This window comes from Paraglaciecola sp., assembly GCF_039942875.1.
Classification (GTDB): domain Bacteria; phylum Pseudomonadota; class Gammaproteobacteria; order Enterobacterales; family Alteromonadaceae; genus Paraglaciecola.
Window position 1 is genome coordinate 1 of sequence record NZ_JBDVBQ010000032.1, and the last position, 57,671, is coordinate 57,671.

Annotated in this window: 47 protein-coding genes (1 of these 47 running past the window's edge); 22 read left to right on the top strand and 25 right to left on the bottom strand. The window is 39.9% G+C overall.

The window, feature by feature from the left end; translation table 11 throughout:
* Both ABJE44_RS11130 and ABJE44_RS11135 read left to right on the top strand, forming a co-directional pair.
* Positions 1–422, top strand: a 422-nt coding sequence (locus ABJE44_RS11130) for a methylenetetrahydrofolate reductase (RefSeq protein ID WP_348120768.1), incomplete at its 5' end; no start/stop codon positions are given.
* Positions 423–452: 30 nt separating this feature from the next.
* Positions 453–1,355, top strand: a complete 903-nt coding sequence (locus ABJE44_RS11135; protein WP_348110527.1) for a virulence factor BrkB family protein — start codon at positions 453–455, stop codon at positions 1,353–1,355.
* A gap of 7 nt (positions 1,356–1,362) precedes the next feature.
* On the opposite strand, the gene ABJE44_RS11140 is transcribed toward ABJE44_RS11135, so the two are convergent.
* Positions 1,363–2,010: a DUF2959 domain-containing protein gene (locus tag ABJE44_RS11140; protein ID WP_348110528.1), complete on the bottom strand. Its 648-nt coding sequence runs from the start codon at positions 2,008–2,010 to the stop codon at positions 1,363–1,365.
* A gap of 2 nt (positions 2,011–2,012) precedes the next feature.
* Entirely contained in the window at positions 2,013–2,240 is a 228-nt protein-coding gene (locus ABJE44_RS11145; protein ID WP_348110529.1) for a hypothetical protein, read from the bottom strand.
* Between the two features lie 92 nt (positions 2,241–2,332).
* On the opposite strand from ABJE44_RS11145, the gene pip reads away from it, so the two are divergent.
* From pip to ABJE44_RS11160, 3 genes are all read left to right on the top strand, one after another.
* Positions 2,333–3,298, top strand: coding sequence for a prolyl aminopeptidase (gene pip, locus ABJE44_RS11150; protein WP_348110530.1), 966 nt, complete (start codon positions 2,333–2,335; stop codon positions 3,296–3,298).
* The gene (gene dtd / locus ABJE44_RS11155) at positions 3,295–3,732 is read left to right on the top strand and encodes a D-aminoacyl-tRNA deacylase (RefSeq protein ID WP_348110531.1); all 438 of its coding nucleotides are present in this window, start codon (positions 3,295–3,297) and stop codon (positions 3,730–3,732) included. The genes pip and dtd overlap by 4 nt, the downstream gene beginning before the upstream one ends.
* Before the next feature lie 113 nt (positions 3,733–3,845).
* Complete coding sequence (locus tag ABJE44_RS11160) at positions 3,846–4,766, top strand: bifunctional GNAT family N-acetyltransferase/hotdog fold thioesterase (protein WP_348110532.1); 921 nt, start codon at positions 3,846–3,848, stop codon at positions 4,764–4,766.
* Between the two features lie 71 nt (positions 4,767–4,837).
* On the opposite strand, the gene rpoH is transcribed toward ABJE44_RS11160, so the two are convergent.
* A complete protein-coding gene (rpoH, locus tag ABJE44_RS11165; RefSeq protein ID WP_348110533.1) occupies positions 4,838–5,692 on the bottom strand; it encodes an RNA polymerase sigma factor RpoH in 855 nt (284 codons plus the stop codon).
* A 395-nt stretch (positions 5,693–6,087) separates the two neighbouring features.
* Between rpoH and ABJE44_RS11170 the strand changes: the two genes are divergently transcribed.
* Positions 6,088–7,329, top strand: a complete 1,242-nt coding sequence (locus ABJE44_RS11170; protein ID WP_348110534.1) for an EAL domain-containing protein — start codon at positions 6,088–6,090, stop codon at positions 7,327–7,329.
* Positions 7,330–7,378: 49 nt separating this feature from the next.
* The gene (locus tag ABJE44_RS11175; RefSeq protein WP_348110535.1) at positions 7,379–8,494 is read left to right on the top strand and encodes a succinylglutamate desuccinylase/aspartoacylase family protein; all 1,116 of its coding nucleotides are present in this window, start codon (positions 7,379–7,381) and stop codon (positions 8,492–8,494) included.
* A 66-nt stretch (positions 8,495–8,560) separates the two neighbouring features.
* On the opposite strand, the gene ABJE44_RS11180 is transcribed toward ABJE44_RS11175, so the two are convergent.
* Positions 8,561–9,859 carry a peptidoglycan DD-metalloendopeptidase family protein gene (locus ABJE44_RS11180; RefSeq protein ID WP_348110536.1) on the bottom strand — a complete coding sequence of 433 codons (1,299 nt, stop codon included), beginning with the start codon at positions 9,857–9,859 and terminating at the stop codon, positions 8,561–8,563.
* Between the two features lie 209 nt (positions 9,860–10,068).
* Here ABJE44_RS11180 and tyrS point away from each other — a divergent pair, with 209 nt between their 5' ends.
* Both tyrS and ABJE44_RS11190 read left to right on the top strand, forming a co-directional pair.
* Entirely contained in the window at positions 10,069–11,268 is a 1,200-nt protein-coding gene (gene tyrS, locus ABJE44_RS11185) for a tyrosine--tRNA ligase (protein ID WP_348110537.1), read from the top strand.
* Between the two features lie 141 nt (positions 11,269–11,409).
* Entirely contained in the window at positions 11,410–12,231 is an 822-nt protein-coding gene (locus ABJE44_RS11190) for a hypothetical protein (RefSeq protein ID WP_348110538.1), read from the top strand.
* A gap of 83 nt (positions 12,232–12,314) precedes the next feature.
* On the opposite strand, the gene mrcB is transcribed toward ABJE44_RS11190, so the two are convergent.
* The 3 genes from mrcB to hrpB all read right to left on the bottom strand — a co-directional run bounded on the left by mrcB (position 12,315) and on the right by hrpB (position 20,007).
* Complete coding sequence (mrcB, locus tag ABJE44_RS11195; protein WP_348110539.1) at positions 12,315–14,672, bottom strand: penicillin-binding protein 1B; 2,358 nt, start codon at positions 14,670–14,672, stop codon at positions 12,315–12,317.
* A 160-nt stretch (positions 14,673–14,832) separates the two neighbouring features.
* Positions 14,833–17,454: a M12 family metallo-peptidase gene (locus ABJE44_RS11200; protein WP_348110540.1), complete on the bottom strand. Its 2,622-nt coding sequence runs from the start codon at positions 17,452–17,454 to the stop codon at positions 14,833–14,835.
* 87 nt (positions 17,455–17,541) lie between these two features.
* Positions 17,542–20,007: an ATP-dependent helicase HrpB gene (gene hrpB, locus ABJE44_RS11205; RefSeq protein ID WP_348110541.1), complete on the bottom strand. Its 2,466-nt coding sequence runs from the start codon at positions 20,005–20,007 to the stop codon at positions 17,542–17,544.
* Between the two features lie 176 nt (positions 20,008–20,183).
* Between hrpB and purU the strand changes: the two genes are divergently transcribed.
* A complete protein-coding gene (gene purU, locus ABJE44_RS11210; RefSeq protein ID WP_348110542.1) occupies positions 20,184–21,038 on the top strand; it encodes a formyltetrahydrofolate deformylase in 855 nt (284 codons plus the stop codon).
* A gap of 3 nt (positions 21,039–21,041) precedes the next feature.
* Entirely contained in the window at positions 21,042–21,644 is a 603-nt protein-coding gene (locus ABJE44_RS11215; protein ID WP_348110543.1) for a histidine phosphatase family protein, read from the top strand.
* 16 nt (positions 21,645–21,660) lie between these two features.
* On the opposite strand, the gene ABJE44_RS11220 is transcribed toward ABJE44_RS11215, so the two are convergent.
* Complete coding sequence (locus ABJE44_RS11220) at positions 21,661–22,230, bottom strand: hypothetical protein (protein ID WP_348110544.1); 570 nt, start codon at positions 22,228–22,230, stop codon at positions 21,661–21,663.
* Positions 22,231–22,476: 246 nt separating this feature from the next.
* Between ABJE44_RS11220 and ABJE44_RS11225 the strand changes: the two genes are divergently transcribed.
* The 5 genes from ABJE44_RS11225 to ABJE44_RS11245 all read left to right on the top strand — a co-directional run bounded on the left by ABJE44_RS11225 (position 22,477) and on the right by ABJE44_RS11245 (position 28,607).
* A complete protein-coding gene (locus ABJE44_RS11225; protein WP_348110545.1) occupies positions 22,477–24,621 on the top strand; it encodes a M3 family metallopeptidase in 2,145 nt (714 codons plus the stop codon).
* Between the two features lie 209 nt (positions 24,622–24,830).
* Positions 24,831–25,436, top strand: coding sequence for a paraquat-inducible protein A (locus ABJE44_RS11230; protein WP_348110546.1), 606 nt, complete (start codon positions 24,831–24,833; stop codon positions 25,434–25,436).
* Positions 25,437–25,465: 29 nt separating this feature from the next.
* A complete protein-coding gene (locus tag ABJE44_RS11235; RefSeq protein WP_348110547.1) occupies positions 25,466–27,079 on the top strand; it encodes a S41 family peptidase in 1,614 nt (537 codons plus the stop codon).
* Between the two features lie 4 nt (positions 27,080–27,083).
* On the top strand, positions 27,084–27,467 hold the full coding sequence (locus tag ABJE44_RS11240) for a hypothetical protein (protein WP_348110548.1): 384 nt from the start codon (positions 27,084–27,086) through the stop codon (positions 27,465–27,467).
* 117 nt (positions 27,468–27,584) lie between these two features.
* Positions 27,585–28,607 (top strand): LacI family DNA-binding transcriptional regulator, encoded by a 1,023-nt coding sequence (locus tag ABJE44_RS11245; protein WP_348110549.1) that lies wholly within the window; start codon positions 27,585–27,587, stop codon positions 28,605–28,607.
* 11 nt (positions 28,608–28,618) lie between these two features.
* Here ABJE44_RS11245 and ABJE44_RS11250 read toward each other — a convergent pair whose 3' ends face one another.
* The 4 genes from ABJE44_RS11250 to pulA all read right to left on the bottom strand — a co-directional run bounded on the left by ABJE44_RS11250 (position 28,619) and on the right by pulA (position 36,973).
* Positions 28,619–30,145: an MFS transporter gene (locus ABJE44_RS11250; RefSeq protein ID WP_348110550.1), complete on the bottom strand. Its 1,527-nt coding sequence runs from the start codon at positions 30,143–30,145 to the stop codon at positions 28,619–28,621.
* 45 nt (positions 30,146–30,190) lie between these two features.
* Positions 30,191–32,206: a glycoside hydrolase family 97 protein gene (locus ABJE44_RS11255; protein WP_348110576.1), complete on the bottom strand. Its 2,016-nt coding sequence runs from the start codon at positions 32,204–32,206 to the stop codon at positions 30,191–30,193.
* 127 nt (positions 32,207–32,333) lie between these two features.
* Entirely contained in the window at positions 32,334–34,214 is a 1,881-nt protein-coding gene (locus tag ABJE44_RS11260) for a glycoside hydrolase family 13 protein (protein ID WP_348110551.1), read from the bottom strand.
* Entirely contained in the window at positions 34,211–36,973 is a 2,763-nt protein-coding gene (gene pulA / locus ABJE44_RS11265; RefSeq protein ID WP_348110552.1) for a pullulanase-type alpha-1,6-glucosidase, read from the bottom strand. Before pulA ends, ABJE44_RS11260 begins: the two co-directional genes overlap by 4 nt.
* 430 nt (positions 36,974–37,403) lie before the next feature.
* Here pulA and ABJE44_RS11270 point away from each other — a divergent pair, with 430 nt between their 5' ends.
* The 3 genes from ABJE44_RS11270 to ABJE44_RS11280 all read left to right on the top strand — a co-directional run bounded on the left by ABJE44_RS11270 (position 37,404) and on the right by ABJE44_RS11280 (position 43,525).
* On the top strand, positions 37,404–40,205 hold the full coding sequence (locus ABJE44_RS11270; protein ID WP_348110553.1) for a TonB-dependent receptor: 2,802 nt from the start codon (positions 37,404–37,406) through the stop codon (positions 40,203–40,205).
* Between the two features lie 98 nt (positions 40,206–40,303).
* Complete coding sequence (locus ABJE44_RS11275; protein ID WP_348110554.1) at positions 40,304–41,806, top strand: tryptophan halogenase family protein; 1,503 nt, start codon at positions 40,304–40,306, stop codon at positions 41,804–41,806.
* 87 nt (positions 41,807–41,893) lie between these two features.
* Entirely contained in the window at positions 41,894–43,525 is a 1,632-nt protein-coding gene (locus ABJE44_RS11280) for an alpha-glucosidase (protein ID WP_348110555.1), read from the top strand.
* 94 nt (positions 43,526–43,619) lie between these two features.
* Here ABJE44_RS11280 and ABJE44_RS11285 read toward each other — a convergent pair whose 3' ends face one another.
* The 12 genes from ABJE44_RS11285 to rpsJ all read right to left on the bottom strand — a co-directional run bounded on the left by ABJE44_RS11285 (position 43,620) and on the right by rpsJ (position 50,142).
* On the bottom strand, positions 43,620–44,993 hold the full coding sequence (locus ABJE44_RS11285) for a DUF4397 domain-containing protein (RefSeq protein ID WP_348110556.1): 1,374 nt from the start codon (positions 44,991–44,993) through the stop codon (positions 43,620–43,622).
* A gap of 219 nt (positions 44,994–45,212) precedes the next feature.
* Positions 45,213–45,464 (bottom strand): 30S ribosomal protein S17, encoded by a 252-nt coding sequence (gene rpsQ / locus ABJE44_RS11290; RefSeq protein WP_348110557.1) that lies wholly within the window; start codon positions 45,462–45,464, stop codon positions 45,213–45,215.
* A complete protein-coding gene (rpmC, locus tag ABJE44_RS11295; protein ID WP_133471896.1) occupies positions 45,464–45,655 on the bottom strand; it encodes a 50S ribosomal protein L29 in 192 nt (63 codons plus the stop codon). The genes rpsQ and rpmC overlap by 1 nt, the downstream gene beginning before the upstream one ends.
* The gene (rplP, locus tag ABJE44_RS11300) at positions 45,655–46,065 is read right to left on the bottom strand and encodes a 50S ribosomal protein L16 (RefSeq protein ID WP_133471897.1); all 411 of its coding nucleotides are present in this window, start codon (positions 46,063–46,065) and stop codon (positions 45,655–45,657) included. Before rplP ends, rpmC begins: the two co-directional genes overlap by 1 nt.
* 2 nt (positions 46,066–46,067) lie before the next feature.
* Positions 46,068–46,769 (bottom strand): 30S ribosomal protein S3, encoded by a 702-nt coding sequence (gene rpsC / locus ABJE44_RS11305; protein ID WP_133471898.1) that lies wholly within the window; start codon positions 46,767–46,769, stop codon positions 46,068–46,070.
* Between the two features lie 9 nt (positions 46,770–46,778).
* Positions 46,779–47,111 carry a 50S ribosomal protein L22 gene (gene rplV, locus ABJE44_RS11310; RefSeq protein ID WP_133471899.1) on the bottom strand — a complete coding sequence of 111 codons (333 nt, stop codon included), beginning with the start codon at positions 47,109–47,111 and terminating at the stop codon, positions 46,779–46,781.
* Positions 47,112–47,121: 10 nt separating this feature from the next.
* Entirely contained in the window at positions 47,122–47,397 is a 276-nt protein-coding gene (rpsS, locus tag ABJE44_RS11315; protein ID WP_014107406.1) for a 30S ribosomal protein S19, read from the bottom strand.
* 15 nt (positions 47,398–47,412) lie between these two features.
* Entirely contained in the window at positions 47,413–48,237 is an 825-nt protein-coding gene (gene rplB / locus ABJE44_RS11320; RefSeq protein WP_133471900.1) for a 50S ribosomal protein L2, read from the bottom strand.
* Between the two features lie 14 nt (positions 48,238–48,251).
* Complete coding sequence (gene rplW, locus ABJE44_RS11325; protein ID WP_133471901.1) at positions 48,252–48,554, bottom strand: 50S ribosomal protein L23; 303 nt, start codon at positions 48,552–48,554, stop codon at positions 48,252–48,254.
* A complete protein-coding gene (gene rplD / locus ABJE44_RS11330) occupies positions 48,551–49,156 on the bottom strand; it encodes a 50S ribosomal protein L4 (RefSeq protein ID WP_133471902.1) in 606 nt (201 codons plus the stop codon). The genes rplW and rplD overlap by 4 nt, the downstream gene beginning before the upstream one ends.
* 18 nt (positions 49,157–49,174) lie before the next feature.
* Positions 49,175–49,813 (bottom strand): 50S ribosomal protein L3, encoded by a 639-nt coding sequence (gene rplC / locus ABJE44_RS11335; RefSeq protein ID WP_348110558.1) that lies wholly within the window; start codon positions 49,811–49,813, stop codon positions 49,175–49,177.
* 17 nt (positions 49,814–49,830) lie between these two features.
* Positions 49,831–50,142 (bottom strand): 30S ribosomal protein S10, encoded by a 312-nt coding sequence (gene rpsJ / locus ABJE44_RS11340; RefSeq protein WP_006012796.1) that lies wholly within the window; start codon positions 50,140–50,142, stop codon positions 49,831–49,833.
* A gap of 582 nt (positions 50,143–50,724) precedes the next feature.
* Between rpsJ and ABJE44_RS11345 the strand changes: the two genes are divergently transcribed.
* The 3 genes from ABJE44_RS11345 to ABJE44_RS11355 all read left to right on the top strand — a co-directional run bounded on the left by ABJE44_RS11345 (position 50,725) and on the right by ABJE44_RS11355 (position 57,245).
* Positions 50,725–52,950: an ATPase, T2SS/T4P/T4SS family gene (locus tag ABJE44_RS11345; RefSeq protein WP_348110559.1), complete on the top strand. Its 2,226-nt coding sequence runs from the start codon at positions 50,725–50,727 to the stop codon at positions 52,948–52,950.
* A gap of 164 nt (positions 52,951–53,114) precedes the next feature.
* Positions 53,115–56,435 carry an amidohydrolase family protein gene (locus ABJE44_RS11350; protein WP_348110560.1) on the top strand — a complete coding sequence of 1,107 codons (3,321 nt, stop codon included), beginning with the start codon at positions 53,115–53,117 and terminating at the stop codon, positions 56,433–56,435.
* Positions 56,436–56,561: 126 nt separating this feature from the next.
* Positions 56,562–57,245 carry a cytochrome b/b6 domain-containing protein gene (locus ABJE44_RS11355; RefSeq protein ID WP_348110561.1) on the top strand — a complete coding sequence of 228 codons (684 nt, stop codon included), beginning with the start codon at positions 56,562–56,564 and terminating at the stop codon, positions 57,243–57,245.
* 64 nt (positions 57,246–57,309) lie between these two features.
* Here ABJE44_RS11355 and ABJE44_RS11360 read toward each other — a convergent pair whose 3' ends face one another.
* On the bottom strand, positions 57,310–57,671 hold the 3' portion of the coding sequence (locus ABJE44_RS11360; protein ID WP_348110562.1) for a cytochrome c. Its footprint extends 106 nt past the window's final position; 362 of the gene's 468 nt are visible here — the last part of the coding sequence; the start codon falls outside the window, past its right edge; the stop codon is at positions 57,310–57,312.

Here is a 57,671-nt window from a genome sequence, read left to right on the forward strand (position 1 = left end):
CAGAAGCCCCTAATGCGCAATTCGACTTACTAAATTTAAAACGTAAAGCTGATGCCGGAGCCACCGAGGCTATCAGCCAGTTCTTTTTTGACGCAGAAGTATTTTTACGTTTTCGTGACCGAGCCGCAGCAGCAGGCATTGATTTAGATATAGTGCCAGGCATTTTGCCCGTCACTAACTATCAAACCTTACAACGTTTTGCTGGTTTTACGAATGTCCATGTTCCCCAGTGGTTACACAAAATGTATGGTGGCTTAGATAAAGATGATCAAACTACTCGTAACCTAATGGGCGCAAGTATAGCCATGGATATGGTGAAGGTATTAGCTAAAGAAGGTATTCGAAATTTCCATTTCTATACCTTAAATCGTAGTGAACTGAGTTATGCCATTTGCCATATGTTGGGCGTTAGAGCAGACTAACAGTTAATTCATGTAACGATTAGCCTAATCATGCCTAGTACTTTTATTTCAAATACAAATATTATTGCCTTATTCAATCAGTGTAAGGCATTTTTATCTCTATTTATTAACCATGTTAAACAAGACAATATTACCGTGTCAGCGGGGCACTTGGCTTATGTGTCTTTATTGTCTTTGGTGCCCTTTATTATGGTGTTTTTTACTATTTTATCTGCTTTCCCAGCTTTTGCAGAAACAAGAGGCGAGATAGAAGAACTGATTTTCGAAAGCTTTATTCCCTCAGCTGGAAGCCAAGTTAGCACTTACATGACAGAATTCATCAATAATGCTTCTGGTATGGGTGCCATCGGGATTTTATCTTTAATGGTAGTAGCTTTAATGTTGATCTCTAATATAGATAAAACCCTAAATCGCATCTGGCAGTCAAAAAGTGAGAGACCTATAGTATTCACACTAGCCATATACTGGATGGTACTTACCCTAGGTCCACTGCTGATGGGAGCGAGTGTTGCCGTGAGCTCGTATTTAGTGGGTTTAGCTAATTATGCAGAAGAATATACCTTTGGGTTCACAACCTTCTTATTAAAATTTGTACCGTTTTTGATGTCTATTAGTGCTTTTTTTATTTTGTATATGTTGGTACCAAACAAAAAAATTGAAGCTAAACACGCTTTAGCCGGAGCGTTTGTGGCAGCTAGTTTATTTGAACTAAGTAAAAAGGGCTTTGCGTTCTATATCACGAGTTTTCCGTCATATCAGGTGATTTATGGCGCATTAGCTGTGATCCCAATTCTATTTTTATGGGTGTATCTATCTTGGATAGTAATTTTAGTCGGGGCTGAATTTACAAGGGTATTAGAATTATTTTTAGGAGAAGAGTCTGAGGATAAATTCTCTGAAGATGTTGAGGAAACTTCTGTTTCCCCAACATAGAATAACGCTACTCTCCCTGAATACTTGAGATAAATTTATTAGACTCAGAAATGGCAGTGTTCATTTCTGATACTAATTGATTAATCTCTTTTTTTATCCCACTAAACTCACCTTGCAAAGCACCTATCGCGCTGGCGTTTAAGTTATGTTTTAGATACAAAACATTGTCTTTCAATGCAGACAAAACAGGAGCCATTTTGCTTTCAGCTTTACGCATTGCACTCACTAAAGACTTATAGTTACGCTGAGTTTCTTTAAGCTTCATTTGGCTGTCACGCTTAAGCGTAGTATTAGTATATGCCTCTAGCTCTTCCTGCCACTCATCGAATAATGCTTCTGCAACACTTTCAACTTTATCTATACGGCTAGTAACCGCTTCTGCAGAGTCTTCACTGGCTTCATATTGATCTTTTAACTGTTCATAAACACTCTGAAATTCACCACCGTCGAAGTTAATTAACTGGCTAAATTCATCTAATGCAGAGCTAAACTGTTGCTGAGCGTCTTCTTGAGACTCTTTAGCATCTTCAACACGATCAACAAGAATATCTCGCTTCTCTACCCCCACAGTTTCCCAAGCCGAATAATAAGCTTTTTGCGCAGTTTGACATGCAGCCAAGGTCAATATTATTGGAACTATAAGTAACTTTTTCATAATCACCCTTTATATTTCGCAGCGTCTATAATTGCCCAAACATGGAAGATAAACCCAAACACTGCCATAAAAAACAAAATACCGGTTGCTGCTAGCGCATAATTAACCGATACCAATAAGAAAAAAACGATGGCTGCTAATATTCTACCTTGCACCAATTGCCCTAAGCCTGCGATAAACACATTGCAAATTGCTGCGATAACATTACCACCCGAACCTTGTCCCGCCATTTTAAAACTCCTATAAAAATAATAACGATCTTATCAATTAAGTAGTAAATTAAAGCAAAGCTAGGCAATTAACAAATGAGATATGTAAGACAATGCAACTTTTTCCAGCAATTTCCCCCTACAAAACTGAAATGTTTGACGTATCTGATGGACACCAGCTATACCTAGAACAAACAGGAAATCCCGATGGCATCCCTATTTTGTATCTACACGGTGGCCCAGGTGCCGGTATATCTGCGGGTTATCGGCAGTTTTTTGATCCTGATCATTACAGAATCATAGGGTTTGACCAAAGAGGGTGCGGTAAATCTCTGCCATTTGGCAGTTTAGAGCACAATACAAGTCAACGATTAGTACAGGATGTTCTAGCAATTCAGAGCCACTTAAAGATAGGTAAGTGGGTGCTATTTGGCGGTTCTTGGGGGTCAACATTAGCTTTACTAGTGGCGATAGAGCGACCTGAAAGTATTATTGGTTTGATATTAAGAGGGATTTTTCTAGCGCGAGAAGAAGACTACAGCTGGTACTTAGATCAAAAAGGCGGAGCAGCACAATTATTCCCAGAATATTACGACGAATTTTTAAAGCCTGTTAAATCACAGCTAACCAGCCAATCTATTGCTGATGCTTATTATGATATTTTCACCAACGAAAACGAAGTACGAAAGATGGCTGCTATCAAAGCTTGGTTTTTGTGGGAAGCTCGCATAAGCAGATTACATATCCAAATTAACGAAGAGCAGTTAATACCCGACGTTCATAGGGCAATTAGCTTAGCCTTGTTAGAGTGCCATTACATAAAACATCAATGCTTCATTCCTGAAAATCACATATTAAATAATACAGCTAAAATTAAAGACCTACCTATAAACATCATACATGGTCGCTACGATACAGTGTGCAAAGTAGAGTCCGCTTACTCACTACATCAGACATTAGATAACAGTAAACTTTCAATTATTCCTGAAGCAGGTCATAGCGCAAGCGAGAAAAACACCACAAAAGCGTTATGTCGAGCAACCAGAGATATGCTCAAGTTTTATAAGGAGCAATCATGATTGCTTTAATTCAAAGAGTTAAACATGCCAAAGTTGAAGTAGATAGCAACGTTGTAGGAGAAATAGGTACTGGTAGCTTAGTGTTACTAGGCGTTGAAAAAGACGATGACCAAAATAAAGCAGACAAACTTCTTAATAAAGTTATGAATTATCGAATGTTTTCAGATGAAAACGGAAAAATGAACCTAAATATTCAACAAGTAAAAGGCGAGTTACTAGTTGTCTCTCAATTTACCTTAGTCGCAGACACCAAAAACGGCAATCGGCCCAGCTTTTCAAAGGGTGCAACGCCAGAAAGAGGCCTAGAGCTTTACAATTATTTTGTAAATAAATGCAAACAAAGTGATATCAAATGTGAAACCGGTAAGTTTGGAGCGGATATGCAGGTTTCGCTAGTAAACGATGGCCCTGTAACATTTCAGTTACAAGTATAGTTTGCCGCCTGCTAGCTTTTGCGCTTTAATGGTCTACTGGTTTAGAGAATGCATCTTGACTGGCATTTAGTATCAGGTACCTAAATTTAGGTATTCAAACCCGGAAACCTTAAATGTATAAAATTGAAGACCCCACAAGCGAACAGGACTACCAAGAGTACTTTGCTTTCCGTTGGAAAATGTTACGTGCCCCTTGGAATTTCCCAAAAGGCTCAGAAAAAGACGAATACGAGCAAGTTAGTGAGCACAGACTCATTCGCAATAGTCAGGGAGAGGTTATTGCTATTGGCCGTATGCATATGAATACGGCAGAAGAGGCTCAAGTAAGACATGTGGCAGTTGACAAAGCCTATCAAGGTAAAGGCTTAGCAACTATGTTGGTATCTGCTTTAGAGTCCGTAGCTAGGGCCGAAGGCGCGGTTAGAATAGTCACAAATAGCACTGAGCTATCTATTCCTTTTTTTCAAAGCGTTGGCTTTGAGATAGAAAGCGAAACCCCAAAAGAATTAGGAGAGCAGCAGCGGCAACAGATGGTCAAGCGCCTGATTGATCCAAATATACTCACCTTACACCCTAAGTGGTGTAAATTACTTCAAGAGACTTGGCACGACACTATTCCTATTAGTGAACAGATGGGGATTAAGTTACACCAATACACGGGCCGTACTTTAGAAAGCCGAGCATCGCTAAATAAAAATATCAATCTACACGGTACTATGTTCGCTGGCAGCATTTTTTCTTTAGCCACCCTAACAGGCTGGGGTATGATTTTTTTACAACTAAAAGAAAAAGCTTTAGAAGGTGAAATCGTATTAGGTGATGGCAATATTCATTATCATAAACCCATCACTATGCAGCCTAGAGCCATATGCAATATTGAATCTTTGTCTGGAAGGTTTGAAACCTTACTTAAAAACAAGAAATGCCATATACAATTAAGTGTAGCAATATTAGACGGAGACAATGCGGTGGCAGAATTTACCGGTGACTTTTGGGTCTTACCTGTAGCGACTAAACCTGTTACTTCTGAATAAGCAATATTAAAAAAAACGTAAAAAAAAAGCCCTAATCAATTAGAGCTTTTTTCTATGTTTGAATACTTGGCTTAGGCTGCCATAGCATTTTGTAACTTTTTCATTGCGTTCTTTTCTATTTGACGAACACGTTCCGCAGATACTTGGTATTTATCAGCTAAATCTTGCAAGGTGGTTTTGTCATCAGATAACCAGCGAGTTTGAATGATATGCTGACTACGCCCATCCAAGGTTTTAATCGCTGCATATAATCTACCAGAAGCATTAGAATCCCAATCCGCATTAATAACGTCGGTTTCTACATCGGCAGACTTATCTTCTAAAAACTGAACCGGAGCAAAACTTCCGCTTTCGTCATCATCAGCTGACAAGTCAAATGCTTGGTCTTGGCTGCTCATGCGCGCTTCCATTTGGAGTACTTCTTTAGTACTCACACCTAACTCTTCAGCTACCTTTTGTACTTCAGCATGAGTAAACCAACCTAAACGTTTTTTGTTCTTACGTAGATTGAAGAAAAGTTTACGCTGTGCTTTTGTAGTGGCAACTTTAACGATACGCCAGTTACGTAACACAAATTCGTGTATTTCAGCTTTAATCCAATGCACAGCAAAAGATACCAACCTAACACCTACAGTAGGATCAAAACGTTTTACCGCTTTCATTAAGCCGATGTTACCTTCTTGAATCAAATCTGCCTGTGGCAACCCATATCCGGAATAAGATTTAGCTATGTGCACCACAAATCGTAGATGAGACATAATAAGCTTTCTAGCAGCTTGCAAGTCGCCATCCTCTTGTAAACGCTCAGCAAGACTACGTTCATCCTCGGCCGATAGCATATTAATACCACTTACCGCTTGAACGTAAGTTTCAATACTACCTGTTTGAGGGACAGTTAATGTCAATGCCCGTAAATCTGTACTCATAGTGACCTCCAATTGCACAATAGCTCGCGATTTTATCAAAAAAAAAAGCCCCCTGCGACTGAAATCATAGTCAATTACATCATTAACTTCAGGGCTCGCGTAAATAGACCGTTAAATTCGTAAAAAATTCCAATGACAGAGAAATTCTAAAGTAACTTCCCAGTCGACAAAACACTATATCGACCCACTAAAAACTAAAATTAGCTAAACTTAACCCAGTTAGACTAACAATTTAACTTACGTAACACAGAATAATTGAGATCAAATATACTCTCGATAAGACCAATGGCTACTGTATTAATTAATTTTTTACTTGTAAAATGATTGCGATCAATCTTTTACTAAAGAAGCATCGAATATGCTTCATATAGAAAATAAAAACAAATAGGAACGACATGTTTGCCTTTGTAGCTCGACAACCAATACTTGATAAAGAAAAAAGTGTTTTCGCCTATGAGCTTTTATTCAGGGATGGTAAGAATAATTACTACCCCCATTTAGAAAGAGATGAATCAACCAACAAGCTTATAGCCAAAAGATACCAAACCCTTGATTTAGATGACATTTCTTGTAATAAAAAATCCTTTATCAATTTCCAATCCGAAACCCTATTAAATGGTCTACCCAAATCGCTAGATCCCGAAAATGTCGTGGTAGAACTCGCAGCCAATAGCCATAAACCTGATAGTTTGATAGAGCTATGCAAGCACGTTAAAAATTTAGGCTATAAGATCGCTTTAGATGGTTATCAGTTGGACAGTAAGTCCCAGGATCATCTAAAGTTTGTTGATATGGTCAAGATAAATACCCATCAAGGTGATTACGATAAATTAGCTAACAATGTGCATCAACTCATAGACAAGAATGTACAACTCATTGCTGACAAAGTAGAAACCCAAGAAAGCTTCAATATTTATAAAGATATCGGATTTGACTATTTTCAAGGCTACTTTTTTTCCCGTCCAGAATCCGTATCTCAAGGACACCTTCCAACTTCAAAACTTACCTTAGTAGAGTTAATGGGGGCAAGTTCTAGCGAGTCATTCGACATAGAAAGTATTAATAGCGTAGTAGAGCACGATGTAGGTCTGTCTTATATGCTACTCAGATTTATCAATAACCCAATGATAAATAAGCGTTATAAAATCACTTCGTTACGCCACGCCTTAAATTATATGGGCGAAGTAGAGATCAAGAAATTCATCGCGTTATTGGCCTTAACCAACCTATCTGACGACAAACCTATTGAGCTTATCCACTTATCTTTAGTTCGCGCTAAATTTTGTGATTTAGTGGGAATTGAAAAAAATATTGGTAACAACCCGCCTACTGCTTTTTTAGTAGGCTTATTTTCACTTATAGATGCACTGCTAGATCAAGATATGAAGTCATTGCTCGACAAGTTACCTCTAATAGATGAAGTCAAAGATGCTCTATGTGGCAGTCAAAATGATCTATCGCTTTATTTATTGTTAGTGAAAGCATTCGAAAGTGGAAACTGGTTAAAAGTCATTCGTATTTCAAAAATTCTCGAAATTGATCAAAAGTTATTACACAGTCTATTTAACGAAGCTATTTTGTGGGGCAATGGTGTGCGCAACTCAATTTCACCTCACTTCCCTGAGTCAAAACCTTAACTTTTACTTATCAGCTATTGGTTTAAGTACTACAAAGCAGTAATCGCCCATGAATAAAATGATTAAAGAACATATTGTTGTGGCTCAAAATGCTTCCGGCCGCAATATGAACGTCCCTTTATATCGTTTTATTGGCGAACAGCCCGGCCCCAAGGTTTATATTCAAAGTTCAATACATGGCGCTGAAGTTCAGGGCAATGTGGTTATTTATCAACTGATTCAATTCCTCAAACACATACCGTTAAATGGTGAAATAGTATTGGTCCCAAATTGTAATCCAGTGGGTACCAATATTAAGGCTGGGGAGTATACCTTAGGCCGCTTTGATCCCGTAAATGGCACTAACTGGAACCGAGGATACTTCTACGACCAAGCGTTAATACAGGAGTTTGCAGCGAGTATTGATGACAAGGAATCAGTCCAATCTATTAAAGAACGGTTTCGCTCCCAAATAAAGCAACAATTACAAAATAAACTCAATGAAACATGGGGAATTGGTTTAGCGCAGCGACTTAACCTGAAGCTACAGCAACTCGCCTTTGACGCCGACTACGTATTAGATTTACATAATGGGCCTGTGGCCACTCGCCATATTTATGTGCCTGAATATGCCAAAGAGTCTGCAAAACTATTTAATATCCCACACGTCATTTTAATCCCTCAGGTCTTTTCTGGAGCATTAGACGAAGCTACATTTTGTCCCTGGTGGTTATTATCCGATTTAGTCAGTGCTAAACGGCAACAAGCAATTTACTTTGAAGTCGAAGCGTTTACCTTAGAAATGGGGAGCCAAGAGGTGGTTAATTTTACTGAAGGGAAATACGACGCCAAAAGTATTCTGGCTTTCTTAACCGCTAAAAATTGCTTACCTGCTAATACCAGCAACCCTGAAACTATTGTTCGCAAAGCCGTATATTTAAAAGACTATAAAATACTCTATACGCAGGCTGGGGGAATAGTAGAGTATATGGCACAACCAGGAGAAGTGATAACAAAAGGCCAAGTGTTGGCTAAGGTTTTAAACGTTGATAATTTAGACAACGACCAAGCAACACATGATATTTTGGCCCCTTGCGATTTAATTCCTATTTTACACTTTCCTTCGGCTTCAGTATTGAGCGGAACACAACTTTATAAATGCTTTACTGAATACTTTGAATTATAACCGTCAGTTTTAATATCAAAACCCCATCACCTTACCAAACAAAAAACTAACTACCAAAAACAATCTCTAGTAGGTCATAGACAGCATAATACGCTTGTTATTGTCTAACTGAGTCATAGCTTGGTTAGCTAATGCCATAAACTTTGACTTTTCTGTTGAAGCAATAGGTTCGGCTTTTGGCAAGCTCACTGTACGGGGATTTCTATGTACCCCAGCAACCAAAAATTCATAATGTAAATGCGGAGCTTGTGACATGCCCGTTGATCCAACTAAACCAATGACTTGTCCTTGTTTTACTCGCTGCCCTTTTTTCACCTTTCGCTTTGAAAAGTGCAGATATTTAGTGACGATTCCGTTTGGATGTTGAATAAAAACATAATTCCCATTGTACTTGTTATAGGCTGAATGCGTAACCTTCCCATCACCCGAGGCCACAACTGGGGTGCCAGTACTTGCTCTATAATCGGTACCATTGTGAGGTCTCACACGTTTTTGGATAGGGTGAAAACGTTTTGGATTAAAATTAGAACTGATATACCTGAAGTTCACCGGAGCCCGTAAAAAGCTCTTACGCATGCTGCGCCCTTCCGCTGTGTAATAATTTCCATCGGTATATCTCACTGCGGTATAGGAGTCACCTTGATTTACAAATTGAGCCGCAACAATATTGCCATTCTCAATAAACTCACCATCTATGTAATGCTCTTCAAAGGTCACATAGAATTGGTCGCCCGCTCTGATACCTAAAGCAAAATCTATGTCCCAGCCAAAAATACCAGCCAAGCTCATAATCTGATTGTCACTTAAATTCGCTTCACGGCCAGCATTCCAAAAACTACTAACAATCTCACCTTGAGCATAATTTAATCTTGTATCGACTTTTTTACTTTGCACCTTACTCACAAAGTTATCACTTGCGTCATGTTCTATAACTAGCGTGTCAGTAGTTGAGTATGGATATTTTAATGAAATTAGTTTTCCAGATTTATCAATTTCTAAATCTAGAGTTTGCCCTGGTTTCATTCTTAAAAGTTTACTTGCATCATTTCCAGCTTTACTAACGTGATAGGTATCTTGGGGCGTTAACCCAGCCCTCTTAAAGATAATGGCAAGATTGTCACCTTTTTTAACCGTAAAAGAGCGAACTTCGTTTAATTCTTCAAGTCCTGAGAATTCATTGATGGGCAAATTATCAAAATTAACGGCTAGATCGTAACGTTTACCGACCTCTAGGGTGGATGCAGTATTTTTATATGCACTCACCGGATCTGATGGAAACAGAAACAAAAGACACAAAAAGGCAGCAACGGAAGAGATCATCCATTTATGGGGTTTTGGTATATTTTTAAAGGACTTAGTGATCACAGAGACAAGATTTCAGTTTAAGCTTAACCACAGAATATATGGATTACATTGGATTTTCCAGCGCTAGTCTCGATTTTACTCAATTGTAGAATATCTCTAAAACGAAGATGTTATTTGCAATAATACCTATTGCCCTTTCATTGCTAAGGCTTGGCAAGTAAAATACCGGGTATTAGATAAACACCCGATTACTTTACAAGGTTACAAAAATGTCAGATTGGCAGAATGCGATGGTTGAAATCCAGCGCGGTGCAGAAGAAATATTATTAGAAGACGAACTCAGTGCCAAATTAAAAGAAGGCAAGCCTTTAAAAATTAAAGCAGGGTTTGATCCTACAGCACCTGATTTACATTTAGGTCATACGGTTTTAATCAACAAACTACGTACCTTTCAGCAGCTAGGGCACGAGGTGATATTTTTGATTGGTGATTTCACTGGCATGATTGGTGACCCAACTGGCAAAAACGTCACCCGTAAGCCACTTACCAAAGAAGACGTTTTAGCCAACGCAGAAACCTATAAAGAACAAGTTTTCAAAATTCTAGACCCAGCAAAAACTACTATTCGCTTTAACTCAGAATGGATGGAGCAATTAGGTGCAGCAGGCATGATTAAGCTAGCTGCAAACCAAACGGTTGCTCGAATGCTTGAGCGAGATGACTTTAAAAAGCGTTATGCTGGGGGCCAACCTATTGCCATACATGAATTTTTATACCCATTAGTACAAGGTTGGGATTCTGTCGCTTTACAATCAGACGTTGAGTTAGGCGGTACCGATCAAAGGTTTAACCTATTGATGGGACGCGAATTACAAAAGTCAGAAGGCCAAAGACCACAAACTGTATTGATGATGCCTCTCTTAGAAGGCTTAGATGGCGTTCAGAAAATGTCTAAGTCCTTAGGAAATTATATTGGTATTACGGATGCACCTAGCGAGATGTTTGGAAAAATCATGTCAATTTCAGACGTGTTAATGTGGCGCTACTACGATTTGCTTAGCTTCAAACCTAAACCAGAAATTGATGCTCTAAAACAACAAGTCGCTGACGGTACCAATCCAAGAGATATTAAAATTGACTTGGCTAAAGAGATTATAGCCCGCTTTCATAGCGATGAAGCGGCAACAGCTGCCCATAATGAATTTATTCAGCGCTTTCAAAAGAATGCTATTCCAGATGAAATGCCAGAATTTGAATTTGAACTAGGTTCAGAAGGTCTAGCGATTGCAAATACCCTCAAAGATGCCAAATTAGTAAGCTCTACCTCTGACGCCATGCGTATGATTAAGCAAGGCGCAGTTAAAATGGACGGTGAAAAGGTAGCAGACACTAAACATAGATTTATAGCCGCAGCTCAAGTTGTACTTCAAGTTGGCAAACGTAAATTTGCTCGCATCACTTTTATTTAATAGTCGATAGCCTAAATTCACCCTAGCTACATATTGTCGCTAGGGGGTCTTGCTAAAGTAATTGAACTTAATCACCCTTTTGCGACTCTATTATTGGCTCAATGGCTTCATATTATACTTCAAGGAAATAAAACACCTACCGTGTTGAAGAAAAACCGCTTTTTAATCTTCTCTCTATTGGCCCATGTGATATTAATTTTTATTATCGCACGATCAGCGATGTTTTCTTCTCCTCCACCAATAAGCATTACAGAAGTTCAACCTATACAAGCCAGAATAGTATTTGATATTGCGCCTGTCGCCATAGTTGAAGAGCCCCCCATTGATGAGCCGTTACCGGTATCAGCAGAAAAGCCATCAGTTAACGCAGACTCTCAACTAAAAGTTAACGCCAGAGATGTAGAAAAAATTGTAGAAGCAGAAGTACCGCCTCCTTCTGCTCCTGAGCCTGAACCGGTAATTGAAACACCCCAAGCAGAAGTCGAGCCTGCAACTAAGCCTGAAAAAAGCGAAACAACTAATGTGCCAGCAGCAGAGTCTGCCCCAGTAAAAAATGATTCAACTAAAGCCACAATTAGTAAACCTGTTACTAGTATGGCAAGAAGGCACCTAGGAAGTTTTCAGCAGCAACAACATCAGCGAATGGCAGAGCAAGCCTCTCGAAATTATCAAGAATCTAAAAACTCTCCCTTCATTAATACTGAAGAGAAAGATCCATTTATGACAGAAGATGAAAAGCTTCAAGAAAGCCTGAAAGTCAGAGCTGATTGCGGTGGCGCAACCAAAGGCACTGCTGCTTTGTTACTTGGTGCTTTAGGCGGAAATATAGAATGTACTAGCCCCCCTTCGATAGATGGTTACATTCAAAAACGAATCAACAAAAATCAGGACTTCCCTAGGCAGTCTGACACTCAAAAAAGTCAATCCGCCTTAACTAAATCTATCGTAGTGCAAGACAATTAAGATACGTTATGGATCAGCTCTAGAGGCTGTTGTCACCGAACTTGATGCACCTAAATCGACATCAAACTTAACTAAATTGTAAGTTATTTTCCGAAGAGTTTTTCCCAAAAGGTTTTAGGCTTTTCGGGTACTCTTGATTCACCTGTACACTTTTTAGGGATAGCTGGTAATGCCTCTGTAATGGCTGGCACACTAAAGGTATCAGTACACCCTGCTCGACTTAAGTTTCCAGTTTCTTTATCAAAATGTGCAATACCTAACCCTTTAGGGAAACGCCTCACTAAAGATTTAGGTTCTTGTTGCTTTTGATAAGCAATAAACAATTGCATAGCACCACTTGAGCCACTCAGGTTAACCGGTTCATTGTTGTCTTTTCCAATCCAGCTGGTAACCAAAATATTTTTATCGAAACCACTAAACCAACTATCACGATAATCATCTGTAGTACCGGTTTTACCTGCCATATTAACATTAGGGAAGTTAGCTCGAATTGACTTTGCTGTGCCCTCTAAGGTCACTTTATGTAATGCATAATTTAGTAAGTAGGTGGCCTTTTCATCTACCCTTTGCTCCGGTGTGATGTCGAAACTCCAAAGCAAATCGTTATTAGGAGACATAATTGAGGTAATCGAATGTAATGGTATGTACTGCCCATTATTAGCCATGGTCTGGTACATTTGGTTAACTTGCAATGGAGAAAAGTTAACCGCTCCCAACGTTAACGCTGGGTATAAACCTACCTCTTCCTCTACCCCTAAACGCCATATAGTGTCAGCAATACTACCTAATCCTAGTTCCATCCCTAAAATCACTGTAGGTACATTTAAGGAACGACTTAACGCTGTGACTAAAGGGACTTGTCCTCGGAACTTTTTATCGTAATTTTGTGGCTCCCACATTTTGCCATGGGTACTTTTCAACTTTATGGGCTCGTCAGCTAAATGGGTCGCTAAATTATAAGTTTCGGGTAGCTCCAAAGCCGTTAAATAAATCACTGGTTTAATCAAAGAACCTATCGCTCGCTTGGCATCTAAGGCTCGATTAAAACCCGCATAATCGGTATTTCGGCCTCCAACAATCGAGCGTATTTCACCGGTATCAATATCTGACACCACCATAGCAGCTTCAAAATCACGTTTACCTATGCGTTTTTCTTGAATGGCAACACCTTTAGAAACAGCCAATTCTGCTTTAAATTGGGCATTTGAGTCTAATGTTGTAAATACTTTCAAGCCAGATTGGCGAATATCTGGGTTATCTAATACCTGTCTAAGTTCTCTACGCACTTGATCCATAAATGCAGGGTGTTTATCTTTCTTTAGACTTGCTCCGGACGCCAAATTGATGGGTAAATCTAATGCTGTTTGATATTCATTTGGAGACAAGAGGTTGTCGTCTAACATCAATCTCAATACAACATTTCGTCTTTCTGCAACCCGCTCAGGGTATTTACGGGGATTGTAATAGGACGGCCCTTTGATGATTCCCACCAGAGTTGCCACTTCATCAACACTTAATTCATTTAATGGGCGGTCGTAGTAAAAGTAACTTGCTAGTCCAAACCCATACACTCCAGTATCACCGTTTTGCCCTAAAAACACCTCATTTAAATACGCTTCAAGGATCACTTCCTTGCTATAACGAGCATCGATAATAACCGCCATCAACGCTTCTTTGATCTTGCGGGTAATAGTTTGCTCGCGGGTCAAAAACAAATTTTTAACCAGTTGTTGGGTAAGGGTGCTGCCCCCTTGTACCGTCCGACCAGCGGAAATATTAGCCAATAAAGCCCGCATGATTGATAAAGGTGCAACCCCAAAATGTTTATAGAAGTCTTTATCCTCAACGGCCACTAACGCCTGAGTGAGAATAGGCGGAACATTATCTATTTGCACTAACATGCGATCTTCACGACCACTACTCACCAATCGAGTAACTAACCAAGGCTCTAAATAAAAGTCGCTGATTGCACGACGACTATCTAGATTTTGAATTTTACTGATACGCTCGTTATTGAGTGTAACTTCGATATTACGTAAAAATTCAGTGCCATGGGGGAAATCAAACATACGCCTTTGAATACGAATTTTTTGTCCTAAAATCTGATACTCACCAGAGCTATCCGCCCTTGTCACTCTGCGATAACCAAGTAATTTTAATTCTTCTTCAATCTCTTTAATGCTAATTTCTTGCTTTAGTGCTAGGTGCATAGGACGAGCGTATATTTGCGCGGGGACCTGCCATTTATTACCCGCAAATGTATGCCTAATTTGCGCGTCTAAATACACCCCATAAGTACCAATAATCAGCACAAAGATCAGTACCAATTTACCCCAATGACGAAAAAACCACCTAAATGGATTGAGTTTTCGCCATAGAGAAACGGCCGGTTTTCTGGGTTTATTCGCTTTTTTAGGCTTTGCTCGAGAGGTTTTAGTCATTTGCTACGAAAGGGGTCTTGTATAAGTTAAAACATATTTTGATGGTTAGCTTATCCAAATTAATAAAAAATTGCTGCTTTAATTCACCGTATAAGTGACAAATTAACATAGCCTGCTATTAACTTTAATAGTAAATAACAGGCTCATATCCACAGGGTAATTAATCGATCAATTGCACATTTTTAAAGTAACTATTGCCATCTGGGTTATTGACGTCATGGTCCATCATAAAGAAAAGGTTACTAAAGTTACCGCGATAGAAAGCGCCAACTGGGATTTCGAAATGCTGATATTCACCATCTCCTGTATAGGTGTAATTGGTATAACCATAATCTTGCGTACCAAATAAAGTAAACACTCTATTTTCAGTAAGCTTTAGATTATTATCAAAACCAAAGCCGTGTAGCTCTCCTTGGGAGGTACTTTTAAAATCAAAGACCAACACAGAATCTGAAGTTAAAAGGATATCTAGATCTATTCTTTTCCACGTATTTCCTTCGAGCTTAAGTGTTGCTCCTCCATCTTCTATAGAAACAATACCTTCTACATCTTGGCTTCCACCGTAACTTAAGACTTCATAGTCGTTAAAATTAAGAACTGATTCATCAGTGGCGGCTATAACTGTCACCACAAAACTTTGAGTATCCATACCTGCAGAGTTAGATGCTCCAACTTCTATAACTTGCTGGCCTTCTTGCGTTTCATCTGGTGTCCACGCTATCAAGCCTTCTTGACTGATAGTCATACCGGTTGGCCCATTTAACAATTCGTAAGAAATAATCGCGGTCCCATCGGCACTCAAGCTGTTGTCTTCATCATAGGCGTAAGCTGTATTGACGGTTGCGCTAAGATTTGGGCTGGAGGTAATGCTAGGAGCGACAATAACGGGGATTTCCCCAGCTTCATATACTTGAATATTACTAAAATAACTATTGCCAGTGGGGCTACCTACGTCATGATCCATAGCAAAAAAGAGGTTAGTCATTGAGCCTGTATAGTAATCGCCAACGGGTATCACAAAGTGCTCAAAATCCCCACTACCACTGTATTGGTATGCACCATTACCGTATGCTTGGCTCCCATACACTCTGAAAATTTTGTTTTCATTTAAGCTGATATTATTGTCGAACCCAATTCCATGTACTTCACCTTCTTGGGTACTTTTAAAATCTAACTCTAAAATTGTGTCTTGCGTGACAATATAAGGCATATCAATTTTTTGCCATTTATTACCTTGCATAGTCAAAGTTGCTCCACCGTCTGTTACCGAAACAGTTCCGGTTATATCTTGGTTTCCTCCATATGCAGCTAAAGAAAAATCATTGAAATTGATTACCGAAGTATCAGCCGGAGCGACAACTTCTATATCAAAACTTTGCGAATCCGTACCATATGAGTTAACAGCGGTAATTTGCACTGAGTGCATCCCTTCCTGATTACTTTGGGGAGTCCAACTGACTAAGCCAGTAGGATCCACAGTCATACCTACTGGCCCAAAATCTAACAGATAAGTAATGGACTCAGTTCCATCAGACTCTATTTGGCTATCGTTATCATATTTATAGGCAATATTGGTTGTAGCATGGGGGTTTGCAGTAGAGATAATGGTGGGAGGTGTATCTGCAACAGGAGTAATATCAACAATGCAACTAGCACCATCAACAATGGGCTGAATGATGCTTAAACTGCAGTCTGAAAATTGATCGTTACCGTTAATAGTGGGATTCATTAAATAAGTGCCCGCTGCAGCAGCACAAGCAGAACCGCTTTCATTATCATGGGGCGCACTAAAATTGTGGCCAAACTCATGGGCTGCAACCAAAGAAGCAATACTGCTCATACTCCCAGCTTGAGTCACCCCAACACCATAACTACCGCAAACTCCACCTACATAAGCAATACCAACTGTACTACCCTCAAGATCTTTTCCGGTAAACAAATGTGTTAGCCCTTGATTACCAATATCACTGGCCACGTATGACCTAAAAGCCCCAATTAAGGTACTAGCATTATTGGAGGTCAAGGTTCCATTAGCCGACAACATAATAATATCAGCCACAGCCATGCTTAACCCTAACTGATCACTAAAAATGCCATCAACCACATTCATTTGCGCAATGATATTACCTTCAACATCTGAACCACTACTCGCTACATATTCCGTATCTGCAACTATTGTTATTGCTATTTCTCGGCTGGCTAAGGTAGCACTCGCAAGTTCTGCCTCATCAACAGCACTCATTATTTCAGAGTAATCAAATGCGCTGCTATTTTTCCTTAAATCCATATCGCAATGCCCAATGTTGCTCACAGAAGAAGCCGTAAAAGCGACTGAGCCATGACTAGCAAGGGCCGTACTATTTGTTATTTCACTCGCTTTAACAGCATCATCAATTAAAAATAGTTCATTACCATCATAAAATGCGCCAATATAGTTACCAGCAACTTTAGTTAACCTCACCCATGAGCCATTGACACCTTCAATACTGCCTGAGTAGGGCACCACCTCAGTGGCATGTTTACGATATTTAGCCTGTTGATTTAAAGATGTATTTTCAGTTAATAAAAAGGTGAAACTCTGGCCATATACATTAATCGATAATGCAAACTGCTCCCCGTCCCGAGCAACAGATTCACCAAACTCAACCATTTGCATATCAGCTATGGAGATACTATCGTCGTTAAATATTGAAGCATCAACACTAAAACTTAACAGTGAAGTAGAAACGAACACAGCAAGTAAGTAATGAAGGCGGTGATTTATACTATGGTAAAATTTCATAAAAACATGCATTAAACTGAGCCTCTTAATTTATGCATAAAATCTTGTATCGAGACACTTTTAAGCTTCGAATTAGACCAAACGCACTTAATTTAAATTATTCATTTTCTTTTTTGTTCGAGTAGTCGCTTGGGAATTAGCTGGGTCATCTGGCCAAAAATGTTTTTGGTATCTACCCTTCATTTCTTTCTGTACTTCTCTGTAGCTCCCTTGCCAAAAACCTGCCAAGTCTTGAGTTGTTTGCACTGGGCGGCCTGCGGGCGATAGCAGCTCTAAGTGTAGAGGGATTTTTCCATTTCCAATTCTCGGAGTGTCTGCCAAACCATACACTTCCTGCATGCGCACCGACATTTTTACTTGACCATTAGTCAAATAATTGAGTTGAATATGACTCCCACTTGGCACTTTGTATCTTTCAGGCATGAGTTGTTTAAGGGTATTTAAAGTTGTCCAATCCATTATAGATGATAACATTTCATTAAACTTTTGTTTACTAAGTTGCTGCCAGGTATACACCTCTGAAATGTAAGGTAACAACCAAGATTGAAGAGATTCAGTTAGCCCTTCTTCAGTAAAGTCTGGCCAATGGACATTTGGCATAGCCTTTTTAGCTAGCTTTACTCTCTGTATCAATTGCAGGGTATTATCTTCAAATGGCAAGCTCATCACCCCTTTTGATAGAATAACCTCTTTCCAAATGGCTGATATCTCTTCGGCGGAAGGCTTTGGCAGGTTTTGCTTAGTAATAATGATGGCACCTAAAGTCTGTATCTTTTCAGCCACAATAGCACTTCGGCTTTCATTCCAAGTTACTTTTTCGGTCCACTTTATTAGCTCAGCATGGTGTTGTTTGACTTGCTCAAAGGAAATGCCTTCAGCTAGAGAGATTTTTGCATCACCTGTGGCTTTATCGGTACTAAACATGCTGCCCAATACTATCCATTTATGGCTGCTTAAAATGTCATCTTCCCTTAGCTGTACACCAGCGCCATTGGCTAACAAATAACGTTTTTCAGCGGTCTGAAAACCGATCCATTGAGGAAAAGCCAGACTTAGTAATATGCCAATGTCATGAATCGGCCAAGCATCATCAATTGGACACGCTACCCGCTTATGCCAATATTTAATAGTTTGCCATAATGCATGGGAGCGGTGGCTTTGGATAAATTCAATACGCTGACTAACTTGAGCACTGGTCTCACCTCTGAGCGGGTCTTTACTCTCTAAAAGAGCAGCCAAAATACAGGCTAAACTATGATGAGATGCACTAATATCAGCACTTCTGAGTAGCATGTTAGCCACACCAGGATGGCAGCCTAATTTGTGTATGTCTTTGCCTAGGCCTGTCACCCGCAACTTAGCATCAAGGGCACCTAACTGTTGTAATATGTCGATGCCCTGTTTTATTTGGGCATCACTTGGCTGGTCGATTAATCCTAATTCTCGAATCGTGCTACCCCAAATTGCACTTTCTAAAATGAACTGACTCATGTCAGTTGTCAAAATATCTGGTGTAGATTGTTTGGGTAATCTATCGTGAAACTCTCTACTCCATAATCGATAACAAGTACCAGCAGTTAAGCGGCCTGCCCTCCCAGCCCTTTGTGTGGCCGAGGCCTGTGAGATGTTTTGGTCTTGTAGGTGGGTAATGCCACGACTAAGCTGGAATACAGCCTTTTTCTCAACACCGCTATCAACCACCACCTGAATACCCTCTATGGTCAAACTGGTTTCAGCAATATTAGTGGCGAGTATAATTTTACGTTTATTATCGGGGTGGGGCTGCAGGGCCTTTTGCTGTTCTTGTTTAGGCAACTCAGAGTATAAGGTTAATACCTCTATTTCAGCGTCAAAATGCTCCCTTAGTTTTGCAGCCGCTTTATTGATGTCCGCCACGCTAGGCAAAAAGACCAAGCAATCAAACTCGTGCTTAGGAACAACATCGATTACCAAGCGACTTATTTTTTCAAACAAAGGCAGCTTATTGTGATCGGCTCGATAGATAAGATCTACAGGATAGCTTTTCCCTTGAGACTCAAGCAACTTGGCCTCTGGTAGCAATTGACTTAAGGCCGTCACATCAAGGGTAGCCGACATCACTAAGAGTCGTAAATCATCTCTCAATGCTTGCTGTACCTCGATACATAGGGCCAACGAAAAATCAGCGTGAACACTACGCTCATGAAACTCATCAAATATAACCAAACCAATATCTGGCAACTCTGGCTGGCTTTGTAACAAGCGGGTTAAAATACCTTCAGTGACAATTTCAAGTCGAGTGTTCGAAGATACCTTCACATCTCCGCGGATCCGATACCCCACTGTTTTTCCAACCGCCTCACCCAATTGGCTAGACAGATAAGCTGCGATGCTTCTAACAGCAATACGCCTAGGTTGCAGCAAAATAATTTTCTTATCTTTAAATTGCTCAAGCTTAAGTAAAGACAAAGGTAAGCAGGTGGACTTTCCTGCTCCAGGGGGAGCCACCACTATGGCATCACCTGTTTTAAGTTGTTGATGTAAGGAAGGTAAAATATGTTCAACAGGTAACAAGTGACATCTCTTTGATAAATAAATGAAAGGCTAAGAGCTAGGGTTAGGATGGATGATATCAAACATAACTGAAACCTGAGTCCGAATTTATTCTCATATAGCTGTTTTTGTTCTTTACCCCCTTAGTGATAGCAGGCGACAATAGTAAGTTAAGAAAGCCGAGGTTTTTAAGAGTTATGCAACAAACATTTAGATTAGTCATTGATTGCCCAGATCAGGTGGGATTAGTGGCAGCAGTAAGTCAATTTTTAGCACTGCAAAACGCAACTATAGTTGAAGCGAATCATCACACCGACCAACAAACAAGTCGGTTTTTCATGCGACACGAGATCAAAGCAGACTCCATTAATATGAGTATAGATAGTGTCAAGCAAGCATTTGCACCTATCGCCGAAAAATTTAGCATGAATTGGAAAATAGTCGATTCACATAAAAAACAGAAAGTGGTGCTGTTAGCCAGCCATGAATCACATTGCTTGATGGATATTTTACATCGCTGGCATAGTGGTGAGTTACAATGTGATATTCCTTGTATTATTGCTAACCACCCGCAAATGAAACAGTTTGCTGATTGGCACAATATCCCTTTTCATTGGGTAGACTTCAAAAACCAATCTAAAGAAGCAGCCTTTGCAGAAGTAGAAAATTTGATTGATGCATATAAAGCTGACTTAACTGTACTTGCCCGCTTCATGCAAATCATTCCAGATCACTTATGTCAAAAATTAGCAGGTAAAGCAATTAACATTCACCACAGCTTTTTGCCTTCTTTTGCTGGAGCAAAGCCTTATCAACAAGCCTATAACCGTGGGGTAAAGCTCATTGGGGCAACGTGTCACTATGTAACAAGTGACTTAGATGAAGGTCCAATTATCGAACAAGAAGTCATGCGTATTAGTCATAACGATACAGCAGCAGATATGGTGCGCAAAGGCAAGAACTGTGAAAAAACAGCCTTAGCCAATGGTGTACGTTACCACTTGGAAGACAGAGTCATTATTCACGATAACAAAACCGTGGTGTTCGCTTAATTTATGGCTATCTATCTTGTGCGACATGGTGAAACTGACGGTAACCGTAATAGAATTTTACAAACCCCAGACACACCACTTTCCACTTTAGGGCAGCAACAGGCACAAGAGTTTGCCATAGCTTATAAAGACACGCCAATAGACGCTATTTTATGTAGTGACTACTTACGTACTAAACAAACCATTGAGCCTTTACTCAAGCTGCAGTCTCACAAAGTCAGCTACGAACCACTGCTGCAAGAACGAAGTTTTGGTGACATTCGCGGTAAAGCCTATGACGACGTTGAAGATGATTTTTTCGCTGAAGATTACGTACCTCCAAACGGTGAAACCAAACAACAATTTGTTGAACGCGTAGCAAAAGCTTGGGAGTGTATAGTTAAATTCTCTAAAGAATACTCTGGAGACATATTAGTCATGACTCATGGTTTGGTGCTACGAGAAATAGTAAATACTCACTTAGAGAAGGATCCAGCTTTACAATATTTATCTGACTATCATAATACCTGTGTGACTAAGATAGAGATGGGAAAAGCTTTAACCGTGCTGAGTCTGTGTGATATTAGTCATTTATCTACTCAAACCACGGCTAGCGGCGCGGTATAACAGTTTCACGCCAAGCTTAGAAATATCCTTTATATTGCAATTCTAGCTTGCTGTTAGTGACTTTTTTGTCGAATATTGAACTAAAGGTTTGGCTTACATCCCATGTTTGACTGGCAATGGCTACTTCCCAATAATGGCTGCTATGCATGCCATTCATTCTTGCATTAAGTAACCATTCTGAGTTTTTAGGCAAATCTAGCTGTACACCCTGAGCGCTCTTAAATTCAGTAGAAGTTTGTAGGGTCACCCCTGCCCCTATACTAAGATCATGGTTAACTTGATACCTTGGAATGATAGAAAGCTCTTTAAAAGAGACTCTCTGATTGAATACCCCCCAAGAATGTCGACCTTTGGCATAACCTAAGCTCATTTCCAGAGATGCACTTTTAGTGAGTGCTTGGTTGAACGATGCAGAATATGTAACTTGATTACACCCCGCAAATTTTATAGCTGACTTATCGACTCCAAGTTCTATGTTTTCTGAATTAAAACCAGATAGCCACTCAATTGTAGGTTCAAGCATTTCAATATTTGCAAAACACAATTTAGGTGTTAGCACAAAGATACAAAACAATACTGTTTTCATGGTAGCGCCCAAATTATTGTTCAACTTTCATGCACTTTACGTTAGCTAAAATAAATTACAGTATGTTTTGCGTATCTTAAGTACAGATAATCACACCTAAAATCGCTCAGCTACATTTTACTGAGATCGATTAACTAGTAGTTTGGCGTGAGTTTACTTAAACTGAAATCGCAAAAAAGCGTCACCTTTTCTATTATTTATACAATAACGGTGGTGCAATTATAATTTTAAAAACGGCAGAAAATAATGAATAAACCTCTAACTAAATTAGCATGTGCTGCAGTATTAATTGCTCTCAGTGCCTGTAGTGAAAAGACCACAGTAAAAGTAGCGCCCCCCAAAGACGACAATCCGTTACTTGCAGAATTCTCAGGCCCTTATGGTGGTGTACCGGCTTTTGACAAAATGGATTTATCTTATCTTAAGCCTGCACTTGAACAAGGCATGGCACTGAACCTTACAGAGATAGACGCCATCGTTAATAATCCAGCACCCGCAACCTTTGCAAACACCATAGTTCCTTTAGAAAAGGCAGGTTCAGAGTTAAGCCGAGTATTTAGGTATTGGGGGATTTGGAGCTCAAATTTAAACAGTCCGGAGTTTCGTAAAATCCAAAAAGAGATGGTTCCTGTATTGTCAGCATTCAGATCTAAGATTACTGGTAATGAGGCATTGTTTGCCCGAGTAAAAGCGGTATTTGAAAGTGACGAATTAAACGCACTCACCGCAGAAGAACAAAGAGTTACTTTACTAACTTATAGTAGTTTTGCCAGAAATGGAGCGACATTAAAAGGTGAAGCCAAGTTACGTTACGCTGCTATAAATCAAGAATTAGCAGGGTTACAAACACAATTTGCAAACAACGTATTAGCTGATGAAGAGAAATATGTTTTATATTTAACAAAAGGCCAGCTATCAGGTTTATCAGAATCACTAATCTCTGCAGCCGCAAGTGCCGCCACAAACCGTGGTAAAGAAGGTCAATATGCTATTACCAATTCTCGTTCATCTATGGATCCATTTTTAACCTATTCAGACGAAAGGGAATTAAGAGAGAAAGTTTGGCGCACCTATTACAGCCGCGGCAATAATGGCGATGAGTTTGATAACAATGAACTCATCAAAAAAATTCTCACCCTTAGAGACGAGCGTGTCGCTCTACTTGGTTATGATAATTATTCACAGTGGCGCTTAGAAGATCGCATGGCTAAAAACCCTGAGAATGCTATGGCATTAATGCAAAAGGTTTGGCCTGCAGCCATCGCCCGAGTTGATGAAGAAGTAGCAGACATGCAAGCGATTGCAGATGCAGAAGGTGCAAATATCAAAATCGCGCCTTGGGATTATCGCTATTACGCTGAAAAAGTACGTAAAGCCAAATACGCCTTAGATTCAGATGAAGTTAAACAATACTTACAATTAGATAAACTCCGTGAAGCTATGTTTTATGTAGCCGGAAGACTATTTAACTTTGAATTTACTGCCGTTCCTGAAGGCTCAGTGCCGGTATTTCACCCAGATGTAAAAGTGTGGGAAGTCAAAGACAAAACAACAGGTGACCATATTGGTTTATGGTATTTAGACCCATTTGGTAGACCAGGTAAGCGGTCTGGCGCCTGGGCCACCACTTACAGAAGTCATACTACTTTTGATGGTAAGAAAACAGTATTGTCATCAAATAATTCTAACTTTGTAAAAGGCTCAGAGGGTGAACCAACACTTATCTCTTGGGATGATGCAGAAACCTACTTCCATGAATTTGGGCATGCCTTACACTTTTTGTCAGCAACGGTTGCCTACCCCACTTCGCACTCTGGTGTCCGCGACTACACTGAATTTCAATCTCAGTTGTTAGAGCGTTGGTTAACCACAGATGAGGTTATCAATAACTACTTAGTGCACTATAAAACAGGTGAACCAATCCCTGCAGAGCTAGTTGCAAAAATCAAAAAAGCCGCCACCTTTAACGAAGGCTTTAAAACCACCGAATACATGGCGTCAGCTATCATGGACTTGCTATACCACACAACAGATCCTGCGACGATTGAACCTCAAGCATTTGAAAAAGAGCAACTTAATAAATTAGGAATGCCAGAAGAAGTGGTAATGCGTCACCGTAGTACACAATTCGGCCATGTTTTTTCTAGCGAGGGTTATTCATCTGGTTACTACGGTTATATGTGGGCAGAAGTTTTAACTTCTGATGCAGCAGAAGCCTTTGCAGAAGCTCCAGGCGGATTTTACGATAAAGAAGTCAGCGACAAGTTAGTAAAATACTTATTCTCTATCCGCAACGCCATGGCACCAGAAGAAGCTTATCGTTTGTTTAGAGGCAGAGATGCTAAAGTTGAGGCTTTGATGCGTGACCGCGGTTTTCCGGTAACCAAATAATCGAGTCAGAATTGAGATTCTAAATAACGTAAAAATGGCGAACTCTGTAATTACAGGTTCGCCATTTATTTTTCATACAACTTATTCACCCTATTTACACCTCACACTACCTGTACCAATATAGCTAACTGTTAAAGGTACAATACTGATGCAAATTATTTTTATTTCAGTGTAGGATATCTATCTAAACGCATTGAAGAGTATTAGATTTGATTAGAAAGCACCTTGGGTTTGCCTTGAACCTTGCTGCACTTGGGTTGTTTTTTCCTGGGGTATTGTTAACTATGTTTTCATTCAATATGGAAATGATGGTTAATCTTGGAGCCTCAGACCTGACTTCATCATTAATTGATAAAGACCTATCAATTGCAACCAGCATACAAGAACTTTGGGAAGACGACAGAGTCTTGGTAGCTTCATTGATCTTTGCGTTCTCAGTCTGCATTCCGCTTCTAAAAACATTACTTGTTAGCATATCTTACTTTGTAAAACATGCTGAGCTAGAAAAAAAGTTATTAGGGTTGGTTGCCAGTATTGGTAAATGGTCAATGGCAGATGTTTTTGTGGTTGCAATTTTTCTAGCGGTTATGTCTACCAATCATGCAGACACCTCAACAAATGAACAATTCACAGTATTTGGTTTTAGAATCGCACTAGACATCAGTAGCCAAACATTGTCAGCGATTGGAGACGGCTTTTACTATTTTACTGGATACTGCTTATTGTCATTATTAGCAACCCAGTTAAGTTTATCTGCTAGCAAGCAGGCTACCAAAAAGTTACAAAAAATGGATATGACGAACATAACTAACTAGCCAAAAAATAATCAATGAGAGGTTTGTACGTGATTAATAAACTTGAAAGTTTGCGACTTTTTTTTATTGCAATTACCACCAGTGTTGTCCTTTTATCTTGCGGGGGGAGTAACTCAACTGCAACTTCAGATACAAACGAGCCAACTTGGGTAGCCGGTGAGTTTCTAGATGACTCTGAATATAAAGACCTATGTGAATCACCAAGAACAGGCCCAGACAGTAATGGTGATACTTTCGATGATGTATTAGGTACAAGCATGCATGAAAGAATGTGGTTACGGTCTTGGACGAATCAAACCTATCTTTGGTATGACGAAGTGGATGACAATGACCCATCATTATTCACACTAGATGCATTTTTCACTCAATTAAGAACCGAACAGTTAACTGCTTCCGGTTCGTTTAAAGATAACTTCCACTTCTCTCAATCAACAGAAGAATACAATTTAAGAACCCAAAGTGGCGTGTCATCAGGATATGGTATTAGCTGGGAATTTGTAGCGACAAGTAGCCCTCGCAGACTCATTGTACGATATACAGAGCCTAACTCACCTGCAGCATTAGCAGGGGTTGTTAGAGGTGACGAACTAGAAATGATCGACAATATAGACTTTATAAACGCAAGCACAGAAGCGGAAGTAGACGATATAAATGCGGCTTTATTCCCATCAGATGCTGGTGAAACTTACAATTTTGTTTTTACTACTTTAAATGGTGAATCCTATAGCGTTGACATAAGCTCAGCTAATGTTGAATTACAGCCGGTGCAAAATGTAAAGGTAATTGATTCACCAATGGGAAATATCGGTTATCTGCAGTTCAACTCCTTTATCAGTTCAGGACAGCAAGGCCTAATCGATGGTTTTCAGGAGTTTGTAGACAACAATGTTAATGAGCTAGTACTTGACATGCGCTATAACGGTGGTGGCTTATTGGCAATGGCTTCACAACTAGCCTACATGGTCGCGGGTGCGTCGCAAACCAATAACCAAATATTTGAAACCACCCAGTTCAATAATAAATCAGGTACCACCAACCCTGTTACAGGTGACACAGTTCAAGCCACCCCTTTTTATACCCGAGAAATTGACTGGGATACCTATCAGTTTACGAGTGAGACCTTGCCATCACTAGATTTAACTCGGATATTTGTATTAGCAACGGGGAGCACATGTTCAGCAAGTGAGGCTGTTATTAATGGACTTAGGGGCATTGATGTAGAGGTGGTATTAATTGGTGATACAACCTGTGGCAAACCCTATGGCTTTTATCCACAAGACAACTGCAGTACCACTTACTTCACTATTCAATTTCAAGGAGTTAATGCTAAAGAGTTTGGAGAATATTCTGATGGCTTCAAGCCCACTGCAACACCAACTTTCGACGATGAGCTTCCTGGCTGTAACGTATCAGATGACTTTAGCAAGCTTTTAGGAGATGAGTCTGAAAGCCTATTAGCTGCGGCTTTAAATTACTCAGAAACGAGCGAATGTCCAGTATCAACTCAGCTTGCCACTAGCCGATTGAGAGCGATTGAAAATACCGGTATTGCGATTAAGTCGTCGAATGCTGTTATTGACTCTATTATATTTGAAAACAAACTGATAGCCGAGCCTATTCAAGAGCCCGATACTGGCATTTAATAACATGAAGCCAAATACGTTGATAATAGTAGCAAGCGTTATAGCTTGGATGTTAATGGGCTGTGTGACCAAAGACACAGGCCTATTATCAGAAGCGCTATTAGAGCAACCAAGTAGGGAGTCCCGTCAAGCAATGGAAGTTGTAATTGGAGAAATGTTAAAAGGCCGCCCTATCAAATTAGCAGATACAGTATTCAGTAAAAAGAGTCGCTTAACAGTAGAACGCCGACAATCAGCTCCAAACTCTAATAATGTACTAAATGGCCGTGAAATACCTGCAATAGATTCCTTTACTTTATTTCTCAACAATGGCCAATGTATGATTAGACACAATCAAACTGGCCAAACCCGTTTTGTAGAAAATGTAAAATGTATCACAAACCCATAATGTCAAGTCAGCTGGACTGATTAGAAATAGTACAATCTCCCAGCTTACTTTTTATTCATATACATACTTAAAAACGTCACGTAAAATCTAACTACTTTTATTTTTACAGTGTTTTTAATGTCCAAATCTACCTCTTTTGATATTGCATTTCAGGCCAACGTATCTCAATCTACTGTGTCTCGAGCATTGCGAAACAGTCCATTAGTAAATGAAAAAACACGCCTAAAAGTTCAAAAGATAGCACAAGAACTAAATTACAAAGTAGATAAGAACGCCAGTAATCTGCGGACTCAACATACAGATACAATTGCTCTATTGTTATTTGAAGATCCAACCGATGATGACTCTGCAATCAATCCATTCTTTCTATCTATGTTGGGGAGTATTACAAGAGCCTCAGCTCGTAAAGGGTATGACTTACTTATTTCATTTCAACAATTGAGTGACGATTGGCATGCTGACTTTGAAGATAGTCGTAAAGCAGATGGTCTAATACTTTTAGGTTATGGTGACTTTGTCGATTATCAGGAAAAGCTCAGTAAATTAAATGAATACAATACTCATTTTATTTGTTGGGGAGCTGAAACAGATGGCGAACATATGGTTTCAGTGGGTTGTGATAATTTTCATGGTGGCTATGAAGTCACAGAACATATAATCAAACTCGGGCGTAAAAACTTTGCCTTTCTGGGGGACGCATCTAATCATTACCCTGAGTTTTTAGCTCGATACAAAGGACATTGCCAAGCACTGTTAGACCATAGATTATCGATAATTAACGGGTTACAAGTAGATGCGATATCCGTTGAAGACTCGGGATATGAGGCTGCTAATCAACTAATTGATAAAGGTATACCCTTTGACGCAATTTTTTGCGCCAGCGATTTAATAGCCATAGGTGCCATGCGAGCCCTTAAAAAGCGAGGCTTTAGAATACCAGAAGATATTGCAATTGCCGGATTCGACGATATCGCAACTGCAAATTTTGTGGTGCCTCCCCTCACAACCGCTAAACAAGATACTAAGCTTGCCGGAGAAATCTTAGTTGATAATATTGTTGCCTTAATTAACGGAGAACAACCGAATAGTATTTTAATTCCAACCTCTCTTATAGTGCGTAAATCCTGCGGCTACTCTTAACATAATTAACCTTAATTATTAGTCTTCACCCTGAGGACTAACACTGCCGCTAGCAACATACTCGCTCCACCTACAACCAATGAATAAATAGGTTGGCCGTCGAACACTTTACTTATCAAAATGCCTAAAATACTAGCGGCTAGAATTTGTGGCAACACAATGAAAAAATTAAAAATCCCCATGTAAAGACCCATTTTATTAACGGGTAATGCATTGGATAAAATGGCATAAGGTATTGATAAAATAGAGGCCCATGCAAATCCCACGGCAATCATAGAAGCGATAAGCCAAACAGGGTTATCAATTAAAATGAGTGATATAAATCCACATCCCCCTAGTAGTAAATTAATCATATGCGCAATACGTAAATTAGAATACCTAACGACGACAGGGATACAAATTGCAGCAAAAACGGCCGTTAGATTATAAGTTGAAAACAACACCCCCACCCAGTCCGCTCCTTGATTAAATGCCAAAGAACTCGTATCTGTCGCATTATAATGGTGGCTGGTAATCGCCGCGGTCGTGTAAGTCCACATTGCAAAAAAAGGAAACCAAGAAAAAAATTGCACAGCAGCTAGTTGTCTCATCACAGCAGGCATCGAATACAGGTCAGCCATGATCTGCGAAAAGCCATTTTTAGTTTTGCTTTGACTAGATAATCCACCAGCGATTAATTGGCAGACTCCAAAAACCACCATACCCAGAGTCAATATGGCTAAACTCTTATCCAATTGCTCTATATAGTGGTACAACAAATAACTTAATATTAAGCCAAACCCCAACCAGAATAACCCAGCTTGATAATATCGCTTGGCTGTTCTTATTTGCCTAGGCTCTAGCTCTTTAGAATGATGTAACGCTTCAAATTTTTCAAACTCTGATAGTTCCTTGGGTGAGTACTCTTTAGTGGTATATACAGTCCACAATACTGCCGCTAAAAATACTAAACCACCAGCGTAGAACGCAAACTTCACAGAGTCGGGTAATTCCCCAGCGGCAGCGGTATTATCAATTTTTAACCAGTTACTCATCATCCAAGGCAATGAAGATGCCACTACCGAGCCAACGCCGATAAAGAAGCTTTGCATAGCATACCCAGAAGCTCGTTGCTTTTTAGGCAACATATCACCGACAAAGGCTCTAAAAGGCTCCATGGATACATTGATAGAGGCATCCATTATCCATAACATACCAGCCGCCATCCAAAGAGTTGGAGAGTTTGGCATAATAAAAAGAGATAAACTGGCAACAATCGCGCCCCATAAAAAATATGGCCGTCTGCGACCTAATCTTCCCCAAGTTTTATCACTCATATAACCTATGATTGGCTGGACAATTAACCCAGTAATAGGGGCCGCTACCCACAATATGGCCATATTGCCGTAATCGGCACCTAAGGTTTGAAAAATACGACTGACATTGGCATTTTGTAACGCAAAGCCAAACTGAATCCCCATAAAACCAAAGCACATATTCCATATTTGCCAGAAATTTAACTCGGGTTTAACTTGTGCTTGTATGCTAGCTGTATGCATAATTTCAGAACCTTATTTTAGTTTATCTTGATACAACAAGCTGTCTTAAAGTGCTTTGAATCGAATAGCAAAACCACCACTACTAGCCATAGGTATTTTTAAGGTATCTGAGGCTTGAACGTGCTTTTTTTCAATGAGGATGTCATAGGGATTATTAATCCAATTGGCTGAATCTCCGTCACGATAAATCTGCGCTTCATAGGTTTTATTCTTGTCTAGAAAATCTAAAGCAAGGCTCAACTTCCTAGGGTCTTCATTGGTCAATGCACCAACAAACCAATCTTCACCACCTCGTTCTTGTCTTGCAAAAGCCACGTATTCACCTACTTCACCTGCGATGGCTTTACTTTCGTGCCAGTCAACGGGTACATCTTGAATAAACTGAAATGCTTCTAAATTTTTCTCATAGTTTCTCGGTAAATCTGACGCCATTTGAATGGGGCTATAAATCACCACATACATAGCAAGTTGTTTTGCCAAGGTTGTTTGTGGCCGGTCGGTATCTGCGCCTAAGCCCTTAAACCCCATATCGAAGGTACCAGGGGTAAAATCCATGGGCCCAGATAACATCCGAGTGAAAGCAAGAATAGGTAAATGTTCAGGTGGGTTAGGCGGAGAGCCCCAAGCATTATATTCTTGACCTCGAGCGCCTTCTCTAGATATCCAGTTAGGATAGGTACGACGTAAGCCTGTATCTTTAATTGGCTCATGGGTATTGATACTTATTTGATATTTTGCAGCTTGTTTAACATTGTGTAGATACTCATTCACCATAAACTGACCATCATGCCATTCTTTACGAACAATACCCTGATCGTCTATCCGCTTAATATTACCGCCATCTGCAACGTAACCGGTTTTTACTTGGCGTACTCCATGTTTTTGATACAGTGCAAATGCATCATCCATTTGATTACGATAGTTAGTCACATTACCAGAGGTTTCATGATGACCAATTAAACGCACGCCCTTTGCCAAACCATGCTGCGTAATTTCTTTGATATCAAAGTCATCATAGGCTTGAGTAAAATTGAAAACATCTCCATTGTTATACCAGTCGCCGTCCCAGCCAATATTCCACCCTTCTACTAAAACTCCATCAAAGCCATATTCAGCTGCAAAGTCCATGTATCGCTTAGTTTCTGCCGTGGTCGCCCCATGTTTTTCACCGCTACCCCAAGTATTTTCGGCAATATGCATGCCCCACCAAATACCCACATATTTTCCCGGTTCAATCCATGATGTATCTGCAAATGTAGTAGGCTCATTGAGGTTTAAAATTAAATCAGAGTTAAGCAGCCCAATTGCATCTTCACTTACCTGAATGGTGCGCCAAGGCGTAGTAAAATCTGCAGTCTTCTTAACTAAAACCCCATCAGACCATGGTGTTAAATCAGCTTTTAGTACCCCACCTCGCATTTGTTGTAATGTCATACTGGCGTAATCGACCAGTGCCGCTTCATGAATACTCACATGGGCACCATTCCCAAGTTTAAAGGTGAAAGGGGTGTGTACGCGATCCACTGAACTCAAGGCACTGGTTTGATAAATGTATTCATAACGGTTCCAACCCCTTGATGGGATCCACCAAGCTGTAGAATCTTTTGTATCCGCTATGGCAAACTCAGTTAACTCATTGGTGATATCGATGTGACTATCTAACCCTGGCTGTTTAGGTACTTCATACCTAAAGCCTACTCCATCATTGAATACTCGAAATCGTACAGCAAACAAACGTTTAGCATCCTGATTAGCAACAAATGTCACCAGTATCTCGTTATGATGATCCACTACTTGTTTTCGCTCCCCCCAAGGCTGCTGCCAAGTACTATGGTGTGCTACCTGTTTTACAGCTTGAATAGAAAACCCTTCTCCTAACTCAGAAACTTGCTTAAACCTCAGGCCCAATTTGGAGTCAGTCAATATTGGTAGCTGATTCAAAGTGATACTGTAACTAGGTGAGTGCGTATCAGCTATTGTGACTTCAATTTTTCCATCAGGTGATGAACCAGTGATAGATTTTGCAAATACCGGAGCATAAATAACACTGGCGATAAACATCAGAAATATTTTATTCATTTTGGTTTCCTTGTACTAAAAGTGGTTGGCAGAGCTAATATCTACTCATAAACTCTAAAGCCACCTTGATAATTTTTATTATTTTAAAATAGAAAATTAATATTTAATTTCAGCTAGTTACGTTCAAGATAAGTATACTTTTTGAGTTAAGTTTAATTTCAGAATTCAGTGAGTAGTGTTTAGATGTGATGACATCTTTGGCTTGGCTATTAGCTGGAATTAGCTCGGAATAATTAGTTGGATTAAGAATAACCTCCTGATTGTTTTTATTTATCACAACCATAACTGTCTGCTGTTCTAAGCTTCTAAAGTAAACGTACACCCCCTTGTTAGGAGCAAAGTGGGTCAATTTACCTCTATGGATGGCAGTGGCACTTTTACGCCAATTTAGTAACTTTTTAATATAATTTTGTGCTTCGACTTGCTGCTTGGATAGGCCTTTTTGGGTAATAGCACTGCTAAGATCTGAATGCCAACCACCAGGAAAATCAGAACGAATCACACCATGGTCTTCTGTACCTGTGTTACCCATTAAGACTTCAGTACCATAATACACTTGGGGTATACCACGTGTAGTAAACAAAAAGCCCAGGGCAATTTTGAATAAATCTAGATCATTATTAAGCTGAGTATAAATACGACTCATGTCGTGGTTGTCAGCAAATACCACCAAACTATAAGGGTCAGGATATTGGAAGTCATTGGCTAAAGACTGGTAAATGCTATTTAAACCTGTATTCCAACTGTCACTATCTTTTAAGCCATTTACTAAGGCATCTTGTGTGGGGAAATCCATTAACGTTGGCAAGTAGGATACGTAACCATCATGGGTATTTTTACCCCGCTGCCAATAAGAAACTAAAGCAGGATTAGAGGTCCACTCTTCACCAACAATATTGATATTAGGAAATTCTTCAGTCACTCTTTTGGTCCACAGGGACAAAAAATCTCTATCTGGATATGAATATGTATCTACTCTTAACCCAGATAAATTGGCAAATTCTATCCACCACAGAGTATTTTGAATTAAATAGTTTGCTAGCACTGGATGACGTTGATTTAAATCCGGCATAGTGGCAACAAACCAACCATCAGAAAACAACCTTTTATCTTTTTCGGTAGCATGAGGATCATGCAAACTTTGTCTTTTGTGATGGGTTCCAGTAAAAGCTTGCCCTTGAAAATTCAACCAATCTTTTGCTGGTAGATCCTCTAACCACCAATGCTTGTCACCTATGTGATTTAGCACCACATCTTTTAGCAGTCCTATACCTAAAGCTTGAGCTTGGTGAGACAACTCTTTAAATAATTGATTACTACCAAACCTTCCATCTATTTGGTAAAAATCAGTGGCAGAATAACCATGATAAGAATAAGCGGGTTGATTATTTTCAATAAGTGGTTGAGACCAAATTTGGGTAAACCCCATATCCCGTATATATTCTAAATTATCAATAATTCCTTGAATATCTCCACCATGACGACCACCAATATTGGCGCGATTCACACCCTCACTGAGCATTGCAAGTTGATCATTGTTGGGATCACCATTTGCAAAACGATCTGGTGTAATTAAATAAATGACATCTTGGGGACCATAGGATGTTTTCGCTGCTGAATCCTTATTACGCTCACTAAACTTATAAGGATAACGAATTTTAGTTTTTCCATTTTTTACAAAATTAATTGCATAGATCCCAGCTTGCAAAGACTCACTTAATTGTAAATCTATCACTAAATAATTGGGGTTATCTAAGGTATTAACCTGAACAACTGCTATATCCGAATGCTCAACGATGACACTTAGATCACTGATGTTTTTGCCGTGTACCATTAACTGTAGTTTTTTACCCTTCATACCCGACCACCATGACATGGGTTCTAAGTGGTCAATTTGGTAATTATTCCCCAATGCATTGGTAGTAACTAAAATAAAGAAAACGGCACATATACGCTGTATTTTAAGCTGCCATAGGTTTGATTGTTTCATTGTACTTGCCTTTCAGAGGGTTCGATAAATACTGCTGTGGTTAGGGGAGCGACTGTGAATATTCCGCTATTTGCATAACTTTGCTTAGCCGAAAAATTGGCTGAACTAGCTAGAACTGGGTGTAATGTATATTGGTTAAATTCCGGTAATTGAAATGTCTTCGGATGTTCACTGGTATTAAATAGAACAAGTTGGCCAGGGTGTTTAGTATCCCCTGCAATACTCATCACAATTAAACCCAATTGCTGGTTTGAACCAGTATTATGAAATTTTACCTTTTCGATTACATCTGCTTCATTTGTTAAACGATACAAAGCAGAGGTCATGCGTATTTCTAGTAAATCCAAAAAGCCTTGAACACTAAAACGAATATTTTCAGGACTCACTATATCTCTGCCTTGATTCCCCTTAAGCAAAGTTTTAATTAGCGGCCAGTTTATTTGATCTTTTTCTTTAGGGGGGAGACCGATATTATAGTTATTACTCTTGAGGCTAAAGTCGACTTTGTTAAACCAATCACCATAATCATAAGAATCACGCAAAAATCCCTTAGACCTAAGCATTTCTGATCCCATATGAATGAATGGAATACCTTGAGCCAACAAAACGAATGATAAGTTTTGTACCTGCATCAAAGTACGTTGCTGTGGGGATAAGTGATAAGCAACGCGATATTGATTGTTATCCCATAATGTTTGGTTGTCATGTTTTGACACATAATTGATGGTGTCAGCTGGGTCCAAAGCGTAACCTGTAGGCTGTTCGCCATATGGAATTTCTTGACCTAATTTAAGCTTCCCACTGTGTATCATCAGGGGAAAATTAGCTAAATTACCTGCTAAGCCAATTCTGATTTGGTCCATTTTTAAGTAATAAGCATCCAAACCTTCATTTTGTAACTCGTTGGGGATCACGCCTAAGCCATTGCCAATTCCTTGGTTTTTTCTAAGGTAAGTTGCTGAATCGGTAACACTCCCTCCGCGCACTGCGTCTCTAAGCCTGTCAGTAAAAGTACCGATTTCAGTACCCGCCATATTCAGTTGACTAGCTTGAACAAAACGTTTGTTATTAGCGACTTCTCCAAAATTCCAACCTTCACCATAAAAGTAAGTATCAGGGTCCACTTCACGCACCGCTTTTCGAGCCTTTAACATCGCCTCTTTAGGTTGGTGCGCCATTAAATCAAATCTAAAGCCATCGATTTTATAGTCTCTCGCCCACACCACCAAAGAGTCGATCATTAACTTTTCCATCATGACTCTTTCTGTCGCAGTATTGTCGCAACAGCTAGATTGAGTAATAAGGCCAGTATTGGGGTCGAGTCGGTGATAGTAGCCAGGGACAATTTTATCGAGTACAGATTTAGGGCCTAATCCAGCCTGATGGCTATGGTTGTAAACTACGTCCATAATCACTCTAAAGCCCATGTTATGTAGTTGCTGTACCATAGCTCTAAACTCTACGATTCTAGACTCGCCTTCTGGCTGCAGGGCGTAACTACCTTCAGGTACAGTAAAATGAAACGGATCATATCCCCAATTATAGTTATCAAAAGGGCGCAGGGCTGAAATTAGGATTTCTCGGCTAGAATCCTCTGCCGATAGCTGTTCGAGATACCCTCGAATTGACATCTTTTTAGAAGCTGAAGTCGTACAAAAAGGTAAGTGCTTGGCAATTTTGCAAGCTTTTTCAATAGGGTCATCAATATCAATCACCTGATCTGTATTCTCTCCCACACTCCCTATATCAAAGGTTGGTAATAAATGAATACTATTTACGCCAGCCTTTGCTAGGCCTTGGAGATATATAAAGCCATCACTCTTTTTGTCTGTAAATGCAGCGTATTTTCCTCGGTATAGGGGGTCCGATAATGACAGATCATGAGCGCTAAAATCCCGTATATGAGTTTCATAAAATATATTATCTTCAGGAGCCAACAGCGGCACATCCTTTTGATCAATCCATCCTGAGGGAAGAGTATTTGGGTGCTGTAAGTCTATGACCTGAGAATACTCACTATCCATAGAGAGACTTAGAGAATAAGGGTCAGTAGTTTGTATTGTTTCAACTTGACCACTAACGGAGTGATAAACCGTAACTTGGTAACGGTAATAAGTACTGGATAAGTCTTCTGGAACAGTAACCTGCCAGACACCAGAGCTACTATCTTCAAGCATAGGTATCTTATGAGTTTTTGCTGGCTGTTTATCCCGTTCAAACAAAAGTAAGCTAACATTCTGTGCAGTTGGAGCCCAAAGTTTAAATTGAGTGCTACTGTCTAATAATGTTGCTCCAAGATCATTAACCTCATCCGCGTCTTGGTCTTTTGAAGTATAAACCTCATCGATAATATGTCCTATCTGTACAAATGTACCTAGCGTTTTGCCCTTTGCTGCATCCCGCTCAACCACTACAAGAGGTTGTTTTAATAAAGCTTTAATTTGCTGCACAGGTATTTCAAAACTGTAGGCATTGAAGTGAGCTAAATGTGGATATTGCCCTTGCAACATTTTTGGCATGTCACGTTTGAACAAAGGGAAACTTTTGTTATGTTGATTTTTTGTGGTTAATAACAGTGAACCCGCGGTGTATTTATTGTTAATCACTATTACATCTGATGTGAGCCAATGAGCTTCGTAACCTTGTATGGAGTATTCATTCAGAGTTGCACCATCTTTGGCTGTATTTTCAAGCTGGGATTGAGCATGGATCTGACACGCTATTAATCCTAAAACTAAAATTACAAATAAATTTTTCACCAAGATACTTCTCTTATTTTGCAAAAACTAAGGTGCAACTAATGTACGCGTTGTGATGCTTAATAAAAAGAAAACAGCGTGTATTGCATACGTATTCAGAACCCCACCAAAAACACAAACCATTAACTTAAATGCTACATTTACATTACTAAAATATAATAAAAACACCCGTGGCAGCTGTGTAAACAGACCTATTTAGCCTTACAAAATTAACTTTTAAAAACTTAAAAACTCAATTATATCAAGATTCAAAAATCATTGAATACGTATGCATAACATATTTTTATTAGCCTAACTGCTCTATATTGATGCCCATCCACACTGGGTGTGGCACTAATGGCGGTTATAAAAGATGATACGGCTATTATTTAATATAGAAACTCAAAGCCAATAACAAAAACAAGTGGTACCGGCTCAACGGAGAAGCACGATGTTACATTTCAAACAAAATAAATTAACAAATGCATTGATTTCAGCAGGCATAATTACGATGAGCACATCGTTTTTAGCTTATTCCCAAGAAGAAGTAGACCAAGGTGACGAAGATGTTGAAGTCATTCAGGTCAAGGGGTTTCGTGGCAGCATAATAGAATCAATTAGTACAAAACGTTTTGCAGCAGAAGTTGTTGAGTCGATTTCAGCAGAAGATATAGGCAAATTACCTGACTCTTCAATCGCAGAGTCCATTGCTCGCCTTCCTGGCCTAGCTGCACAACGCTTAGACGGAAGAGCAAGCCGAGTCAGTATTCGTGGTTTTGGAGAGGACGAAAGTGGCACTACTTTTAATGGCCGAGAACAAGTTTCAATTGGTGACAATCGTGGTGTTGAATTTGATTTGTACCCATCAGAAATAATGAGCGGTGTTACTGTTTATAAGACCCCAAGTGCAAGAATAGAAGCAGAAGGGATCGCGGGTGTCATAGATATGCAAACTGTTGATCCCCTTAGTAAAGATGAGCGTGTCCTGCAGTTCAATGGACAATATGAAAAAACAAGTTTTGAAAAGCTCAACCCCGATGGCAACGATGACGGTTTTCGAGGAACTTTTTCTTATATAGATCAATTCGCAGATCACACCTTAGGGGTAGCGTTTGCCTATTCAACAATGAGCTCACCGAATCAAGAAAAACGTTGGAATGCTTGGGGATACCCCACATTTGAGTATGAAGACGGTTCACAAGGCTCCATTTTAGGAGGTGCTAAACCTTACGTACGCTCTTCAACACTAGAAAGAGACTCAGCACTCCTAGTGATAGAAGCAGAGCCAAATGAACAACTTCATATGACTTTTGATGCTTTATATGTTGATTTTTCTGATGAAAAAATTCTGCGTGGCATTGAAATACCCTTTGCATGGGGTCAAGGAAGCATCTCAGCTGATAGTGCGGTTATTGATTCTGAGTCCGGCTTTGTCACAAGTGCCGTGACTACAGGCCAGAGAGTGGTTGTACGTAATGACTATGAAACGCGTGACGCCAAACTCAACTCAATAGGATTTAATACCGAATACTTTGCCTCAGACACCTTAACCATAGAGTTTGACGCCAGTTATTCAAAAGTTGAACGGGATATTTGGAGTATAGAAAGTTATTCAGGTACTGGTCGTGGTGATGCTAGAGGTGAAGCTGATACCTTAGGATACACCTTTGACGGTGGAAATACGGGAGCACACTTCACCCATGAGTTGGATTATTCGGACTATAACTTAATCCAATTAGGCGGCCCTCTTTCTTGGGGCTGGAGCTCCGCACTTAATGATCAGTATGGGGTAACAGGTACCGAGTACGAAAACCAACTACAAGATGGTTTTATTAATGCGCCTAATATAGATGATGAATTAATGGCTCTTAAGCTTGCTGCTTCAATGGAAGTCGATAACGATTTTATCTCTTCTGTTGATTTTGGTATGTCTTACCGTGACCGTGAAAAAACCAAAACATCAGAAGGCTATTTTATGACACTGTCTTCTTTTTCTTATCCTGATAATCCAGGCACCATGATAGTACCGGAGCAATATAGATTAGGCAGTGCCAGTTTAGACTTTATCGGCATGGGTGACATGCTAGCCTATGATACTAATGCATTGATAAAGGACGGTTATTACAACCTTTTGGCAGAAAGTTTAACCAATTCAAGCCATGCCACTAAGTCTTGGACTGTTCAAGAACAAGTCACCTCAGCTTTTGTGCAAGGAAATATTGATGCTCAATTAGGTGATATACCTATTTCAGGTAATATCGGCCTAAGATATGTGCAGTCAGACCAATCTTCACAAGGTAATGCCTTTAACACAATAGATGGTTTGGTGGTCACAGAACCCACAGACATTAGCCATGATTATACCCACTTGCTACCCAGCCTGAACCTTTCGTTTAGAATTGATGATGAACAAAGTGTTAGGTTTGGTGCAGCCAAAACCATTTCTCGTGCGCGTTTAGATGAAATGAATGCTTCCATTAATGCCTCTTACAGTCAAATTGTCGATGAAAACGGCAACAATTGGAGCGTCAGTGGAGGTAACCCAAACCTTGAACCTAAAGAAGCTATTGGCATCGATTTATCATACGAAAATTACTTCAATCAAGAAGGCTATTTTGCAGTTGCTTTGTTTTACAAAGATTTAAACAAATGGATCTTTGACGGTAACTTTGAAGTAGACATGACAGGTGTGGCTGACCCAGCAACAGGCGAAATTCCAGATTCACCAATAGCAACGGGATCAGGTAAAACAAATGGCGGTGAAGGTACTTTATGGGGCTATGAATTTTCTCTATCTCTGCCATTAAACATAATGCATGAGAATCTAGATGGCTTTGGTGTTATCGCTAGTTACACTGGTGTTGAGTCAGATATTCAAGACCAAAATGGTAATGACTACGAGTTACCAGGCCTGTCTGACAGTATTACCAGCGTCACCTTCTACTATGAAAAAAATGGTTTCCAAGCTAGAACCAGCATGCGTAAACGGGGTGATTTTAAAGGCGATGTATATGGATTAGGGTTCACTACCGACCAAGTTGACATAGTGGGCGAAACTATCTGGGATGCTCAAATTGGGTTTGATTTTGAGCAAGCCGGAATAGAAAGCTTAGCTGGCCTATCTATTTTTCTACAGGCACAAAACCTCAACAAAGAACCTTTCACGTCATTGCAAGGAGACAACCCATTGCAAGTTCGTGATTACCAAGACTACGGAAGCACGTACCTCTTAGGGTTCAGCTATAAACTGTAAGTCATTTATTTACACGACTAACTCATGCCCTTGTGGGGATATCACCCCAAGGGCAAAGGTTTTTTCTGATTTGAATAGCCATATTGAGGAAACAACTAATGGAAAAAATGGTTGATAACAATTTGATTCAAAATGTGGTGATTGTAGGTGGCGGTACGGCGGGATGGATTACCGCGGCTTTGATGGCGAAAGTTTTAAACAAAACTGTCAATATCACACTTATAGAGTCAGATGAAATTGCATCAGTTGGAGTAGGTGAAGCAAGTATACCGCCAATTATGCATCTTAATAATGCATTAGGTATTGACGAAAGTGCTTTTCTAAAAGCCACAAAAGGAACATTTAAACTTGGCATCGAGTTTGAAAACTGGCAATACCAAGGCAGTAAATATATGCATGCCTTCGGTGGTATGGGGAAAGACTTTCCATTCTGTGATTTCTATAACTTCTGGCTAAAAAGCAAACAACTGGGGATTCACTCAGAATTCGGTGATTACTCACTTAACTACCAATGTGCTAAACAGCACAAATTTTCTAAGCTCAAAAATATTCAAGGAACCAATTTAAAAGGCATTGAATACGCCTACCACTTCGATGCGGTTTTGTACGCAAACTTTCTTAGAGAGTCTAGCGTAAAACACGGGGTTAAAAGGATTGAAGGCATTGTAAAAAAAGTAAACCTGAATCCTAAAAATGGATTTATTTCCTCTGTGCATATGGAAAGTGGCGAAACAATTTCTGCGGATTTATTTATAGATTGTAGCGGTCAGCGAGCCTTACTAATTGAAGATGCTCTGCACACAGGCTTTGATGATTGGTCACATTGGTTACCTTGTGACAGTGCGATAGCGGTTGCAAGTGAAGCCATGAAATCCATACCACCTTATACCCGCTCTATTGCTCATCAAGCTGGTTGGCAATGGCGTATACCGCTACAACATCGAATGGGTAATGGCATTGTTTACTCTAATCACTATATGAGTGATGAGCATGCTGAAGATGCACTGCTATCAAGTTTAGATTCCAAAATAATTTCAGAGCCCAAAAAGATCCAATTTCGTACTGGCAGAAGCCGTAAACAGTGGAATAAAAACGTGGTAGCTATCGGCCTATCTAGTGGTTTTTTTGAACCCCTTGAATCAACAAACATTCACTTAATTCAAACTGCCGCCATACGTTTACTCAAGCTATTCCCTCATTTAGGTATAACTAAACACAATATTGATGAGTTTAACCGTCAAGCCTTAATGGAATCAGAGCATATTCGTGATTTTATTATTTTACATTACAAACAAAATCAACGGGACGAAAGTGACTTCTGGCGAGATTGCAGCTTGATGGATATTCCTGATTCCTTAACTCGCAAGTTAGAGTTATTTGAAAACAGTGGCCGAGTTTTCAGAGAACAAGACGAATTATTTACCGAAGTAGCATGGCAACAAGTGATGATAGGACAAGGATTAATGCCTAAGGATTATCACCCACTAGTCAACCAAATAGATGCCAAACAACTAACTGACTTAATGCAAAGCTTATCAACTTTAATACAAAGAACAGCAGGAAAGATGAGCACACACAACGACTATTTATCGCTTTTGTAATGCTTAAATTAATAAAAGCAGGTGTCTACTCACCTATAAATATTAACTTTTGCTGAATTAACCCTTTTAAATGTGAACTAGTAAATTATGACTAATGAACCTTGGTGGCGCGGTGCCGTCATCTATCAAATATATCCTCGCAGTTTTATGGATGCCAACAATGATGGTATTGGTGATCTGAAAGGTATTATAAACAAGCTCCCCTATATAAAGAGCTTAGGGGTGGACGCTGTTTGGATCTCTCCATTTTTTAAGTCTCCAATGAAAGATTTTGGCTATGACATCAGTGATTACAGACAAATTGATCCTATGTTTGGTGACATGCAAGACTTTGACGACCTAATAGCTAAAGCCAAAACCATCGACCTTAAAATTATTATTGATCAAGTGTTAAGCCATACGTCAGATCAACATCCTTGGTTCATACAAAGTCGAGAAGACCAAACCAATGACAAATCTGACTGGTATGTGTGGGCAGAAGCAAATGAGTTTGGTGGGCCCCCTAATAATTGGTTATCTATTTTTGGTGGCAGCGCTTGGCAATGGGAGCCTCGTCGTAAACAGTATTATTTACATAACTTTCTAACGTCGCAACCGGATTTGAATTTTCACAACGAACAAGTACGAGAAGCTGTATTAAACAATGTAGAGTTTTGGCTACAGCGAGGGGTTGACGGATTTAGGCTAGACGCCATTAATTTTTGTTTTCATGATAAGCAATTAAGAAATAATCCAGCTAAAGCGGAAGAAAACCGCAAAGGTCGAGGCTTTAGCGAAGATAATCCCTATGCTTATCAATATCATAACTTTGATAACACCCAGCCAGAAAACCTCAATTTTGTTGAAGATATACGTACACTCATGGACCGCTATCCAAATGTTGTTACCTTGGGTGAGATTTCCTCTGAAGACTCGTTGAAAGCTATGGCAGATTATACCAAAGGTGATAAGCGGTTACATATGGCCTATAGCTTTGAGTTGTTAACGCCTGATGGCTCTGCAAATTATATTAAACAAACCGCTGAAACACTTGAAGAAAACCTAACTGGCGGTTGGCCGTGCTGGGCAGTAGGCAACCATGATGTTAGCCGAGTAGCTTCTAGGTGGACTGAAGGGAAAAACATTCAAGCTAAAAGTAAATTGTATAACGCATTGCTAACCTCTTTGCGTGGCAGTGCTTGCACATATCAAGGGGAAGAACTTGGTTTACAAGAATCAGATATTGCTTTTGAAAATTTACAAGACCCATACGGCATATCTTTTTGGCCCACATTTAAAGGTCGTGATGGTTGTCGAACACCTATGCCGTGGTCAAAAAACCTTCTGAATGCTGGATTTTCTGAAAATCCTAAACCTTGGTTACCTGTGGATAGTTCGCATAGAGAATACGCTGTTGAAATCCAAGAGCATCAGCCTAACTCTGTGCTAACAGCCTACAAAACCTTTCTACATTGGCGTAAAGAGCAATTTGCACTTAGGTTTGGTAATATAGATTTTAAAGAAAGTGACAATCAAAAATTGATTTTTACGAGAGCATATCAAGAACAAACCATTATGGTTATCGTAAATTTTTCAGATGAAATGTTAACTATGAAAGTATCAAATGCACACATCAATTTACTTGAAGGCCATGGATTTGAATTACCTAGATTGAAGAGTAACTCAGATAAAATTGAACTGAAGCCATTTCAAATAGCTTACCTAGACATTAGCTCTTAATATTTAATAAATCATCTGATTAACCACCTTGAAAATGATAAAGGCGCTGATCTTACGATAGCGCCTTTTAATAAATTCAGGGGTAAACGTAAGGCTAGTTTACATACTCAGTTATTTGATAAGGGGAGCCACCGTAATCAAAATCTGTAGAAATTAGATTAACTACCCCGCCTTCTTGTAAATCATAAATTGTATAGTCTAATAACAATTCATCACTTGAGTCATATATATAAATATCATAACTCCCCGCTTCTATTTCATAACTTTCTGACTCTAAATAACCCACAGACAGTTCAGCATCATACGAATCTGGATCACCTCCCTGTTCAACAATAACAATTTCTAAAGACTCATCATTTTCAGAATATATTGCGTGGGAAAATAGGAGTTTACCGTGGGTTTCAATAATACGTAAATCTTCATCCGTTTCATTTAAAGAAACTGTTGTTGTTGCATCACCGGCACTTAGCAATAAAATTTGATCATCGGCATACACATTAAAGGTTGTTTCCTCTAACTCCGTGTCATCTTCGCTATTTAACACATAAACAGTAGTAGATTCTGCTTCATCAGACACACTTGGGGTAACTTCAATATCGTAAGATAACGCTCCAAGCCCTATATATGTTTCAATAACATTAGTACTATCACCTGTAGCGACCGATATGCCGGACGTATTACTGATACCGTTAGCAACTCTTATATGTGCATCTTCCGCTTCATTGGTTAACGCTCTGGCGCCACTGTCACTTAACTCTATAATCTTGTAGCGGACATCAGAACTTCCTGCTACTTCGTAACTTACAAGAATAAAAGTTGTAGCATCACCTTCATCTATCTCAATGTCATTCTTTTGAGCAAGAATTGTGTCGGTTCCAGATTCAGTAAAAACAATCTTATAGTCCCCCTCCGTTACTTCTGCATCGCCACTAGAGTCAGCTTGAGCTAGAGTATAATCTACAGTTTTATTCAGTAAATTTTCATCCGCTTCAATTAAATACATGTCCACTGTTTCTGCAGTATTAACCAGATTAACAAACTGTATCATCCCGTAGCCGTCTTCAAAGTCGTCATCATATACATCAGAAATATCCATTTCCATTTCAAACGAACTAGGACTAGATGCATCTCCGTAAAGTATAAAAGAATGTAGCTTTTTCTTATCAACGTGCAGAGTTTCATCATCGATAAAATTATCTTCTTCTGAGTTAGGTAATATTTGATTGAATTCTATATCGTAGCTACCGGTACTGACGTTTTCATAATCTGTGGCCTGTGCGTAATCAAGCTCATCTATAGTAGAATCATCTACAACAAACTCTATAGCAGGTGATTGGGGCGCTAAATTTACAAATTGATAGTATCCTGTACCGCTACTATCTTCTTCCTCTTCTAGAGAGCATCCATATAAAATAACTGGTATAGCAAAAGCGGTAAAACGAAGAATTTTATTTCTAAACTGTGACATTTATATCCTTAAACACAAAAAGTTGAATCTTGTGCTCAGAATAGTAAATAGATAAAAGGTTCATTGAGAAAAGCGGAATAGCTGCAACCTCTACATTGTTTGCACATTTCAGAGGGATATAATCGTATTTAACTAATAATTGAAGCTTTCTTTATACGTAGCAAACAAAAAAGGCGCTTATCTTGCGATAAGCGCCTTTTGTATTTAAAACTAAAACAATTAAGCTTTAGTGATAACGTCTACTAACATCCAGTTTTTGGACTTAGACAAAGGACGACATTCACGTACTGTTACTACGTCACCTTCGTTACATTGGTTAGTTTCGTCATGTGCATGTAGCTTAGTAGTACGTTTGATGAATTTCCCATAAATAGGGTGCTTCACTTTGCGTTCTACTGCAACAGTAATGGACTTGTCCATTTTGTTGCTGACCACACGACCTTGTACTGTACGAACTGTTTTTTCAGTCATTATGCAGCAGCCTTTTCAGTCAGAATGGTTTTAACACGCGCGATACTGCGACGCACTTTACGAAGACCGTCAGTTTTTTCAAGCTGACCTGTGCTCGCTTGCATTCGCAAGTTGAATTGTTCGCGAAGCAAGTTTAATAGCTCTGCATTCAATTCTTCTACGCTTTTTTCTTTCAGTTCTGTGGCTTTCATTACATCACCGTCCGAGTTACAAAAGTAGTTTTAAATGGCAATTTAGATGCTGCCAATTCAAAGGCTTCACGTGCTACTTCTTCTGGAACACCTTCCATTTCATATAGCACACGACCTGGCTGAATTTGGCATACCCAATATTCAACGTTACCCTTACCTTTACCTTGACGCACTTCTAGAGGCTTCTCAGTAATTGGCTTATCAGGGAAAACGCGTATCCAGATTTTACCTTGACGTTTAACTGCACGAGTCATAGCACGACGAGCAGCTTCAATTTGACGAGCAGTCATACGACCACGTCCAATTGCTTTTAGCCCGTAAGTACCAAAACTAACGTCGCTACCAGCGGCAAAGCCACGGTTACGACCTTTGTGCATTTTACGGAACTTCATACGTTTAGGTTGTAACATAATTATCCCTCACGCTTAGGAGCACGGCCCTTCTTCTTCGGTGCGGCAGCAGGCTGCTCATGAGTAAGTGGCATGCCACCTAATACTTCACCTTTGAAGATCCATACTTTTACGCCAATGATACCGTATTGAGTTGCTGCTTCTGATGTTGCATAGTCAATATCTGCACGGAATGTATGCAATGGCACACGTCCTTCACGATACCACTCTGAACGAGCAATTTCAGCGCCGCCTAAACGACCACTTACTTCAACTTTGATACCTTTAGCGCCAATTCGCATTGCATTCTGTACCGCTCGCTTCATAGCGCGACGGAACATTACACGACGCTCTAATTGGTTAGCGATGCTGTCTGCAACAAGTTGACCGTCTAATTCAGGCTTGCGTACTTCAGCAATGTTGATCTGAGCTGGCACACCGGCTAGCTTAGATACATGCTTACGTAGCTTCTCAACGTCTTCACCTTTCTTACCGATAACAACACCAGGACGAGCAGTGTGAATAGTCACACGAATGCTTTTCGCTGGACGTTCGATAACGATCTTAGAAAGTGAAGCACTCTTAAGTGCCTTAGTCAGGAACTGACGAACCTGATGATCATTAAACAAGTTATCTGCATAATCTGCAGTATTAGCGTACCAGGTAGATGTCCATGGTTTGCTGATACCCAGGCGTATACCTGTAGGATGTACCTTCTGTCCCATTATCTTCTCCTAGTTATCAGACACAACAACAGTGATGTGACTGCTACGCTTAAAAATACGATCAGCACGACCTTTCGCTCGAGTCTTGATACGCTTCATAGTTGGACCTTCGTCAACAAAGATTTTAGATACTGTCAATTCGTCAATATCTGCACCTTCGTTATGTTCGGCGTTCGCAATCGCTGACTCTAGTACTTTTTTGACTAGATCCGCACCTTTTTTCGGGCTGTAAGCCAGAACTTCAAGTGCTTTTTCAACGTGTAAACCACGAATTTGATCTGCTACCAAGCGTGCCTTTTGAGCAGAGGTACGAGCATGACGATGTTTAGCAAAAGCTTCCATAATCTATTTCCTATCTCTTGGCTTTCTTATCCGCGACATGGCCACGGTAAGTACGCGTTGGAGCAAATTCGCCCAATTTGTGGCCGACCATTTCGTCACTGACAAATACAGGAACGTGTTGGCGACCGTTATGGACTGCAATGGTCAACCCAATCATATCTGGGATGATCATAGAGCGGCGAGACCAAGTTTTGATTGGTTTTTTCTCGCCTTTCTCCACTGCAGCCTCGACCTTCTTCAGCAAGTGTAGGTCTATAAATGGACCCTTCTTGAGAGAACGTGGCATGGTGAATCCTCGCTGTTACTTATTACGACGACGTACGATTAATTTATCAGTACGCTTGTTACTACGTGTTTTCTTACCCTTAGTAGGTACGCCCCAAGGTGATACTGGATGACGGCCACCAGAGGTACGACCTTCACCACCACCATGTGGGTGATCTACTGGGTTCATGGCAACACCACGTACAGTTGGGCGGATACCGCGCCATCTGTTCGCACCGGCTTTACCAAGTGAACGTAGCATGTGTTCTGCATTACCGATTTCACCAATGGTGGCACGGCAATCTGCCAATACTTTACGTACTTCACCAGAACGTAGACGAAGAGTTACATAACCTTCGGCACGCGCTAGTATCTGTGCGTAAGCACCTGCAGAACGAGCAATTTGAGCACCTTTACCAGGCTTCATTTCAATAGCGTGTACCGTAGTACCTACTGGAATGTTACGCATTGGTAAAGTATTACCTGATTTAATCGGTGCATCAGAACCAGACTGGATCGCATCGCCAGCTTTAGCCCCTTTAGGCGCTAAAATATAACGACGTTCACCATCTGCATATAAAACTAAGCAGATGTTTGCAGAACGGTTTGGATCGTATTCTAAACGCTCAATTTTGGCAGGAATGCCGTCTTTGTTACGTTTAAAATCGATAACACGATAATGATGCTTGTGACCACCACCAATGTGACGCACGGTAATGCGACCATTGTTGTTACGGCCACCCGATTTGCTGTTCTTTTCAAGCAAAGGAGCATATGGAGCGCCTTTGTGTAGATCAGGGTTGGTTACCTGAACTACGTGACGACGACCAGGAGAAGTCGGCTTAGCTTTCAATAATGGCATATCTAATCCCCTTCTTAACCTTCGCTGCCAGCAAAGTCGATGTCTTGACCTTCTTTAAGCACAACGTAGGCTTTTTTCCAGTCTTTACGCTTACCGAAAGATGCACCGTGACGCTTGGTTTTACCCTTAACGTTTAGGGTACGAACAGAATCAACTTCAACTTCAAACAATTTTTCAACTGCTGCTTTGATTTCTTCTTTGTTCGCATCTTTGACTACTTTCAAAACAACTGTGTTGTTTACTTCAGCAGATAGCGTTGCTTTTTCAGAAACATGTGGTGCTAATAACACCTTAAGTAGACGCTCTTCATTTATCATGCTAGCGACTCCTCTAATTGTTTAACTGCATCAGCAGTCATCAATACTTTTTCGAATGCAATAAGACTTACTGGGTCAATACCCTGAACATCACGAACGTCAACTTTATATAAGTTGCGTGCTGACAAGAATAAATTCTCATCAACTTCTGATGTCACAATAAGTACATCTTTAAGTTCAAGCGCGTCTAACTTAGAAATTAATTCTTTAGTTTTCGGTGCTTCAACTGCAAATTTTTCAACCACGATTAAACGTTCTTGACGTACCAATTCTGAAAGGATGCTTTGTATCGCACCACGGTACATCTTTTTGTTAACCTTTTGGCTGTGATCCTGCGGCTTAGCAGCAAATGTTACGCCACCAGAACGCCAGATAGGACTACGGATTGTACCAGCACGGGCACGACCTGTTCCTTTTTGACGCCAAGGCTTGGCACCACCACCACGTACTTCAGAGCGTGTTTTTTGTGCTTTAGAACCCTGACGAGCTCCTGCACCGAACGCTACTACTACTTGATGTACTAGAGCTTCGTTAAAATCACGTCCAAAGGTTGCTTCGGATACTTCAAGAGCGCTTTGAGCGTCTTTCAATACTAATTCCATCACTTAACTCCTCAGACGTTACGCTTTGACAGCAGCTTTGATAATGACATCGCCACCAGCTGCACCAGGAACCGTACCTTTTACTAATAAAAGATTGTTCTCAGTGTCAACTCGTACTACGTCCAAAGACTGCACTGTTGCACGCTTGTTACCCATCTGACCGGCCATTTTCTTACCTTTGAAAACTTTACCAGGTGATTGGTTTTGACCAATCGAACCAGGTGCACGATGCGATAATGAGTTACCATGTGTGTTACGTTGGTGGCTAAAGTTGTGACGCTTAATAGCACCAGCAAAACCTTTACCTTTAGAAGTTCCTACAACGTCAACTAATTTAGTGTCGTTAAAGATTTCAACAGTAATTTCACTGCCTACTTCAATACCTTCACCTTCGTTGCCGTCTAAACGGAATTCCCATAAACCGCGGCCTGCTTCCACGCCAGCTTTAGCAAAATGACCTGCTGCTGCTTTATTAACGCGGTTAGCTTTTTTATCACCAGCGGTGACTTGAAGCGCTTTATACCCATCGGTTTCTTCAGTACGTAACTGAGTAACACGATTAGGAGTGGCTTCAATAACAGTCACAGGAATTGACACACCATCTTCAGTGAAGATGCGAGTCATACCTACTTTACGACCGATTATTCCAATCGCCATGTTAAAAACCTCTCTTGTTAGCCCAGGCTGATTTGAACATCAACACCGGCAGCCAAGTCCAATCTCATTAATGCATCTACTGTTTTATCAGTAGGCTCAATGATATCCACCAAACGCTTATGTGTACGAATTTCATACTGATCACGTGCATCTTTATTTACGTGAGGTGAAGTAAGTACTGTGTAACGCTCTTTACGTGTAGGTAGTGGAATAGGACCGCTAACCTGAGCACCTGTACGCTTCGCAGTTTCAACGATTTCAGCCGTAGACTGATCGATCAACTTGTGATCAAACGCTTTCAAACGAATACGAATTCTTTGATTTGGCATCGATTAAGCTCCAATCGAAAGAACAAAAAAAATCATCCACACCACCATTTAATATTTGGTAGGAGGATGCATGTAAACTATTAACCCACAATTGGGGCTCTGTTTTTTTCTGTTGGCCTATAATGAACTAACGTGCTTTGAAACAAAGTTATACTTTAGTTACTACCAACTCTCACCGTCTCTAGGACAAGTGGGCGCGAATTATACTTAGTCCTTAGCCTAATGCAAGCCACAATTTAAATTAAATGTATATTTTTTGAACCCATGAATTATTTATATCCGTTATGAAGCTAATTAGTTTTGCCTACTTTGGGTTTAAGGTGATGGATATACTCTCTTAATACCTTGTATATAGATGGTTGGTCAGTCGATAATTGGACACTATTACAATTCTTAAACTTACTTTCACAAACTTAAAAACCACGGGTATAGGCAAAATAGGGGCGATTTTTATGCTTCTTTGATAAAGGTAAAATAGGAGGCTTTAAATCAAAGTACCCAAGCCGCAGTAATAAAACCTATTTGCGGTTACCCCTGCGTCAGTTATAGTAGTCAGTAATAACAGTAGTTTAACAAAAAATAATGAATTCTGACGTCAATCAAAATCATCTCGATAGAATAAACCAGCTACTTGCTACTTATCCATCTCTAATGGATGCATATCATAAGCTTGAACCCTTTTTGCTGAATCTTTTTCAAGCCGAAAGAATGAGTATTTTTCAGCGTAGACGTCAACATCAAGACCTAGTTGCTCGGTATAAAACGGGGAAAGAGACTCGAGAAATCAAAGTACCAATCAGTCCAATGTCTATCGCAGGATACGTGGCATTAAGTCAATTACCGCTTGTTATAAATGATCCCTATGACAAAGACGAACTTGCCAGCATTCATAAACGATTAAAGTTTGCAGATAAATTCGATAAAGGCTCCACTTTTAAAACCCACAACATTATTTGTATTCCCATACTCGATTCAGGCGTGTTAATGGGCGTCATGCAGGTCATTAATAAAAAAGATACGGGGTTTTCTTCCCAAGATTTGGCTTTAGCCAATGCTATTGCAGAAATCATGGGTAAAAAGTTCCGCTACGAACTAGGCGGTACAAGCCAACCCTTTGATTATTTAGTTCACCGTAACCTAATTTCTGAAAAAGAATTAAAGAAACTACAAGATAGCAGTCACGACACTAGACAGTTAGTACAACGCTTAATGTCAGAACATAGAATTCCTGAAGAGAATCTAGGAAATGCGCTATCGGTACATTATCAAGTGCCTTTTTTACCTTATCTGCCTGACAAGTATCACCTGTTTCAAAGCGATAGTAAGTTAAACCTGTCTTACCTAAAGCGTAATTTTGTTGCAGTACTCTCAGATATCAATGATAACCCAATAGTACTTATGGCGGAGCCCAACAATGCTACATTGTTGATGGAAATTGAAAGTGCGCTAGGCATAGATAGCTATGAGATATCAGTTAGTCTACCTAATTTAATTTTACAGTATTTAGGTGAAGCATCTGGCGGGGGTTCTGGCCCAGGTGCCATGGACGAAATCCTCGATGAAATTGGCACAACCGCAGATGAAATTGATGAGCAGACAGATGAAATGTCAGATGATGCTCCAGCGGTAGTACGTTTAGTCAGTCGGGTCTTACATGATGCAAAACGTTTAAACGCTTCTGACATTCATGTAGATCCAGAAAAAAATGCGCCAACTCGAGTCAGAATGCGAATTGATGGTGTATGCCGTGACGTAACACAAGTACCTGCCTCACACCATAGTGCGGTAATTGCTCGAATTAAAATCATGTCTAATTTGAACATTGCAGAAAAGCGCGTACCGCAAGATGGTAAATTAGCATTTCGTATGTCAGGGCAACTAATAGAAGTACGTGTAGCAACTATCCCCACCGTTGCAGGTGAAGGTGTAGTGATGCGGATTTTGGCTGCTGGCGGCGCACTCCCCATGAGTAAGCTAAACTTATCTCCTAGGAACCATGAGAAGATCTTAGAGTTAGTTAAAAAGCCCCACGGCATTATGCTAGTAGTTGGCCCTACAGGTTCAGGTAAAACCACCACTCTCCATGCAGTATTAGGTCATATTAATACGCCAGAACGGAAGATATGGACAGCTGAAGACCCCGTAGAAATAACCCAACCTGGGCTGCAGCAAGTCCAAGTTAGTGCAAAGATCGGGTTCACTTTTGCTAATGCATTAAGAGCATTTTTAAGGGCAGATCCAGACGTAATCCTCATAGGTGAAATGCGAGATAAAGAAACTGCTCATGCCGGTATTGAAGCATCACTTACTGGTCACTTGGTATTCTCTACTTTACATACCAACTCAGCCCCAGAAACTATTTCCCGTTTATTAGATCTAGGATTAGACCCAGTTAACTTTTCTGATGCCTGTGTGGGGATATTGGCCCAAAGGCTTATCAGAACAATCTGTCCAAATTGCAAAGAAAAATATCCTGCCAGTGATACAGACCTCGCCTTCATTAAGCGTCAATATGGAGAGGAGTACCTTGAGGAGTTAAATCTTGCTGAGCCCTTGATGTTATATCGAGGTAAAGGCTGTGATGAGTGCGGAGATACAGGATACCGAGGCAGAACCGGTGTACATGAACTACTTGCGATGACAGGTGAACTCAGAGGCCTAATTTATAAAGAAGGCTCAGTTCATGAGATGAAAGCACAAGCCATGAAAGACGGTATGCGCACACTGACCCAAGACGGGATACTAAAAGTGTTAAAAGGTGATACTGATATTGCCCAAGTTCAAATCATCAGCGGAGGTGGCCATTAATACTAGCGACTGATAGTCTGAAGTTGTCCACAATGAACCTAATATGTAACTGCTTATCTATGACAACCCGGCAAAGTATTCGAATAGTCACAAGCATGTTAATCTGAATAAAAGTAGCGCTTAGCTACAACAAAATAAATTATAAAAATACCAGGGAAACTACCATGTTAGCTAAGACTAAAAAGCTATTCATTGCTGCCAGCTTGTTTAACTTGCTCAGCCTGTCATTTGCAACGTTTGCTGAAGATAAACAAACTGAAAATAAAAAAGAGTGGGATGTGCTTTCTCCACCTTTAGATTTATCCACGGTATCTATTAGTACTGACGAAACAACATGGTCAAGTTTAGACATTACCCCTGATGATAAACATATAGTTTTCGATATGTTGGGGGATATTTTTATTGTTGACTCTGCAGGTGGCGATGCCAAAGCCCTCACCCAAGACTTTGCATGGAATATACACCCAGCGGTTAGTCCAGACGGCAAAAAAATCGCATTTATCTCTGACCGTGGTGGATTATCTAATCTGTGGGTGATGAATTTAGACGGCACTAATTTAAAACAAGTAAGTACAGAAAAATACAATCTCATACACTCACCGAAATGGAGTCCAGACGGACAGTACATAGCGGTTAGTAAAGGTATTATGTCTAGCCGTAGTATTCCAGCGGGAGAAATTTGGCTATACCATCATGCAGGTGGGGATGGGTTGGCCATTAAAAAACGAGTTAACGGTAAAAAGGATCAAAAAAATATCGCAGATCCAGCTTTCTCGCCAGATGGGAAATATCTATATTTTACCCAAGATGTAAGTGGTGGTAGCACCTTTAGCTATAACCGTGATCCATTAAAAGGTATTTTTGCCATCACCCGTTATGAATTAGCCACAGGTGAAGAAGAACGATTTGTAAGTGGAACTGGCGGCTCTATAGTCCCTACTCCATCACCAGATGGAAAACACTTAGCCTTTATTCGCAGGGTTAAAAACAAAACAGCACTCTTTGTTAAAAACCTCAGTACTGGTCTAGAAAAAGCAGTTTATTTAGATCTGGAGCGCGACATGCAAGAAGGCTTTGGTTCAGAAGGCTATTTTGCCTATTTTGACTGGACTTCTGACTCTAAAAATTTAGTATTTTGGACTGCTGGTAAATTCCACCAGCTATCCCTGAAAAACCAATCGTTAAAGACCATCCCGGTATCGGTAAAAACTGAATTGCAATATGCAAATGCTCTTAGGGTAGATGTAGATGTAGCTCCAGATTCCTTCCCCATAAAAATGACTCGCTGGGCTCAAAAGTCACCAAATGGGAAGTCTATCTTGTTCCAGGCCTTGGGCAAGCTTTATGTAAAAGATATTAAGTCTGGAAAAACAAAGCGCCTAACTAAACAAAATAACCATGACGAGCTGTATCCAAGATACTCAAACGATGGAAAAAACATTGTTTACACCACTTGGAACGACCAAGAGTTAGGCACAGTAAGTATAGTTAAAGCCAGAGGAGGGAAAGGCAAAGCCATCACTAAAATGCCTGGTCATTACATCGAGCCAAGTTTTTCAACGGATGGAAAACTAGTTGTCTATAAAAAAGTAACAGGTGGCTATTTATTAAGCCCTGAATACTCAACTGAGCCTGGAATATATGTCCGTAACCTAAAGTCAGGAGACACCAGTCGTATTGCTAAATCAGGTGCAGCTCCCCACTTTGCAGGCGATAATAAACGAGTTTACATGACTACCCCAGTGGCTGGTTCTAGTTACTCAGAAACCCAGCTAATTAGTGTAGATTTAAATGGAGAAGATAAGCGCCAACATTTATATGGTGCAGACAAGGTAGCCGAATATAGACTATCCCATGATAAAAAATGGGTTGCTTTCGTATATCAATATAACGCATATATAGCGCCTTTTGTTGATACCGGAAAACGGGTCAGTATTGGTCCAAAAATGTCATCATTACCTGTAAAACAGATATCCAGTAAAGCCGGTGAATTTTTAACTTGGAGCGCTAATAGTCAAAGTGTCAGTTGGTACCATGGCGCAACATTTTATGAAAGGGACTTAAATGACACCTTTGACTTTATAACGAGTAGCACTAAACCTTTGCCTGAACCTGTTACCGAAGGCATTGATTTATCATTTGAGCAAACCTCAGATAAGCCTTCTGGTTATAAGGCATTAGTAGGCGGTACTATTGTCACTATGCGTAATGCCGATAATGAACAAGAAGTCATTAAAAATGGTGTGGTCCTTATTAAAGATAATAAAATCGAAAAAATTGGTAAAAATGGAGAAATTGCAATCCCAGATGGTGCCTTAATGATAAGCACCGAAGGCAAAACAATACTGCCAGGTCTAATTGATACTCATGCCCATGGCTCCCAAGGTAGTAATGAAATTATCCCGCAGCAAAATTGGAGTATGTACTCTGCTTTATCCTTTGGAGTCACCAGTATTCATGATCCTTCAAATGACACTACAGAAATATTCTCTGCAGCAGAATTACAAAAAGCAGGGAAAATTATTGCCCCTCGCATTTATTCCACTGGCACCATTTTATATGGCGCAGAAGCGTTAGGTTATAAAGCGATTATTAATAGTTACGACGATGCTTTATTTCATATACAGAGATTAAAAGATACTGGCGCTATTTCAGTTAAGAGTTATAACCAACCTAGACGTGACACTAGACAGCAAGTCCTCGCGGCAGCTAAAGCACTAGGCATGATGGTAGTACCAGAAGGCGGGGGTAAATTTCAACAGAATATCTCTATGCTAGTAGACGGCCATACTGGACTTGAGCACTCACTTCCTATCGCAAAAGGTTATGACGACTTAACCGAGCTATGGTCAGCCACAAAGTTCGGCTACACCCCTACTTTTGTGGTGTCTTACGGTGGCATGATGGGAGAAGAATACTTTTATGATAAAACCGAGGTCTGGAAGAATGAACGTTTAATGCGTTATACCCCAAGCTTTTTAGTAGACCGACGCTCAATAAGACGTCCCACCGCACCAGAAAATCAATACAATCACTACGCCGTAGCTGAATACGCTAAAGCTCTTCGAGATAAGGGTGTAAGCGTACATATTGGCGCTCACGGCCAACGTGAAGGTTTAGCCGCTCATTGGGAGTTATGGATAATGGAGCAAGGAGGGTTCACACCTTGGGAAGCATTACGTGCTGGCACCATTGATGGAGCGACCCACTTAGGCATGAACCAACAAGTAGGAAGTATCGAAATAGGTAAGCTGGCTGATTTAATGGTTATTGATGGTGATGTACTGACTGATATACGCCGCAGTGAATATGTCACTTATACGGTAATCAATGGCCGTGTTTATGATTCAGCAACCATGAATGAAGTGGGTAGTAAAAAAGTCAGAGAAGACTTTTTCTTCGAGCATGATAATCAGTTGTTTATGCCTGAAGCCACAACACAGGCGATGCATGAAAAAGCCCATAAGTATCATTGGGTTCACTAGGCTTATTTTTAAATAGGCGCTCTATGTATTACATAGATAGAGCAACGAAATATTAGCTAATTATTTCACGTAGTTAATATAGTAAGTTGATTTTATTCAGACACTTTTTTAATAAGAGGATTACTAATGCAAAAATTTTTAGTTTGGGATCTTCCGGTTCGCTTATTCCACTGGTTATTAGTGATATGTATTTTTGCCCAGTGGTTCACTGTTGAAATACTAGAAGATGCCACTGACATCCATTTTTACATAGGCTACTTCACATTAGGACTAATAATATTTAGGCTTATTTGGGGCATTGTTGGCACTACCTACGCAAGATTTAGTAACTTTATAGCTGGCCCTAAATCTATGTTGACATACCTAAAGAGCCTCACAACGAAAGAGCACCCCCCTACAGTCGGACATAACTCTGTGGGCGGCTGGATGTTACCAGCAGTGTTGCTGTTAGTGGGTTTACAGGCAACTAGTGGATTATTTATCACTGACGACATTATTAACGAAGGGCCTTATTACGCCAGTGCTAGCGACGCAATAAAAGGTTACATGATGTGGCTACATCACAATATTTTCAATGTGCTACTTGCCTTGATTGTGGTGCATTTGTTAGCAATTTTTTATTATCGCTTTATATTAAAACATGACCTTATCAGCCCAATGTTTAGCGGTAAAAAAGAAGTGAAATCTACTGAAGCAATCCCAAGCTCTAGGTTATTATTGGCGGCAGTAATAGCAGTGCTCATAGCGACTTTTGTATATTGGTTAGTAGCCATCAACCCACCTGTTGTTGAAGTAGATTATTACTATTAATATGGTTTGATAGATATAAAAAAACCGCTTTTAAAAGCGGTTTTTTATATCTAGATTTAACTAATTAGTCAGCTTTGTAACTATCGTGACAACCTTTACACGTTTTAAAAATTCCGCCGATAGCAGATTTATATTTGCCTTCATCTCCAGCAGTGGCGACTTTATTTAAGTTCATTGATGCAGCCGTTAGTGCATCAATTTTTTCTTTATAATCCGCTTTATTTTTCCAAATATCATCTAAAGCTTCTGTTTTCACGTCAAACTTAGTGGTATCTAAAGCAAAATAATCTTCAATCATCAAGGATAGTTGCTCTAAACGCTTTGAATTAGTTTGTAAAATCTCGGCGTTAAAAGGTACAGCGCCTTTATTCATTGCACCAAGTATTCCAACGTTACTTTTAACAAGTTTAAAAATTGCTTGTCGCG

Coding starts and splice junctions, on each gene's coding strand:
- ABJE44_RS11135 (WP_348110527.1), top strand. CDS start 453: ATGCCTAGTACTTTTATTTCAAATACAAATATTATTGCCTTATTCAAT.
- ABJE44_RS11140 (WP_348110528.1), bottom strand. CDS start 2,010: ATGAAAAAGTTACTTATAGTTCCAATAATATTGACCTTGGCTGCATGT.
- ABJE44_RS11145 (WP_348110529.1), bottom strand. CDS start 2,240: ATGGCGGGACAAGGTTCGGGTGGTAATGTTATCGCAGCAATTTGCAAT.
- pip (WP_348110530.1), top strand. CDS start 2,333: ATGCAACTTTTTCCAGCAATTTCCCCCTACAAAACTGAAATGTTTGAC.
- dtd (WP_348110531.1), top strand. CDS start 3,295: ATGATTGCTTTAATTCAAAGAGTTAAACATGCCAAAGTTGAAGTAGAT.
- ABJE44_RS11160 (WP_348110532.1), top strand. CDS start 3,846: ATGTATAAAATTGAAGACCCCACAAGCGAACAGGACTACCAAGAGTAC.
- rpoH (WP_348110533.1), bottom strand. CDS start 5,692: ATGAGTACAGATTTACGGGCATTGACATTAACTGTCCCTCAAACAGGT.
- ABJE44_RS11170 (WP_348110534.1), top strand. CDS start 6,088: ATGTTTGCCTTTGTAGCTCGACAACCAATACTTGATAAAGAAAAAAGT.
- ABJE44_RS11175 (WP_348110535.1), top strand. CDS start 7,379: ATGAATAAAATGATTAAAGAACATATTGTTGTGGCTCAAAATGCTTCC.
- tyrS (WP_348110537.1), top strand. CDS start 10,069: ATGTCAGATTGGCAGAATGCGATGGTTGAAATCCAGCGCGGTGCAGAA.
- mrcB (WP_348110539.1), bottom strand. CDS start 14,672: ATGACTAAAACCTCTCGAGCAAAGCCTAAAAAAGCGAATAAACCCAGA.
- ABJE44_RS11200 (WP_348110540.1), bottom strand. CDS start 17,454: ATGAAATTTTACCATAGTATAAATCACCGCCTTCATTACTTACTTGCT.
- purU (WP_348110542.1), top strand. CDS start 20,184: ATGCAACAAACATTTAGATTAGTCATTGATTGCCCAGATCAGGTGGGA.
- ABJE44_RS11215 (WP_348110543.1), top strand. CDS start 21,042: ATGGCTATCTATCTTGTGCGACATGGTGAAACTGACGGTAACCGTAAT.
- ABJE44_RS11220 (WP_348110544.1), bottom strand. CDS start 22,230: ATGAAAACAGTATTGTTTTGTATCTTTGTGCTAACACCTAAATTGTGT.
- ABJE44_RS11225 (WP_348110545.1), top strand. CDS start 22,477: ATGAATAAACCTCTAACTAAATTAGCATGTGCTGCAGTATTAATTGCT.
- ABJE44_RS11240 (WP_348110548.1), top strand. CDS start 27,084: ATGAAGCCAAATACGTTGATAATAGTAGCAAGCGTTATAGCTTGGATG.
- ABJE44_RS11245 (WP_348110549.1), top strand. CDS start 27,585: ATGTCCAAATCTACCTCTTTTGATATTGCATTTCAGGCCAACGTATCT.
- ABJE44_RS11250 (WP_348110550.1), bottom strand. CDS start 30,145: ATGCATACAGCTAGCATACAAGCACAAGTTAAACCCGAGTTAAATTTC.
- ABJE44_RS11255 (WP_348110576.1), bottom strand. CDS start 32,206: ATGTTTATCGCCAGTGTTATTTATGCTCCGGTATTTGCAAAATCTATC.
- ABJE44_RS11260 (WP_348110551.1), bottom strand. CDS start 34,214: ATGAAACAATCAAACCTATGGCAGCTTAAAATACAGCGTATATGTGCC.
- ABJE44_RS11270 (WP_348110553.1), top strand. CDS start 37,404: ATGTTACATTTCAAACAAAATAAATTAACAAATGCATTGATTTCAGCA.
- ABJE44_RS11275 (WP_348110554.1), top strand. CDS start 40,304: ATGGAAAAAATGGTTGATAACAATTTGATTCAAAATGTGGTGATTGTA.
- ABJE44_RS11280 (WP_348110555.1), top strand. CDS start 41,894: ATGACTAATGAACCTTGGTGGCGCGGTGCCGTCATCTATCAAATATAT.
- ABJE44_RS11285 (WP_348110556.1), bottom strand. CDS start 44,993: ATGTCACAGTTTAGAAATAAAATTCTTCGTTTTACCGCTTTTGCTATA.
- rpsQ (WP_348110557.1), bottom strand. CDS start 45,464: ATGACTGAAAAAACAGTTCGTACAGTACAAGGTCGTGTGGTCAGCAAC.
- rpmC (WP_133471896.1), bottom strand. CDS start 45,655: ATGAAAGCCACAGAACTGAAAGAAAAAAGCGTAGAAGAATTGAATGCA.
- rplP (WP_133471897.1), bottom strand. CDS start 46,065: ATGTTACAACCTAAACGTATGAAGTTCCGTAAAATGCACAAAGGTCGT.
- rpsC (WP_133471898.1), bottom strand. CDS start 46,769: ATGGGACAGAAGGTACATCCTACAGGTATACGCCTGGGTATCAGCAAA.
- rplV (WP_133471899.1), bottom strand. CDS start 47,111: ATGGAAGCTTTTGCTAAACATCGTCATGCTCGTACCTCTGCTCAAAAG.
- rpsS (WP_014107406.1), bottom strand. CDS start 47,397: ATGCCACGTTCTCTCAAGAAGGGTCCATTTATAGACCTACACTTGCTG.
- rplB (WP_133471900.1), bottom strand. CDS start 48,237: ATGCCATTATTGAAAGCTAAGCCGACTTCTCCTGGTCGTCGTCACGTA.
- rplW (WP_133471901.1), bottom strand. CDS start 48,554: ATGATAAATGAAGAGCGTCTACTTAAGGTGTTATTAGCACCACATGTT.
- rplD (WP_133471902.1), bottom strand. CDS start 49,156: ATGGAATTAGTATTGAAAGACGCTCAAAGCGCTCTTGAAGTATCCGAA.
- rplC (WP_348110558.1), bottom strand. CDS start 49,813: ATGGCGATTGGAATAATCGGTCGTAAAGTAGGTATGACTCGCATCTTC.
- rpsJ (WP_006012796.1), bottom strand. CDS start 50,142: ATGCCAAATCAAAGAATTCGTATTCGTTTGAAAGCGTTTGATCACAAG.
- ABJE44_RS11345 (WP_348110559.1), top strand. CDS start 50,725: ATGAATTCTGACGTCAATCAAAATCATCTCGATAGAATAAACCAGCTA.
- ABJE44_RS11350 (WP_348110560.1), top strand. CDS start 53,115: ATGTTAGCTAAGACTAAAAAGCTATTCATTGCTGCCAGCTTGTTTAAC.
- ABJE44_RS11355 (WP_348110561.1), top strand. CDS start 56,562: ATGCAAAAATTTTTAGTTTGGGATCTTCCGGTTCGCTTATTCCACTGG.